The sequence below is a fragment of the Bradyrhizobium sp. AUGA SZCCT0222 genome (genome assembly GCF_018130205.1).
Taxonomy (GTDB): Bacteria; Pseudomonadota; Alphaproteobacteria; order Rhizobiales; family Xanthobacteraceae; genus Bradyrhizobium.
Genome location: NZ_JAFCLX010000041.1, coordinates 1 through 57,671, shown reverse-complemented (window position 1 = coordinate 57,671; position 57,671 = coordinate 1). Strand labels below are relative to the sequence as shown.

The following is a 57,671-nucleotide window of genomic DNA, read 5'->3' as shown; positions in this document are numbered from 1 at the left end:
GGGCGGTCGGGGTCGATGATTTCCTCGGTGTGCTGCGCCAGCCAGTCTTCGCGCGGATCGGCATAGAGCCCGCTCTTCGATGCGGGTGCAGTGCTGACGGCCATCGATGGTCACTCCCTGATTATTGTCGTTGCTCTCTCGTCATTGCGAGCGTAGCGAAGCAATCCATCTCTCCGCTTGCCGCACTATGGATTGCTTCGCTCCGCTCGCAATGACGGCGGTGACATTCTGGCCTTCGCCTCACACGCCGTCGAGAATGATCACCGTCGGCGTGCTGGGCAGCGTTTCCCGCGATATCTTCAGGGTTCGCTCGGTGCGCTGGTCGATCTCGAACTGCTTGCCGATCAGCCGCATGAATTCGTCGAGCGGGGTGGCGAAGCGGTGCATCGGCAGCACCACGGAGGCGCGCAGGCGCTTGGTGATCTCGGAGACGCCGTCGAGCGACATCGTAAAGGTGCCGTCGATCGGGACCATCACGATATCGAGCCGGCCGATCGCGGCGAAATGGCTGTCGTCGAGCTTGTGATGCAGATGCCCGAGATGGCCGATACAAAGCCCGGCGACCTCGAAGATGAAGATCGAGTTGCCGTCCCGGATCATCTCGCCGCCGGCGCCATCGCCGTAGTAGCGGCGGATGTCGGTGGTCACGTTGCGGATATAGACGTCCTCGACGCGCAGGCCGACCAGCGCAGGCTGCCCCTTGTCGCCCCAGCCGTGCAGCACATGCTTGATCTTGGGATCGGGAAACAGCGTGAAATGCGTCGAATGCGCCCGGTTCATGGTGACGACGTCGGGCAGCCGCCCGGTCTGGTAGTAGCCATTGAAATCGGTCCCGATCCGCACACCGCCGGGCGTGTCGATGTAATAGGTGGAATGCCCGACATAGGTGATCGCGACCTCCTCCATCTTGGCCGCGGTGCGGCGGAGGCTGACCGGCACAGCCCGCGGCGGGGTGTTGGCCATCGCCAGGCATTCGCTGCGCAGCGGCGATTGCGCGGTCGCCGGAATGATCAGCGAACCGAGGAAGGCTGTGGCAAGCGCAAGCGATCGCAGCATGGCATGACCCGTATGCGGCAACGGCCGCTGGCATACTGTATCGCCGAATTCAGCGCCCGTCATGATGTCAATCGCGCACAGCTCCTGTGCCGCATTTGCTTCACCGGCGTTAGGCGATACCGTGTCGCCGGATGCCACAACGGAGTGACGCCTTGACCGAGCAAGCCTCCACACCAAGTCAAAATGCCGCGCGCGCCCCTTCTTCGAAGCGGCTGGAGCCGCTGCGCAGCATCGATGCCGGCGTGCTCAAGACCGCCTATTACGAGGCGGGGCCGGCGGACGGGCCGGTCGTGATGTTGATGCACGGCTTTCCCTACGACATTCACGCCTATGTGGACGTGGCCCCGCAGCTTGCCGCCGAGGGGTGCCGCGTCATCGTTCCCTATCTGCGCGGCTATGGGCCGACCCGGTTTCGCGACAAGGTGACGCGGCGTTCGGGCGAGCAGGCGGCATTGGGCGCGGATTTGATGGCGCTGATGGACGCGCTCGGCATCAAGCGCGCGGTGTTCGCGGGTTATGATTGGGGCGGCCGGGCGGCCTGTGTCGGCGCGGCGCTATGGCCGGAGCGCTGCATCGGCCTGGTGTCGATCAATGGCTACAACATTCAGGATATCGCCAAGGCGATGGTGCCGGCGCGGCCGGACCGCGAGGTGGCGCTCTGGTATCAGTATTATTTCCAGCTCGAGCGTGGCCGCGCCGGCCTTGCCGCCAACCGGCGCGGCATCGCCAAACTATTATGGCAGCAATGGTCGCCGAACTGGGAGTTCGACGACGCCTGCTTCGAGCGGACGGCAGTCGCGCACGACAATCCTGACTATGTCGAGGTGGTGATCCACAGCTACCGCCATCGCTACGGCCTTGCCGAGGGTGATCCGCAATATGCCGATCTGCAGCGCCGGTTGGCGACGCAGCCCGCCATTGTGGTGCCGACCATTACGCTCGACGGCGACGGGGATGGCGTGAGCCCGGCCACCGACGGCAGCAAGAGCGCGCCGAAATTCGCCGGCCGCCGGGTTCATCGGGTGGTGCCGCGCGCCGGGCATAATCTGCCGCAGGAAGAGCCCGAGGCGTTTGCAGCGGCGGTGCTGGAATTGATCAAGGCGTAGGCCAGAGCAGCGACGTGATCGAACGGGCAAAGCTGGACCAGTGGCTGGCTACGCCGTCGCCAACCGATCGGGATGCTGACGCAGATAGACGTAAGCCGCCGGTCCCGGCGTCGATCAGACTCTCCCCTTCCCTGGACCCGAGGGAGCGCCGAGTTGCGGCGGTGGCCCGAGGTCCTCGTCGAGTGAGCTCTTCAGCAGTTTGAGCTCAATGTCCAGATTGCCGAGGTCGGGACTCTGCAAATTCCTCGCGTAATGGGTGAACGCGGCATCGAGCCGGTCGATCAGTTCAGCCGTCGCGGTGATCCGCGCCATGTCGCGCATGCCGCCCTTTTCAAGCAGCGCATAGGCCTCGGCGAGTTCGGCTGCCCGCGGCAAATAATAGGTGAGGAAGCGTCGTACCAGATCGATGCGCAACGGGTCATCCTCGACGCCCGCGAATATCTCGCGGGAAACCCGCGCCAGATGGCGGACGCGGTCGGCGACCTTGGGCGTGCCGATCGAACTCACGGCAACCTCCAGCCGCACCACCAGCGGCTCGGCGTCGGTCAGCAGTTCCCGCGCGAATTCGATTCTGCCCCGCGCGGCCCCGCTGGCATCCAGCCTCTCGAACGGTTTGCGCGGCGAAAATGCAGTCACCAGCCCGCCGCCCGCCGCCAGGCTGACAATGCAGGCGATCCAGAACGGCATGCCGGTGCCGATCGCCAGCACCGGCAGCAGCACGGCTGCCGCGGCGCCGCCCGCGATCCAGTTCATGGCTGAAAAGCCTGATAGCATTCCGTTATAGCCTCGCACCGCGCGAAATGCCGAGCGCCAGCGCGAACCGCAGGCCGGCAAGGCAAGGTCGCATCGCGGACTTCATGTCGTCGACTTGGACATCGCTGACTTCAACTCGTCGGTCAGTTGCGCCATTCGCTGCTCGATCTCGGCGCGTTTCTTGCGGCCTTCCGCCTGGACGTTGAGGACGCCCGAAATCGTGTCGACCAGATCGCTATTGGTTTTCTCCAGCGTCGCGATATCGATGATGCCGCGCTGGGATTGCTTTTCGATCTCGATCGCCTGGGTCTTCATCATCTCCGAGGCCTTTTTCATCATCTCGTTGGTGGCGTCGGTGACGGTCTTCTGCAAATCGAGCGCGGACTTCTGACGGGTGAGGCCGAGCAGCAGGATCATCTTCTGCTTCCAGACCGGGATCGCGAGTTCGGTCGTCGCCTGCAGGTTCTCGATCAGGGTCTCGTCGCCGGACTGCACGATACGGATCTGCGGCAGCTGTTGAATGCCGATCTGGCGCGCCTGCTGCAGATAGAAGACGCGCTTCTCGAGCCGGTCGAGCGCCTGCGCGGCATCCTGATAGGTTTGCGCCGCCAGCAAGGCGTCGCTGCCTTCGCCGGCTGCCTTCACGGCCTGTTCCAGTTCGACCAGCCGGCCACGGCGAAAGTCCTCGGCAAAGGTCTTGCCGGCGGCGATATGCGAATCGAGGTCGCCGAGCGATGCCTTGGTTTGTTCGTGCAGTTCGTCCAGCACGGCGATATCGCGCCGCAAGGTTTCCTTGTTGCGGTCGAGTTCGACGCAGACGCGGTCGATCTGGGAGGCGACGTCACCGAATTGTTCGGAGAACCGCCGCAAGCGCGATTCCATCGAGGAGAACAGGCGCGTGAAAAAGCCGCTGTCCTTGAGCGTCGCCGGATCGAGTCCACGCGCCTTGCCCAGGATGTCCGACAACAATTTGCCTGTTGTCCCAAGCTCCCGGTTCTGGGTTTGGGCGAGGATGCGGTCCGCGAACTCAACGACCGATCGCTGCGCGCGATCGCCGAAGGTAACGATGCGCGACCGATCGGAGATGTCGATCTCCGACTTGATCCGCGCGACCGCGGACGCGTCCACCATGACCGCCGGGACATTGATGGTTTCGCTCATCGCGCTTCCTCTCCTGTGTGCTCATTCCCGCCACATGGTGCCGCGGTAGTGCTCCGGCAAGATAGCCCAGCCAGCCAAACGAATCGATGACGGCGGCGTGGCCTTCCAGCCAGTCAGGCTTGCCGGAAATCTGCCCTCAACTTCAATAGGATATCGCTTTGTCGGGGTTCGGTCTGCCGCGGTTCACGGCTGAATACCGGGCGCTTCCGCATCAATCCCTTCGCGGGCTGATCTTCCACGTTCCGGCCAGCATCAGCGCGGTCATGGCGCCGCTGATGACGGCGGCTATCGGGATTGTGACGGCGAGGATCGCGGTCGCCGCCCATCCGATCGAGCAGAACGCTTCAGCAAATGTCGCGATGCGTGACGAGGTCTGGCGGCGGCGGAACTGGCTGCGTTTGGCCTGGACGCGAAACCACAGCTGGATCGCGGCCGCCGACACAGTGGCGATGACGACGAAGACGGCAGTGACCGCTGCCTGTAGGGGTGACGCAAAGGCCAGTGCAGCCACCAAGGGAGCGAAGATGACGCCGATCGCGATCATCACCACCTCGACCTTGGCCCGGATCACGCTGCCGGGTGGCATCGGAGCGGTCGCGACCAGGTCCGCGGCGTCCTCGCCTGAAATCGTCAGCCAGGCGAGACCGCCGGCGAGTTGTCCGGCCGCCATCACAATCACAGGCGTGATCAGGACGGTCGCGGCCGAGCTATCGGAGAAGCTGCGCCACAGCATCAGCGCCGGCGGCACCAGATAAAGCAATTGCATCAGGCTCTGCGACACCAGCCAGGGATCGCGCCGCAGCAGCATGAACTCCTTCCAGCGCAGCGCGGCCTGCCGCGAACCGCGACGAAACGAGGTCGCGCGAGATCCGCGACGGATCGTCGTTGCCGTTGCCGAAGCGCTGACGACGGTGCCGGCAAATTTCGGCGAGAAGACCGCCATCACGCCGCCGAGCAGCACGAGGCTGCCGGCCAGCAGAAGCGAGAGCATTTCGCCGTCACCGATCGCGGCGCGCGCCGGCCACCACAACGGACTGTCGAAATCGGGAGCGTAGGCCGCGGCGGCGTCCGACGTCAGCACCGTGAACCGCGACAGCGTGCCGTAGGAGAGGATCGCGGCGACCTGGAGTGCGATGACAAAACCCGCGCCGATGACGGCGGCGAGAATTTGCGCAGCGAGCCGCGTCCGGCTCGGGCCGATCAAACGAAACAACAATACCGTGATCGCGATCGCAACCGCCGCGGCCGACAGGCCAATGGCGATGACGACGCCAAACCCCGAGAACCACCTGATGCCGCCGACGATCATGAGGACGTCGACGAAGGGGCTCGACAACAGCAGCGCCATGGCCGTGACCGAGAGCGCGATTGCCGCGATCCGCACCGAGAAGATGTTGGTCAGCCTGACCGGCGACGACATGATCAAATCGAGGTCGGCGCGCGCATAGAACACGCGTGTCACCGATTCGATCGCCTGCGACAGCATCAGGGCCCAGGCCAGGAAGATCGTTGCTGACATGACGATCAGCGTCGGCTTGTCGAGCGGGGCTTGCAGATCGGCAAAGCGGCCGATCACCGCATAGGCCGGCAGATGCAGGAAGGCGGCGAGCACGAGCAGCCCGATCACGGCGCGTGTTCGTTTTCGCCGCGCGCCCGTCATCATGGCGAGCCATTCGCGCCACGCCAGCCGGATTTCGTGCCGGGCAAACCAGGTGAGATCAGCGGCCGAGCTCATGCGGCCGCGTCGGTGTCGACGAGTGCAATGAACATGTCTTCGAGGCTGGTGTCGTTGCGGCCGTTCTGCTGGCGCAATTCGGTGAGCGTGCCTTCGGCCACCAGCCGGCCCGCGGCGATGACGCCGATGCGGTCGGCCATCCGCTCGGCGACTTCCAGAATATGCGTCGTCATGATCACGGTGCAGCCGGCGCGGACGCGTGCCTGCAACAGTCCCTTGACGTGACGCGCGGACAGCGCGTCGAGGCCGGTGAGAGGTTCATCGAGGATGATCAGGCGGGGGTCATGGACCAATGCACCGGCCAGCGCCACCTTCTGGCGCATGCCTTTCGAAAATCCTTCGCAGCGTTCGTGCAGATGCGGCTGGAGCCCGAGCGACACCAGCAGATCCTGCGCGGAGGATTCGGCAATCGAAGCATCGACGCCCCAGAGGCCGGCAACGAATTCGAGATATTCCAGTGGCGTCAGCTTGTCATAAATCATCGGCTCGTCCGACACCCACGCCATGATCTGCTTGGCGGCGACGGGATCGGCGAGCGCATCGATGCCCAATATTGAGACCGCGCCGGCGTCGGGTCGCAGCAGGCCGGCCACCATGCGCAACGTCGTGGTCTTGCCGGCACCGTTGGGGCCGAGCAGGGCGTAGAATTCGCCGCGGTGGACGGTGAGATCGAGCGCATCGACCGCTGGGCGGTCAAAACGCTTCGTTAACCCTCGCACCTGCAGCGCTGATACATCGGGGTTCATGAGGTCGGGACGGTCCGGGTTTCATGTGTCGCCGCGAACCATGGACCCAAGAACTTTCGGTGCGGTGAATCGAAGACCCCAAATCGCGCCGATATGAACGCTTCCAAGGCTACTTTGAAGCCAACTTCCGCCCTGCGGCATTTCTGCGCAATTGTTAACGCGGGCCGCAACCAGCGCTCTGTTGACAGTCGTCGGCGCTTTGGTCTCAATGGGGACGGACATATGTGACTTTCAGCGCTTCGACACAAGAGCGCGAAGGCAGGATGCGTTAAGGCGATCCGTAGAATCGCGGGGCATCCGGGGGAGGGGAATCGATGCTGGACTTCGTTCAGCAACTGGTGAGTGGCATCGCGCTTGGCTGCGTTTACGGCTTGATCGCGCTCGGCTTCGTGCTGGTGTACAAGGCCACCGAGGTCGTCAATTTCGCCCAGGGCGATTTGATGATGCTGGGCGGTTTCTTCGCCTTCACTTTCATCGGTATGCTCGGCCTCAATTACTGGCTCGGATTCGCCGGCGCTGTGATCTGCATGGCGCTGTTTGGCATGCTGGCCGAACGCGTGGTGGTGCGTCCGATCCTCGGCTATCCCCAGTTTTCCATCATCATGGCGACCATCGGGCTCGGATATTTCCTGCGCTCCATCGCCGGCATGATCTGGGGCACCGACGATCTCAAGATCGACACCCCGTTCAGCCAGGGCGTGTTGCGGATCGGTTCGCTGGTGCTGGCCCACGACAAGCTCTCGGTGATCGCCGCGACCGTCATCCTTTGCGGGTTGCTCTATCTGTTCTTCAACCGCACCACGCTCGGCACCGCGATGCGCGCCAGTTCCGAGAACATGCTGGCTGCCTACTACATGGGCATTCCGGTCAAGCGGGTGGTGTCGATCGTCTGGGCGATCAGCGCTGCGGTCGCAACCGCCGCCGGCGTGTTGCTGGCGCCGATCACCTTCATTCATTCCAACGTCGGGCTGGTGCTGGGATTGAAGGCGTTTCCCGCCGCGGTGCTTGGCGGCTTCGGATCGATTCCAGGTGCGGTGGTCGGTGGCATCCTGATAGGCGTGATTGAGAGCATGGCCGGCTTCTATCTGCCGCAAGGCTGGAAAGACGTCGCGCCTTACCTCGTTCTCCTCGTGGTGTTGCTGCTCAAGCCCGAAGGCCTGTTCGGCGTGCACACGCGCAAGAAGGTTTAGGGGCAGATGCGTTTTCTCTTCAAGACCGACTACGAAGACGACATCCGCCTGATGCCGCACAGCGGCTATCTGGTCACCTACGGCGTGCTGCTGGCACTCTTGGCGGTCGCGCCGTTCGTGCTCTCCAGCTATATCATGAGCCAGCTGGTGTTCGTCTGCATCTACGCCACCGTCGGCGTCGGGCTGATGATCCTGACGGGCTTCACCGGGCAGGCGTCGCTGGGCCACGCCGCCTTCCTCGCCATCGGCGCCTATACGGCGGCCTTCCTGCAGCAATACAACGTCCCGTTTCCGGTATATTTCCTGGCCGCAGGCCTGCTGACCGGCGTAGTCGGCGCGCTGGTCGGGTTCCCGGCGCTGCGGCTGCAGGGCATCTATCTCGTCATTGCGACGATTTCCTTTGCCTTCATCGTCGAGGAAATCCTGGCTCGCTGGGAAAGCGTGACCCATGGCAATGAGGGCATGCGCGTCAAGACCATGCAGGTGTTCGGCATGGCGATATCGCGCGATAGCCCGACCTTCTATTTCCTTTGTCTGGGTTTCCTGATCCTGACCATCGTCGGCACCCTGAACCTCCTGCGTTCGCCGACCGGCCGCGCCTTCGTCGCGATCCGCGACAGCGAGACGGCGGCGCGCAGCATGGGCATCAACGTCTCTCTCTACAAGGTGAAGTCGTTTGCGATCAGCGCAGGGATCACCGGGTTTGCGGGCTGCCTGTTCGCGCACAAACTGTCCTTCATCAGCCCGGAAATGTTCACGCTGCTGCTCTCGATCGAGTTCATCATCGTGATCCTGATCGGCGGCTCGTTCAGTCTGCACGGCGCGGTGCTGGGCGCGATCTTCCTGGTCATGATCGATCCGCTCCTGACCTATCTGAAGGACGACTTGCCCGGCATGATCGCGGGCGTTGCCTCGACGTTTGGCGCGGGCAAGGAGAGTGCGTCTCAAATTCAGGGCAAGGCCGCCGCCATCGCTTCCGCCAACGGCCTCAAGGGCGCGATCTACGGCCTGATCATCGTGCTGTTCGTGCTGTTCGAGCCGCTCGGCCTCTACGGACGCTGGCTGAAGATAAAGCTCTTCTTCCAGCTGTTCCCGCTCTACAAGCGCGCCACTTTCAAGCGGCAGAAAATCTATGTGAAGTCGGAGCGGAACCGATGAGCTATTTCCGGGCCGAAGACCTGTCCTTGCACTTCGGTGGCCTCAAGGCGGTCGATGCCGTCAGCTTCGCGGTGGAAAAGGGCGAGATCCTCTCGATCATCGGCCCCAACGGCGCGGGGAAGAGCTCGATCTTCAATCTGATCTCGCGCATTTACCCGCCGACCTCGGGCAAGATCTATTTCGAAGATCAGGACATCACCCAGCAGCCGGCTTACGAAATCGCCGGCCTCGGCATTGCCCGCACCTTCCAGAACATCGAATTGTTCGAGAACGCGACGATGCTGAGCAATCTCCTGGTCGGCCGGCACCGCCACTCCACCACGCAGCTGTGGCAGGAGTTGCTGTTCCTGCCGAGCGTGCGCGCGCACGAAAAGGCGCATCGCCGCCGGGTCGAGCAGGTGATCGAGTTCCTCGACCTCGAAGTCTATCGCGACAAGCTGATCTCGGGGCTGCCCTACGGCGTCCGCAAGGTGATCGAGCTCGCGCGCGCGCTGTGTTCGGAGCCGAAACTGATCCTGCTGGACGAGCCGTCCTCCGGGCTGAACGTCGAGGAGACCGGCGACATGTCGTTCTGGATTCGCGACCTGAAGACCGACCTCGGCATCACCGTGCTGATGGTCGAACACGATATGTCGCTGGTGAACCGGGTGTCGGACCGGGTGATCGCGCTGAACTACGGCAAGGTGATCGCGATGGGGTCACCTTCCGAAGTGCAGCGCCATCCCGACGTCGTCGCGGCCTATCTCGGCGCATGAGGATGATGCCATGAGCGCTCCCGACATCATCCTGAAGCTCAGCAATATCGAGAGCTATTATGGGCCGATTCAGGCGATCAGGGGCATCAGCCTCGAAGTGCCGCGTGGCAAGATCGTCACACTGCTCGGCGCCAACGGCGCCGGCAAGACCACCGTTTTGAAAACCATTTCCGGCATCCTCGATCCGCAGAAGGGCTCGATCGAATTTCTGGGCAAGTCGATCCAGCGCGTGGAAGCCGACAAGATCGTGCGGCTGGGCCTAAGCCACGTGCCGGAGGGGCGCGAAGTGTTCCCGTTCCTCTCCGTGCGCGAGAACCTGATGATGGGCGCCTATCCGCGCAAGGATCGCGACGGCGTCGCCGAGGATCTTGAGCGCGTCTACGGCTATTTCCCGCGGCTGAAGGAACGCATCAATCAGCCGGCCGGACAGCTCTCCGGCGGCGAGCAGCAGATGCTGGCGATCGGGCGTGCATTGATGAACCGGCCGACGCTGTTGCTGCTGGACGAACCCTCGCTCGGGCTGTCGCCGATCCTGGTGAAGGAGATTTTCACCATCATCAAGCGCGTCAACGAGGAGCAGGGCATGTCGATCCTGCTGGTCGAGCAGAACGCCAAGGTGGCGCTGGAGACGGCGCACTATGGCTATGTGCTGGAAATCGGCCGGGTCGTCATGAACGACAGCTGCGAGCGGCTGATGCATTCAAAGGACATCCAGGAATTCTATCTCGGCGCCAAGGAAGAGGGCGCGCGCGGCGAGCGACGCTGGAAAAAGAAGAAGACATGGCGCTAAACGCCGCAGTTAAGACCTTGGCGTTCCTAGTGATTTGGAGCTAAATTCGAGCCAGCTCCGAAAACAAGACCGGCTGACAAGACCGGCGTCGGACGCAGGCGAGAGAGGGAGGAAGACGCATGGCCAGACCGGCAGTGCTGACGGTCGCCGACACGATCGCGAAGAGCTTTTTGCTGGCCGTGGAAACGCGCGGCGACCGGCCGGCGATCCGCGAAAAGACGTTCGGCATCTGGCAGCCGACCAGCTGGCGGCAGTGGCTGCAGATATCGAAGGATATCGCCTACGCCTTGCATGCCACCGGCTTCAAGGCGGGCGACGTCGCGTCGATCATCGCGAACGCGGTTCCCGAATGGGTGTATGCCGACATGGGCATCCTCTGCGCCGGCGGCGTCTCATCGGGAATCTATCCAACCGACTCGTCGGTCCAGGTCGAATACCTCATCAACGATTCCTCGACACGCGTGATCTTCGCCGAGGATGAAGAGCAGCTCGACAAGATCCTGTCCTGCCGCGAACGCTGCCCGACCCTGCAGAAGATCGTCGTGTTCGACATGGAAGGCCTCTCTGGCTTCAGCGACCCGATGGTGATGTCGCTGGCCGAATTCACCGCCCTCGGGCGCAACCACAGTCACGACGATCCGGCGCTGTGGGATACGATGATCGCAAGCCGAGGCGCGGGCGATCTGGCCATCCTCGTCTACACGTCAGGCACGACCGGTCCGCCCAAGGGCGCGATGCATTCCAACCGCAGCGTCACGCACCAGATGCGCCACGCCAACGACCTATTCCCCTCCACCGACGCCGAAGAGCGGCTGGTGTTCCTGCCGCTCTGCCATGTCGCCGAGCGGATCGGCGGCTATTACATTTCGCTGGCGCTGGGCTCGGTGATGAATTTCGCCGAAAGCCCGGAAACCGTGCCGGACAATCTGCGCGAAGTGCAGCCGACCGCGTTCCTGGCGGTGCCGCGGATCTGGGAAAAATTCTATTCCGGGATTACGATTGCACTCAAGGACGCGACGCCGTTCCAGAACTGGATGTACCGCCAGGCGCTGGGAATCGGCAATCGCGTGACCGAGAGCAAGCTCGAGGGTAAAACGCCGCCGCTGACCTTGCGGATCGCCAATCAGTTCGCCTATTGGCTGGTGTTCCGCAACATACGCCGCATGCTCGGGCTCGATCGCTGCCGTCTGGCCTTCACCGGGGCTGCGCCGATCGCGCCGGATCTGATCCGCTGGTATCTCGCGCTCGGCATCGACATGCGCGAGGTCTACGGCCAGACCGAGAATTGCGGTGTGGCCACCGTGATGCCGCCCGACCGCATGAAGCTCGGCTCAGTCGGCAAGGCCGCGCCCTGGGGCGAGGTCGCGATTTCCCCGCAAGGCGAGATCCTGATCAAGGGCGACTTCCTGTTCATGGGTTACCTCAACCAGCCGGAGAAGACCGCCGAGACCATCGACGCCAAAGGCTGGCTGCACACCGGCGACGTCGGTTCGATCGACAATGAGGGCTTCGTCAAGATCACCGACCGGATGAAGGACATCATCATCACCTCGGGCGGCAAGAACGTCACGCCGTCCGAGATCGAGAACCAGCTGAAGTTCTCACCCTACGTCTCGGACGCGGTGGTGATCGGCGACAAGCGGCCGTTCCTCACCTGTCTCATCATGATCGACCAGGAGAATGTCGAGAAATTCGCGCAGGACCACGACATTCCCTTCACCAACTACGCGAGCCTGTGCCGCGCGCCCGAGATCCAGGACCTGATCCAGCGCGAGATCGAGGCGGTCAACGTCAACTTCGCGCGGGTCGAGACCATCAAGAAATTTTTCCTGATCGAGCGTCAGTTGACGCCCGAGGATGAGGAATTGACGCCGACCATGAAATTGAAGCGCAGTTTTGTGAACAAGCGTTACGCGGCCGAGATCGGCGCCATGTACGGCGAACAGGCGGTGGCGTAACGGACGAACTTTGAGCAAAATTTGTAGAAACGGCGAAGGACAAGAAGGCCCCACCCTTCGCTCAACACGGGCCAACGAAGAGGAGACTGCAATGTCGAAATCGTCTAGGGCGTTGTGCCTTGCGGTGAGCGCCCTTGCGCTGACCCACCTGCCGGCCTACGCCCAAACCAAAATCACCAATGAAGGCATCTCGGCGTCCGAGATCGTCATCGGTACCCATCAGGATCTGTCCGGCCCCATCAAGGGCTGGGGCGTTCCGGTTTCCAACGGCATGAAGATGGCGGTTGAGGAAGTTAACGCCGCCGGCGGTATCAACGGGCGCAAGATCAAGCTGATCGTGGAGGACAGTGGCTACGACCCGAAGAAGGCGGTGCTGGCGTCGCAGAAGATGGTCGAGCGCGACAAGATCTTCGCGATGGTCGGCCCGATGGGATCGCCCACCGTGCTCGCCTCGCAGGACATTTTGCTCGAAGCGGGGGTGATGCAGCTGTTTCCGCTGACGGCGGCTGAATTCACCTTCAAGTTCGATCCGGCCAAGCCGCAGGAACGGCTGAAATTCAACAACCTGCTGCCATACGTCGAGAGCACCCGCGCGGCCGTCAAATACATGATGGAGGCAAAGAACTTCAAGAAGCCGTGCATCATGTATCAGGACGACGAGTACGGCAAGAACGTGCTCGATGGCTTCAACCAGCAACTCACCGCGATGAAGGTCACACCGGCCTCCATCACCAGCTACAAGCGCGGCGCTTCCGACTTCAGCGCGCAGGTCGCCAAGATGAAATCCGACAGCTGCGATCTGGTCGTCCTGGGCGCCGTGCTCCGCGAGCCGATCGGCACGATGAGCGAAGCCAAGAAGCTCGGATGGGATGTCACCTTCCTCGGCGCCACGCCGGTGAACGTGCTCGAAGTGCCGGCGCTCGGCAAGGAAGCGGTAGAAGGGCTCTATGCCGCTTCAGGCTTCGAAATTCCCTACGAAGACACCGCGAAGGGAAAAGTGAAGGACTGGCTCGTCAACTACAAGAAGAGCTTCGGCACCGACGCAAATACCCAGGCGATCATCGGCTACAATGCGGTAATGACGTTTGCGCATTACGTGAAACTGGCCGGCAAGGATCTGACCGGTCAGAAGCTGCTTGACGCGTTGGAGTCCGGCGACAAGTTCCAGGATATCTTCAGTTCGCCGCCGACCGTGTTCTCGAAGACCAACCATCTCGCCACCACCGTTACCCAGGTCCAGCAGGTCAAGAACGGCCGCTGGGTGCTGGTGAAGGAAGGCCTGATGTTCTAAGGCTCGCCATCCGAAGGTTCGCCTTCCAAACGACGAAGGGCTGCGCGATCACCTCGCGCAGCCCTTTTTTTGTCCCCTGCCGATGTCGATCTCTGCGTCATTGCGAGGAGCGAAGCGACGAAGCAATCCATTCTTGCTTGTTGCCTATGGATTGCTTCGCTTCGCTCGCAATGACGGCTGTAGCTGCTTCGCCTTTCCCGTGAATGAGGTCGGCTTCGGCTGAGTAGCCCCCCGTGGTGCGCTGGATGCAATCAGTCGGCCATCGTCAATGCACGCTCCAATAAGAAAGGGCCGCGCGATCATGTCGCGCAGCCCTTTCGTGTTTGAGCGAGGTCCCCTCTCTTCTCCATCATGCCCGGGCATCGCCGTCTGAAGGACGGCGTCGCTTCCGCTCGCCTACGTCCCAGGCATCCACATCTTGGCGGCATAAAGAACGAAGACGTGGATGGCCGGGACAAGCCCGGCCATGACGAGTTGGGTTACTGCTTCGGCTGTCCCGCGGCTTCGGCCGGCTTCGGCCTGATCGCATCCGCCGTGCCCTGGATGAAGGCGGCGATCTTCGTCACGTCCGCTTCGGTGAGCTTGCCGGTGAAGTCCGGCATGCCCTGGTCGCGGAACGGGCCCTTGAACACGAAGTCCTTGAGGTTCTCGATGGTCTCCTTGGGCACGTAGCCGAGGTTACGGACATTGCCGCCATTGTGGACGCCGGGCACGCCGTGGCAGGTGGCGCAGGCGGCGACATAGAGGTTGGTGCCGTCGGGCACGTCCTTCGGGTCGTACTTGACGCCCGCAAGCAGGCCTTCGGTCTGATACTTCACGAAAGTCGGCAGTGGCGCCTTGCCGTCGACCGCAAACGTGTAGACCGTGCCCGGGCTGCGCAATTCGGTGGCGCGTACCGCGATCCCGAACACGCCGCCCCAGCCAACGGCAATCGACACATATTGCTTGCCGTCGAGCATATAGGTCGAGGCCGCCGCGACGACGCCGGACCCGGTCGGCGATTCCCAGAGCTTCTCGCCGGTCGTGGCATTATAGGCGACGAAGCGTCCGTCGGCCGTGCCCTGGAATACCAGATTGCCGGCTGTTGTCAGCGTGCCGCCGTTCCATGGCGCCACATATTCGGCGCGCCAGACTTCCTTCTGCTTCACGGGGTCCCACGCCAGCAGGCGCCCGAACGCCGGATTCTTCGGCGGGACAGCGTCCAGCACCATGCCGACATTCCAGCCGGTGGTGGCGCCGAACTTGCCGGGAGTCGGTGCGTTGTGAACGAACATTTTTTCCGGCGTCAGGTTCAGCGGCACGCCTTGCGCCGGCAGATAAACGAGGCCGGTCTGCGGATTGAACGACATCGGATGCCAATTGTGCGCGCCATATGGACCGGGAACGCTGTCATACGGCTCCTTGCCGCGCGCCGCCGGTACTTCGATCGGACGACCATTGGCGTCGTAACCGGTCGCCCAGTTCACATCGACGAAGTTCTTGGCCGAGATGAACTTGCCGTTGGTGCGGTCGACGACGAAGAAGAAGCCGTTCTTCGGCGCATGAAGAATGACCTTCCTTGGCGCGCCATCGATGTTGATGTCCGCCAGGATCATCGGCTGCGTCGACGTGTAGTCCCAATGATCGCCGGGGGTTTCCTGATAATGCCAGATGTATTTGCCGGTGTCGGCGTTCAGCGCCACCAGTGACGCCAAATAGAGATTGTCGCCGCCGGACGGGCTGCGGAGATCCCGATTCCATGGCGAGCCGTTGCCGGTGCCGACATAGACCATGTTCAGGTCGGGATCGAAGGTGATGGTGTCCCACGCCGTTCCGCCGCCGCCGTTGAGCCAGTATTTCCCCGCCGGATCCCAGGTCTTGGCGGCTGCCGCCATCGATTCATCTTCGAACGGCTTTGAAGGATCGCCGGGCACCGTGAACCAGCGCCAGGCCTGGTTGCCAGTCTCGGCGTCATAGGCGGTGACGTAGCCGCGCGCGCCATATTCGGCGCCGCCATTGCCGATCACGACCTTGCCGTTGAATACGCGCGGCGCGCCGGTGATGGTGTAGGAGTGCTCCTTGCTGACGATGGTGTCCTTTTCCCAGACGACCTTGCCGGTGACGGCGTCGAGCGCGATCAGGCGGCCGTCATAGGCGCCGAGGAAAACCTTGCCCTTCCAGAGCGCCACGCCGCGATTGACGACGTCGCAACAGCCCTTGTAACCCTTCTCCTTGTCAATGCCGGGATCGAAGGTCCAGAGTCTCTTGCCGGTTCGGGCGTCGATCGCATGCACCACGCTCCAGGAGGCGGTCTGGTACATGATGCCATCGACGACCACCGGGGTTGCCTCGACACCGCGGGAGGATTCGAGCGGATAGCTCCACACCAGGCCGAGTTTCTTGACGTTGTCGGTGTTGATCTGGTTCAGCTTGGAAAAGCGCGTTTCCGCATAGTCGAGGCCGATGGTCGGCCAGTCGTTCGATGTCGCGGTGTTGGCCTTGATCGAGGCGCCGTCGACCGCCGAGGTAACGGCCTTGATGTGCTCCGGCGATCCCTTGGCGGGACTTTGCGCGAGCGCCGCCGTGGAGGAGATCGCCAGCCCAAACCCGATCGCCAGCGCAAGGCGAACCGGCCGATGCAGATTGGAAAAGCTTTCAGGAAAAAAACGGCAAGCAGAATCACCGCGCGGCGAACGTGTCATCCTAGTCCCCTCCAATGATCTCTAGCGGATCTGTCGGAATGGTATGCCGGTGGGAATGACGGCGTCAATCAAACGCGAGTGCGAAAAGAAAAAGAGAAAATTTGTCTCGTCATGTTTTTGCCAAACGGAATGAACATACGTTCCGGCTGCACTGCAGCATGGCTTGATGACTTACACTGAATCTGATCGTGCAATGAAAATTGCGGGATGCCTTGTATCCGATATCCCAGATGCGCGATCATGGATCGCGCGACGTCCCGTCCGGTCCGCTGCAGCGAGGGCGTGATGCAGCACGCAGTTGCTCCATCGTCGCCGCGGATGAAATTGCGGCAGGATTGCTGTCAATCGGCTTTCGTCGGAGCCTGATTGGCGGGCGTGACAACGCCGGGCGCTGCCAGCGCGCTGATGACGACCGGCGCTTCGGGATTGCCGGATGCGGCGGTGAGCAGGGGCGCATCGGTGTATCGCATGACGCTGTGCTGATCGATCACGAAGGTGGGCCGGTAATTGCGGATGTCGGAATCCTCAACCATCGCCATGCGGCGGTTATCGAGCGTCAGCCAGTGCCCGTCGAGCCGCGCGGCGGCAACCGCGTGATCCTCGCCGCGGACGGTGTCGCGCATGATCACGATCCGCAGATCGTCGGGCGCAATGCCGGCCCGGCGCAACGCCACGAATTTCGCAATGGCGTAATCCTCGCAGTCGCCGCCCCGCGTCAGCGTCGCAAGCGGCGAGGCCCAGACGTCGAGCTGGCCATATTGTGCGAGGTCGCTCATCGGCCGCACCGCAAGGTTGACGGCGCGGTTGATCTCGCCGAGTCGGGCGCGGCCCTCGCGGAGCTTGGCGGCATCGATGATGGCGAGAAATTGCAGCGCGGCCGGCGAGACGCAGCCTTCGCGGTCGCCCTCGCACAGCGCAAGCTGCACCATTTCATCGTCGAGGCGGCGCTGCACACTTTGCCATTTCTCGTGCAATCCGCCGTCGAGAAGCATCGCGGTGGGCTGCCCGAACGGCTGGCTGGATTTCTTGACCAGGACCGCAGCGCCAGGTGACAGCAGCGTTCCGGCGGCCGCCGGTCCGAACCAGGCCAAGCCGCTTATGGACAGGCCGCACGCGAGGAAGGCTGCGCGCAACGCACGCGGATAATTTGAGATCGCCATCTGACACCCCTAGTCCGGGCATTATCGGCAGGCTCGTTAACCTACTCGTGACCGGATCATTTCGCTGGGGGCATAGTGGGTAGGTCGGCTTTTGATCTGCTTAAAACCCGCGATATCAGGCCGGAAAGCGCGAAACAGCTTAAAATTTGTCTCGCCGGTTTCCCGAAAATTTTATCGAACCTTTGCGGAGCCGTGACTGCCCCATCCATGGGATGGCGCTTAACCGTGCGTTATCGTTGTTTTCAGGTTAATATGACTAATCTGGTCAGATTCGCGTGAGTTGTAAGCCAAGTCACAGTTTTGACTTGGTAAATCGCATCATATACCGGGGTTATACGGGGGAATCGAATTGGTAAGTATAGACCGCAGTTGTTTTGCTGCGAATATCTCAACTAATCTCCCTAGTGCTCAAGCTTATCCATGTATTCCTCTGTGTATGGCAGAGGAGTACTAGATGTGCTTGAGAAAAATCGAGAAGACTGATCTAGAAAACGGCTCTAACCTAAGCAATCTGCACAAAAAATGGATGGTTCCGTAGGAGACCATCCGTGATATGCAAGCTTAGACCTTTGAATATTGTATTTGTATTAACCTTAGCGGCGGCGGGGCTCATTTGACTTTGGCCGGTAAATTTACCGACGTGCTGCCTGACGGCCACGGCGCTCACCCGGGTGGGCACCTCCAGGTCGACAGTGTTTCCACGCATGCGCCGTCGGGCGCCATTATCGTTCCAGACGCCCATTTGCTCTTCACCGGCGATTTCAAGCGCGCGGGTGTCGACCTCGTTCTATCAGGCGGCGGCCGCGAGTTGGTGCTGCATGACTATTTCAAGGGCGAGAAGCGCGCAGCCCTGGCATCACCCGATGGCGCCCATCTGACCGGCAATATTGTCAACGCGCTGACCGGTCACACCCAGCTGGCGCAGGCCGACGGCAGCCCGAGCGTGGCCCAGGTCATCGGCCATGTCACCAAGCTGGTCGGCACCGCGACAGCGATCCGCAACGGCGTTTCGATCATTCTGAACAATGGCGACAACGTCAACAAAGGCGACGTGGTCCAGTCCGGTTCCGATTCGACGCTCGGCATCACCTTCATCGACGGCAGCGTGTTCGGTCTCGCATCGAACGCCAGGATGGTGCTGAACGAAATGATCTACGACCCGAACGGGTCGAACAATTCGTCGCTGATCAGCCTGGTGCAGGGCACCATATCGTTCGTCGCCGGCGCGACCGCCAAGAAGGGCGACATGAAGGTCGACACGCCGGTTGCGACCATGGGTATCCGCGGCACCGCGGTCTTGGTCGAAATCGATTTCGCCGTGCCGGGGCAAGGCGGCGCGCCGCCGGCGAAATTCCAGGTGCTGGTCGAGCCCGACGGCACCACCGGCTCCTACATCCTGTTCGACAAGACCACGATGACGCCGATCGCGACCGTCAATCAGGCCGGAACGCAGACCATCGTCAGCGGCCAGGGCACGGTCAATTTTCTCTCCTCCGTGCAGCTGTCGCCCGATGCGCAGAAGATCATCTCCGATGTCTTCCAGCTGAAATTCACCGACCTGAACAATCCTCAGCAACTGCACCGGTTCACCGATTCGCCGGTTCCGGAAAATGTGTTCGTCAGACTGGCGAGCGGCGAAACCGTCCCCGTGACAGTGACGGTCACCCCGGTCGCCGCCGCGCCAACTCCGACGACCACCAACACATCAGTCAAATCGGGCGAACGCATTCCGGGACCGCCTGAAGTCATTACCTCCAATGCGGCTTTCACCGAGCGCGCAGGCCTGACCGGCAGCGCCGCGCAAGATAAATTGACCGGCGAGATCGCGTATTCCGACCTCAATCCGGGCGACGTGCCGACCGCCCAGGCGAGTTTTGCCTCGTTCAAGTATGAGAACGCGCAGCACAGCGACGTCAGCGCATCGCTGACATCAGAGCAGATAGCCGCGATCAAGGCGGTGGAAGTGCCGCTTAGCGTGGTGCAGGATCCCAACCAGAAAAACCGCGGCACGGCGACCTGGACCTACAGCGTCCCTGACGGCGCCTTCGATTTCCTGGCTGCCGGCGAGACCTTGACGCTGACCTATCTGGCGCGGGTCGACAATAATTTCGCGGCGAACAACGAGATCACGTTCAAGACCTTCACCATCACGATATCAGGCACCAATGACGCGCCGACCGTTGCCACCAGCGGTGGCACCGTCATCGAGCGGGACGGCACCGGCAATACCACGATCGATACGATCTCGGGCACGGTCACCTTTACCGATACCGATTTGACCGACCGTCCGGTGGTGAGTGCGGCGCTCTCGACAAACGAGCCGTTCCGATACCTCGATGCGCAGGGGCATAACGCCACCGCGACGCTGACGCCGGCGCAACTGGCGGCGATTGCGGCCGTCAAGGTTCCCTTGAAAGTGGTGCAGGGGGGCGGAAACGGCCATAACGGTTCGGCGACCTGGACCTACAGCATCGCCGACCATGCCTTCGATTTCCTCGCCAAGGGCGAGACGCTGATCCTCAACTACGTCATCAAGGTCGACGACGGCCATGGCGGCGTGGTGTACACGCCGGTCAGCATCTCGATCAACGGCGCCGACGTCACCGTGATCGGCACCAACGACACGCCGACGATCACCAGCGGTCTGCAGACCGGCGCCATCGCGGAACTCGTCAACACCCATGATTCGCAGGCACTGGATCAGGCCTTCGGCACGATCCAGTTCACCGATGTCGATCTGACCGATAGGCACGATGCCGCCATCACCGATGTCGCCGCATCAGGGGTGACGACCGGTCTCGCCGGCCATTCCGACCAACTGGACTGGCTGTCGCTTGGCACATTGAGCGATACCACCGGCGGTGTGCCGGGTTCGCAAAACTGGAAGTTCTCGGCGTCGGATCAATTGTTCGACTACCTCGCCGATGGTGAGTCGGTCACGCTCACCTATACGGTGGAGATCGATGACCTTCATGGCGGCATCGCGACGGAACATGTCGCCGTCACCGTCACCGGCAGCAACGACGCGCCGGAAGTCGCAGTTGACGTTTCCGGCGCCACCGGGTCCGCCTTGCATCCGATCGCCGAGCGGACGAACACAACCGGCTCAACTGATTCCGACACCGCCGGGGGCTCGCTGGCGTTCCGCGACGTCGATCTGAGCGACACGCATGGGGCGGTCGGTTCAAAGCCGGCGTTTGCCTGGCACGATTCGAGCGGCCATACGTTGTCTCTCAGCGGTAACCTGGAGGGCGTGCTGACGGTGGCGAGCGTGTTGACGCTGACCTTACACGACAGCACGGGCACCGGCCTCGGCTCGGTCGGTTTCAGCTACAGCGCGGCCGATGGCGTGTTTGATTTTCTGGCCTATGGCGAAACACTGACAGTCACCTACGACATCACCGTGAGCGACGAGCATCATGTCGCCTCGACGCAGCCCGTCACGATCACCGTCACCGGCGCCAACGATACGCCGGTCGCCGTTGCCGACGCCGACGTCGGCCATATCGTCGAGGCGGGCAACGACAGCGACAATACTGTGCTGGCCGGCGTCTCGACCACGTCGGGCGACGCGCTCGCCAACGATACCGACGTCGACCTTTCCGATACCCATCACGTCATCGGGGTTGCCAAGGGTACGCTGAGCGGCGTGCTGACGACCGGCGTCGGTACGGTCATCGTCGGCACTTACGGGTCGCTGGTCCTCAACGACAATGGCACGTGGACCTACACGCTCGACAACCATAATCCGCTGACCGACGCGCTGGCGGAAGGCGCGCACGCCAGCGACGTCTTCAGCTATACCGAAGCCGATAATCATGGCGGCACGTCGACGACGACGTTGACGATCGATATCACCGGCGCGAACGATATGCCGGTGGCCAATGCGGCGCCGGTCGCTGCGACCGACGTCAATTCGGGTGCGCCGGTGACCGAGCAGGGTGTGAACTCGGAGAATACCGCGTTTGACGGTGTCGATACCGCGTCGGGCAATGTGCTCGCCAACGATCTCGACGTTGATACCGGCGACAGCAAGACGGTGCAGGGCGTCGCCAGCGGAACGCCGACCGGGCCCCTGACCGGTGACGTGGCCAGCGTGGTCACCGGCGCTTACGGCAGCGTGACAATCGACACCAGCGGTGCCTGGACCTACACGCTCAACAACACCAAGGCCGCGACCCAGACGCTGACGCAGGGCGAGCATGCCTTCGACGTGTTTACCTACACGATGCGCGATGCCCACGGCGCGACCGCATCGGCGACGCTGACGATCGACGTCACCGGTACCAACGATGCGCCGGTAGTTGCGGCGGCCCTGACCGATAGCGTCAACGAGGGCGTTGCCGCCTTCACCAGGAATCTGCTGAACGGCGCGTCCGACGTCGATCATGGCGAGACCGCGACGCTCTATGTTGCGGACGTGACTTACGCGGTAGACGGCGGAGCGGCCTCCGGGTCGGCGCCGGCCGGCATCTCTCTCGACGCTGACGGCCATACGCTCACGGTCGATCCGGCAAATCCGGCGTTCGATCATCTCGCGGTCGATGAGCACACCACCATCGTGGTGTCCTACAACGTGACCGATGCACAGGGTGCGACGGTCGCACAGACCGAGACCATCACGATCAATGGCACCAACGATGCGCCGGTGGTTGCGGCGGCGCTGTCCGATAATGTCAACGAGGGCGATGCCGCCTTCACCCATGACCTGTTGATCGGTGCATCCGACGTCGATCATGGCGAGACTGCATCGCTATATGTTGCGAGCGTGACTTACGCGATTGATGGTGGCGTGGCCTCGGGTACAGTGCCGGCTGGCGTATCGCTCGGCGCTGACGGCCATACGCTCACGGTTGATCCGACCAATCCGGCGTTCGATCATCTCGCGGTCGATGAGCACACCACCATCGTGGTGTCCTACAACGTGACCGATGCACAGGGTGCGACGGTCGCACAGACCGAGACCATCACGATCACCGGCACCAACGACGCGGCGCCCGTGATCCAAACGGACCTGTTCACCCTCTCCGAACTCGGCGATGGAGTAACGATGGTTTCCGGACTCTACGTCACCGATGCCGACGCCTCGGAGACCGAGACCTTCACCTTTACCGCGACCACCGGGGCGCCCCTGGTCAGCAGCGTGTCGATCGATCCGGGTGACCTTGAGGATATCGACGAGGCGCTTGGTGCTGTTGCTGTTGCTGGTGTCACATACAATCCCGGCGGCGGCTCTCAGCCGCAGAATGACTCGGTCAAGTTCACCGTGACTGATGGCTTCGGCCATTCCGACACGGTCAATTTCATCTTCAATGTGACTGGCGAAATCGATGTCGAACTGACCGGTACGGACGGGAAGGATGTCATCTTCGCGACAGGCAATACGGATACGCTGACCGGTGGCGCGGGCGCCGATCAGTTCGTGTTCCGGGTCGGTGATGGCAACGACACGATCACGGACTTCACGCCGGGGCAGGACCACATCGATCTCAGGGCGTTTTTCGAAACGATCAACCCTGAAACGATTGATGCATGGCTCCATGACCATGCGGCGCCAAGCCAGAACGATCCGGCGGATATGGTGCTCTGGCTCGGCGGCGATGACAACGTCACGCTGAAGCAAGTCGCGAGCCTCACGGCCAACGACTTCATCCTCCATCCCGGCATCGGTAACTGACCGCGACGCTCCAGCGGCGGTAGACGTTCTCTTACAAGACCCGCGGAATCCCCAGCCGCTCAGCCTCTTCACGCGCCGTCGCCGCGTTCTGATAGCCGGCGCCCACCTTGCTTTTCGGATCCTGCAGCTTGACCGTCAGCACGTCCGGCACGGCGTAATATTTGTCGTGAACCAGGCAATGGTTGCGGATCAGCGGCCACAGCATAGGCCGAGCATGCGCCGGTCGTGGCCATATTTTGCCGTCGGTCCGGCGAGAAAATAGCGGCGCATCAGTCCGCAGCAGCGCGCGACAGGATCGTGAGGCCGGGACGGCGGCCGAGGGGTTCCGCCTGCAGTGTCCGGTTTCGTCAATCCCGATGGTCCCCCCAATGCCACCCTGGCCAGCCATGGTCCGCCGGGAAAGCGGGCGAGCAGCCTCATGGAAGCGCCGGGGTCCCATAATGCCGCGGCGCGGGTCGCAACCCGTTGGAACAATCTGCCTGCCCGTGATACCGAAGCAGCATGAAGCGGCTGAGAATATTCTGGCGGTGGTTCAAGCGGCGCTTTGGCTATGCCCGGCTGGCGTGCGTGGCGCTGCTGATCGGGTTTGCCGCGCTGCGCGTGTGGGACCCTGCTCCGGTCGAAGAGATCCGCGTTCGAACCTTCGACGCCTTCCAGCGCGTCGACCCGCGGAAGAAGACCGCGCGTCCGGTCACCATCGTCGATATCGACGACAAAAGCCTGGAAAAGCTTGGACAATGGCCGTGGCCGCGGACGCGGCTTGCGGATCTGGTAACGGAGCTGACCAATCTCGGCGCCGTCGTGATTGCCTTCGACGTGGTGTTTTCGGAGCCCGACCGGCTCAACCCGGAATTCGTCGCCGATACCTACCGTAATCTCGACGAGGAAACCCGCAGCCGGTTGCGTTCGCTGCCGAGCAACGACCAGGTTTTCGCGGATGCCATCCGCGCCTCGCGCGTGGTGCTGGGTGAATCGGGTTTGCCGGAAGAAATGGGTGTGCTCGACAAGACGCTTCCGGTGACCGGGCTTGCGATGCTCGGCGAGGAGCCGCAGCGCTTCATGTTCGAATTCCCCGGCCTGCTGCGCAACACCAAGGTGCTGGAGCACGCAGCGGCCGGACGCGGGCTGTTCACCATCAAGCCCGAACGCGACGGTATCGTGCGGCGGGTGCCGATGATCATGCAGGCGCAGGGCCAGACCATGCCCTCGCTGAGTTTTGAGATGCTGCGCGTCGCCACCGGTTCGGGCACGATCCTGATCAAGGCCGAAAAGGCCGGCATCAAGAGCCTCGGCATCAAGGGCTTTCAGCTGCCGACCGACGGCAATGGGCAGCTTTGGGTCCATTACGCCCGGCATGATGCGTCGCTCTATGTCCCGGCGATCAACGTGCTGGAAAAGACCGTTGCGCCCGAGAAGATCGCCGGCAAACTGGTATTGATCGGCACCTCGGCCGTCGGTCTCAACGATATCAAGACCACGCCGGTGTCGCGCGCCATGCCCGGCGTGGAAATCCACGCCCAGGTGCTCGAGAGCGCGCTGACCGGGGAGGTGATCTCGCAGCCGATCTTCGGTATCTCGATCGAATTCGCCACAGCGGTCTTGTTCGGATTATTGGTGATCGCGTTCGCGCCCTTGTTCGGACCGGTCACGCTGGTCGCCCTCGGTGCGGCGTTTGCCACCGCGCTGATCGGAACGTCCTGGTATTTCTACTCGCAGCACCGGCTGCTGATCGATTTCACCTATCCCTTGATATCGACGACGTCGATCTATCTCACGCTGATCTTCTCGAGTTTTGTCCGGGAGCAGAAGCAGCGCAAACAGATCCGTAACGCGTTCTCCCAGTACATGTCGCCCGCGCTGGTCGCCCAGCTGGCGCAGTCGCCGGAAAAGCTCGTGCTCGGCGGCGAGGAGCGCGAGATGACCATCATGTTCTCCGACATGCGTGGCTTCACCTCGATCTCGGAGACCTACAAGCGAGACCCACAGGGCCTCACCGCGCTGATGAACCGCTTCCTGACGCCGCTGACCAACGCCATCCTCCACCGCAAGGGCACCATCGACAAATATATGGGCGACGCCATCATGGCGTTCTGGAACGCGCCGCTCGACGACAAGGATCACCAGCTCAACGCCTGCGAGGCGGCGCTCGATATGCTGGAGCGTGTCGACGAGCTCAATCAGGAGCGGATGGAGGAAGCCGAGGAAGAGGGCCGCCCGTTCATTCCGCTCAATGTCGGCGTCGGACTCAATACCGGAACCTGCGTGGTCGGCAACATGGGATCGGACATGCGGTTCGACTATTCGGTGTTCGGCGACAGCGTCAATCTGGCCTCACGGCTGGAGGGCCAGTCCAAGGAATACGGCTTCCCGATCATCGTCGGCTCGAAAACCGCGCTCGCGGTCAAGGACAGGTTCGCGATCCTCGAACTCGACTTCATCATGGTCAAGGGCAAGAAGGAGCCAGAGGTGATCTACGCCATCGCCGGACGGGAGGACACCGCGCAGTCCGGCCGTTTCCAGCGCTTGCGCAACCTGACCATCGAGATGCTGGCCTGCTATCGCGGCCGCGACTGGCAAGGCGCGCTGGCGGCGATCGAACGCGGCCGCCACACCGACGAGGTGCGTTCGCTCGAGCTGTTGTTCAATCTCTACGAAGAGCGAATCCTCAACTTCCAGGAAGCGCCGCCGCCGGATGACTGGAACGGCGCGTTTGCGCTGCTGACGAAGTAGCTTACGTCGTCCCGGCCTTGAGCCGGGACCCATACGCCGCGGCCTATCCTTTAAAGAACGATGTTCGACGACTTGTGCGTAACCTCGAATGCCTGTGGTTATGGGTCCCGGCCTTCGCCGGGACGACAACTACCCTCACTCCAGCCCGATCGTCGTCAGATCCTGAAACCAGTGCTGCGCCTGCACGAACTTCTTGACCTTGGGCGACAGTGCATGCGGGTTGGTGTCGTGCACCACCCACACCAGCACGGCGTCGTCGACGATCTGGGCATGGGCCTGCGCCAGCAATTCGTCCTGCTTGGTGGCATCGAAGGTCTGCTTGGCCTCGTCGATCAGCGCGTCGACCTTTGGTGACTTGTAGCCGCCCCAGTTGACGCCGACAGGCGCGATCTGGCCGGAGTGGAAGAAGCGCACGATGGCGTAGAGCGGATCCGAGGTGACATAGGCGATGTTGTTGGAGGTGATGCCAGCGTTCATCTCGTCGGCCGCGCCCTTGCGCCAGTGCGTATATAGTGTCTCGAGCTCGACCACCTTGAAGTCGATCTCGATGCCGATTTCCTTGAAGCTCTGCTGCAGGAATTCGTTCATCGGCAGCGACAGCATCTGTCCGGTGCCGCCCTGCGCGATGATGAAGGTGGCCTTCAGCGGCTTCTGCCTGGAGTAGCCGGCTTCCTCGACCAGTTTCTTGGCCGCCGCCACATCATGTTTAAGCTCGAAGCTGGGCTTGCCAAACCAGGGACTCGACGGATCGACCTGACCCTTGGCGGGCTTTGCCAGGCCGTTCATCAGGCCGACGACGCCTTCACGGTCGATCGCAAGGTTGAGCGCCTTGCGCAGGCGGATGTCGGTCCAGGGCGAGCCCGGCAGCACGCTGAGATGATAATTCCAGACATGCGGCGTGATGTTGTCGACGATGCGCATCCCTGCGGATTTCAGCTGCGGCACCGCATCGGGGGCCGGCGTTTCGATCAGATCGACTTGGCCGGCGAGCAGCGCATTGGTGCGCGTCAGCGCTTCCGGCATCGGAATCAGGACGATCTTGTCGGCCTTCGGAATCCGCTTCTTGTTCCAGTAATCCGCGTTCTTGGTGAGTTCGGCGAGTTCGCGCGGCACCAGCTTTGTCAGCTTGAACGGCCCGGTGCCGGAAGGCTGGCTGGCGAATTTGTCCCAGTCCTTGCCGAGCTTTTCATATTGCGCGGGGCTCGAGACCAGGAACCAGAGCATCTGGTAGGGGAAGAACGAATCCACCGCCTTGGTGGTGATCTCGATGGTTTCGTCGTCGATCTTGGCGTAGCTGGCGACCGAGGGCAGGCGGGTCTTCACCTGCGCGCTCTGGCGCTTGTCGAATTGCGGTGCCTTCTCGTTCAGCACCTTGTCGAGATTCCAGATCACCGCGTCGGCGTTGAACGTGCTGCCGTCATGGAATTTGACGTCCTTGCGCAGACTGAAACGCCATTTGGTCTTGTCCTTGTCGTCGACCTTCCATTCAGTCGCGAGCCCCGGCACCAGCTTGCCGGGCCGGTCAGCCACGTCCATTTCCCAGGCCACCAGCGGATCGTAGATCGTGTAGGCGCTGAACTGATAGGCGCCGGCGCCGCGGTCCGGCTGACCCGTGGTCAGGGGAATATCGGCCATCGAAATTCCGTAGCGCACCACGGATTCGGCCCGCACCGGCGTGGCCGGCAGGGCGCCGATGGCGAACGCCATAGCGGCGACGAGTAGCATCGAATTGCGGGTGCGCATGAACTAAACTCCGTTGGCAGTATGCTGAATACCTAATGCCAACTTGCAAGCTTGATGCCAGAATAGGCATCACTGGCTTTTCTTCGTGCGGAGCGGGAAGAAACCATATGTCACATGGCTATTTCGCGAAGAACTATCTCTTTTGGCACAGGCGTTGCATAACTTTGCATAAGAAATAGTCACCTGAAGTAGAGAAGGGATTGCTGCATATGCGTAACGAGAAATCAAAGAAGACCGCGACGGCGGTCGCGCTGGCGATGGCAATGGCGGCGGGGTTGCCGCTGGCCGCCAGCGCCGAAACCGTGCTGCGCATCGGCATGACGGCTGCCGATATTCCGCGCACGTTGGGTCAGCCGGACCAGGGCTTTGAGGGCAACCGTTTCACCGGCCTCACGATGTATGACGCGCTGACCATGTGGGACCTCTCCTCGGCCAGCAAGGCGAGCGTGATGATCCCGGGGCTTTCGACCGAATGGAAGGTCGATGATGCCGACAAGAAGAAGTGGACCTTCAAGCTGCGTCCCGGCGTCACCTTCCACGACGGCTCGCCGTTCAATGCCGACGCTGTGGTGTGGAATGTCGAGAAGGTGCTGAAGCAGGATGCGCCGCATTTCGACGCCAGCCAGGTCGGCGTCACCGCTTCGCGCATGCCGACGCTGGCCTCCGCGAAGAAAATCGACGATCTGACCGTGGAGTTGACCACCAAGGAGCCCGACAGCTTCCTGCCGATCAACCTGACCAATCTGTTCATGGCGAGCCCCTCGAAATGGCAAAAACTGTTCGAGTCGGCTGAGGGCGCGGATGCCAAGGCGAAATCGCAGGCCGCCTGGGCGGCGTTCGCCCGCGAGGCTTCGGGCACCGGCCCGTGGAAGATGTCGAAGTTCACGCCGCGCGAGCGGCTCGAACTCGTCAAGAACGAGGGCTATTGGGACAAGGCGCGCGTGCCCAAGGTCGACAAGATGGTGCTGCTGCCGATGCCGGAAGCCAATGCCCGCACCGCGGCGTTGCTCTCCGGTCAGGTCGACTGGGTCGAGGCGCCCGCGCCCGATGCGGTCAAGGAAATCAAGGCACGCGGCTTCTCCCTGCAGGCCAACGAATCGCCGCATGTCTGGCCCTGGCAGTTCTCGCGCATTGAAGGCTCGCCCTGGAACGACATTCGCGTTCGCAAGGCCGCCAATCTCTGCATCGATCGCGAAGGTCTCAAGGAGGGGTTGCTCGCCGGCCTGATGGTGCCGGCGACCGGCACGTTCGAGGCCGGTCATCCCTGGCGCGGCAAGCCGACCTTCGAGATCAAGTATGACCTGAAGGCGGCGCAAAAGCTGATGCAGGAAGCCGGTTACGGTCCGTCGAAGAAGCTGACGGTCAAGACCCAGACCTCGGCGTCCGGCTCCGGCCAGATGCAACCGCTGCCGATGAACGAATATCTGCAGCAGGCGCTGGCTGAATGTTACTTCGACGTCCAGCTCGACGTGATCGAATGGAATACGCTGTTCACCAACTGGCGCCGCGGCGCCAAGGACGCGTCCGCCAACAACGCCAACGCCACCAACGTGACCTATGCGGCGATGGATCCGTTCTTCGCGCTGGTGCGCTTCCTGCAGTCGTCGATGGCACCTCCGGTGTCGAACAATTGGGGCTACATCAACAATCCCAAATTCGATGAGCTGGTGACCAAGGCACGCCAGACCTTCGACCCCGCGGCGCGCGATGCGGCGCTGGCCGAACTGCATGCGGCCTCGGTCGACGATGCCGCCTTCCTCTATGTCGCCCATGACGTGTCTCCGCGCGCCATGAGCCCGAAGGTGAAAGGCTTCGTGCAGCCGAAGAGCTGGTTCGTCGACTTCTCGCCGGTGACGATCGCGCCGTAAGGCGTAATACTTCGCGTGTGCTTCCCTCTCCCCTTGTGGGAGAGGGTGGCTTCGCGAAGCGAAGACGGGTGAGGGGTTCTCTCCGCGGATACCCCTCTCTCATTCGCAATGACCGCTTCTGCGGATTGAACCCCTCATCCGGCGCGCTGCGCGCGCCACCTTCTCCCACAAGGGGAGAAGCAAGAAAGAATGTCTCGTGCTCGTCTATATCGCCCGCCGTATCGTCTATGTGATCCCGATCGTGGCCAGCGTGGCGTTGGTGTGCTTCCTGCTGGTCCACATCACGCCGGGCGATCCCCTGGTGGCGGTGCTGCCGGCGGACGCCAGCCAGGAACTCGCGGCGCAATTGCGCACGGCCTATGGCTTCGACCGCCCGCTGCCGGTCCAGTTCGGGCTCTGGCTGTGGCGTGCGCTGCACGGTGATCTCGGCAATTCGATTGCCACGGGCCGTCCGGTGCTATCAGAGGTGCTGCGCGCGGTCGGCAACACCGTGACGCTGGCGATTGCGGCCGCGTCGATCGGCTTCACACTGGGTTTGTTTTTCGGCCTGATTGCCGGCTATTTCCGCGACACCTGGATCGACAAGGTCGCGACCTCGATCGCGATCGCCGGCGTTTCCGTGCCGCATTACTGGCTCGGCATGGTGCTGGTCATCATTTTCTCGGTGCAGCTCAACTGGCTGCCCGCGGTCGGCGCCGGTCCCGGCGGCTCGGGCGCCTGGGGCTGGGATTGGGAGCACATGAAATATCTGATCCTGCCCGCGATCACGACATCCGTCATTCCAATGGGCATCGTCACCCGAACGGTGCGCGCTTTGACCGGTGACATCCTGAGCCAGGATTTCGTCGAGGCGCTGCGCGCAAAAGGCCTGCGCGAGACCGATGTGTTCCGCCATGTCATCAAGAACGCCGCGCCGACCGCGCTCGCGGTGATGGGCCTTCAGCTCGGCTATATGCTCGGCGGCTCGATCCTGATCGAAACCGTATTCTCATGGCCGGGTTCGGGGCTGCTGCTGAATTCGGCGATCTTCCAGCGCGACCTGCCGCTGCTGCAGGGCACGATCCTGGTGCTGGCGCTGTTCTTCGTGGCCCTCAACCTCCTGGTCGATATCGCGCAAGCGTCGATCGATCCGCGCATCAAGCGGAGCTGAGCATGAGCGCGATCACAGATACCGCCCTGCAGGCGGCACCGGCCACCCAGGCGCGGGGCTATTGGGCCACCGTCGGCCGCCGCATCCGGCGCGACAAGGTCAGCATGGTCTGCGCCTTCATTCTGGTGCTGATCTTCCTGTCCGCGCTGCTGGCGCCGTGGCTCGGTTTGGCCGATCCCTATCAGGGCTCGATGATCCGCCGGCTTCGCCATATCGGCACGCCGAACTATCCGCTCGGCACCGATGAGCTCGGCCGCGACATGCTGGCGCGGCTGGTCTATGGCGGCCGACTGTCGCTGCTCATCGGCATTCTGCCCGTGATCCTCGCCTTCATGATTGGCACATCGCTTGGTCTTGTCGCCGGTTACGTCGGCGGCAAGCTCAACACCGCGATCATGCGCACCGTGGACGTGTTCTATGCATTCCCGTCGGTGCTGCTGGCGATTGCGATTTCGGGCGCGCTCGGCGCCGGCATCGTCAACTCCATCGTCTCGCTGACCATCGTGTTCGTGCCGCAGATCACCCGCGTCGCCGAGAGCGTCACGACCGGGGTGCGCAACATGGATTTCGTCGAGGCCGCGCGCGCTTCCGGCGCCGGGCCCTTCACCATTATGCGCGTGCACATGCTCGGCAACGTACTGGGCCCGATCTTTGTCTACGCCACCGGCTTGATCTCGGTCTCGATGATCCTCGCCGCCGGCCTTTCGTTCCTCGGTCTGGGTACAAAACCGCCGGAGCCGGAATGGGGGTTGATGCTCAACACGCTGCGCACCGCGATCTATGTCAATCCGTGGGTCGCGGCGTTGCCCGGCGCCATGATCTTTGCGGTGTCGATCTGTTTCAATCTGCTCAGCGACGGTATGCGCAGCGCCATGGACATCAGGAACTGACGCGATGAACGAGAGCAGCCCGTCGGTCGAACTGCTGGAAAAGATCGAGGATGTCGGCGGCGCCGCGCAGCCGCTGTTGCAGGTCAACGGCCTGACCAAGCATTTCCCGGTGCGCGGTGATCTGTTCAGCGCGCGCAAGACCGTCCGCGCGGTCGACGACGTCTCGTTTTCGATCGCCAAGGGTGAAACCGTCGGGATCGTCGGCGAATCCGGCTGCGGCAAGTCGACCACCGCGCGGCTTCTGATGCATCTGATGAAGTCAGACGCCGGCGATATCATCTATGACGGCATGCAGGTCGGCCGCGCACTCTCATTACGTGAGCTGCGCCGCGGCATGCAGATGGTGTTTCAGGACAGCTACGCCTCGCTCAACCCGCGCCTCACCATCGAGGATTCGATCGCGTTCGGCCCGAAGGTACACGGCATGGCGGATGCCGCCGCGCGGGCGCTGGCGCGTGAACTGCTCGGCAAGGTCGGCTTGCGGCCCGAGACCTTCGCCAACCGCTATCCGCACGAGATATCCGGCGGCCAGCGCCAGCGCGTCAACATCGCGCGCGCGCTGGCGCTGTCGCCGCGGCTGGTGATCCTCGACGAGGCGGTATCGGCGCTCGACAAATCGGTTGAAGCCCAGGTGCTCAATCTGCTGGCCGATCTCAAGCGCGAGTTCGGGCTCACCTACCTCTTCATCAGCCACGATCTCAACGTGGTGCGCTACATCAGTGATCGCGTGCTGGTGATGTATCTCGGCGAGGTCGTCGAGCTCGGTCCGGTCGACAAGGTCTGGGACGAGCCGGCGCATCCCTATACGCGGGCGCTGCTGGCGGCGATGCCGTCGGCCGATCCTGACAACCGCACCCAGACGCCGCCGATCACGGGCGATCCGCCCAATCCGATCGATCCGCCGCCGGGCTGCCGGTTTCACACCCGTTGTCCATATGCGGAGCCGCTCTGCTCAAATGCGACGCCAAAACTCAGCGACCTCGATACAATGGGTCACCAGGCGGCGTGTTACATGGCCATTCCGGGATCAGGGCACAGCCGCGCACCAGCCAAAGAAACGACCAAGAAAAACGCATAAGGGAGCAAATCCGCAATGACAAAACCCAGTCCAAAAGAGGTCAAGGTCATGACCGATGTCGCGGGCGTGCCGGTGACCGCCGAAGTCGCCGAGCGGATCGCCAATTCGATCGGGCCGGCGTTCGAAGGCTTCGCGCCGGTCGCCGGCACCCTGCCGTTCGACCTGGAGCCCGCGAGCTTTCTTCTGGCGCAGAACTCCGGGGTGTCGAAATGAGCACCGAACCCGCCTTGATGTCGCTGGTGTCGGTCGCCAAGGCGATCGCCAGCAAGGAAGTTTCGTCGCGCGAGGCGACAAAATCCTGTCTCGACCGCATCGCGCAATGGCAGCCACGGCTCAATGCCTTCATGGCGATCGAGGCGGAGGAGGCGCTGGTGGCGGCCGCCGCCGCCGATGCCGCGCTTGCCAAAGGCAATGCGCACGGCGTGCTGCATGGCGTGCCGCTGGCACACAAGGACATGTATTACGAGGCCGGCAAGGTCGTTACCTGCGGCTCGAAGATCCGCCGCGACTTCGTCGCCACCACGAATTCGACCGCGCTGCAGCGTCTGAAGGACGCCGGTACCATCAGGCTCGGCTCGCTGCAGATGGTCGAGTTCGCCTACGGGCCGACCGGCCACAACCCGCATTACGGCGCGGTGCGCAATCCCTGGAATGTCGATCACATCACCGGCGGCTCGTCGTCAGGCTCGGGCTCGGCGGTCGCCGCACGGCTGACCTTTGCGGCGCTGGGATCGGACACCGGCGGCTCGATCCGGATGCCCGCGCATTTCTGCGGCGTCACCGGGTTGAAGACGACGGTCGGCCGCGTCAGCCGCGCCGGCGCGATGCCGCTGTCGCAATCGCTTGATACCGTCGGTCCGCTGGCGCAGAGCGTGGAAGATTGCGCGCTGCTGCTGGGGTTGATGGCGGGTGCCGATCCCGATGATCTCACCGCATCCACGCTGGCGGTGCCGGACTATATGGCGGCCACCAAGGGCTCGCTCAAAGGCCTCAGGATCGGCGTGCCGACCGCGTTCTATGTCGACGATCTCGATGCCGAAGTCGCGCGCGTGCTCGATGAGACGATCGCGACGCTGAAGAAAGAAGGCGCCGAAATCGTCTCGGTCGAATTGCCCGACCAGCGCCAGCTCACGGCCGCCTGCCAAATTGTGCTCGCGACCGAAGCCGCGGCGTTCCACAAAAGATGGATGATCGAGCGGCCGCAGGATTACGGCGCGCAGGTCCTGATGCGGCTGCAGAATGGTCTCGCAATCCCCGCGGTGTCGTATCTGGAAGCGATGCGCTGGCGGGGTCCGGCGCTGGCGGCGTATCTCGCGGCGGTCACCGGCACCGATGCCGTGATTGCGCCGGTCGCGCCGATGCCGGCGGCAACCATCGCCGAGAGCGATGTCGGCAACAGCCGCGACGCCGAGGCCGTGATCCAGCGGATCACGAAATTTACCCGCCCGGTCAATTACCTCGGCCTGCCCTCGCTTTCGATTCCCTCGGGCTTCACCAAAAGCGGTTTGCCGGTCGGCCTGCAATTGATCGGCCGCTCCTTTGACGAGGCGATGCTGCTGCGGATCGGCGCCGCGTTCCAGCGCGCCACGGACTATCATAAACAGGTACCCAAACCGGCATGACCAACCTCGTCGAAATCCGCGATCTCAGCATCCGCTTCACCGGCGAGCGCACCGTGCACGCCGTCAACGACATCTCGCTCTCGCTCGGCGAGGGCGAGGTGCTTGGCCTGCTCGGTGAATCCGGCTCAGGCAAGAGCGTGACGCTGCGGGCGCTGATGCGGCTATTGCCGAAGAAGCGGACGCAGATTTCAGGCAGCGTTAACGTTCTGGGCCGCGACGTGCTGGCGCTTGATGACGACGAATTGTCGAAGTTTCGCGGCCAGACCGTCTCGATGATCTTCCAGGAGCCGGCGCTGGCGCTCGATCCGGTCTATACGATCGGCCGGCAGATTTCCGAATCCGTGATGCGTCACGAAGGCAAGAGCGAGAAGGAGGCCACCGCGCGGGCGCTGGAAATGCTGGAAGTGGTGCGGATTCCCTCCGCCAAGCGCCGCCTCGATGCCTATCCGCATGAAATGAGCGGCGGCATGCGGCAGCGCGCGATGATCGCCCTCGCACTGGCCTGCAAGCCGAAGATCCTGTTGGCCGACGAGCCGACCACGGCGCTCGACGCCACCGTGCAGATCCAGATCCTGCTCTTGCTGCGCGAGTTGCAGCGCGAGTTCGGCATGTCGGTGATCTTCGTGACCCACGATATCGGCGTCGCCATCGAAATCTGCGACCGCGTCGCTGTCATGTATGCCGGCCAGATCGTCGAGCAGGGCAAGCTGCGCGACATCGTTCGGACGCCGATACATCCCTATGCGCGCGGGCTCCTGGCATCGACCACCCACGGCGCCAAACGTGGCCAGCGGCTGGAGACCATCCCGGGCACGCCGCCGTCGCTCGACAAGGCGCCGGTGAACTGCTCGTTCGCGCCGCGCTGCAGCGTGGCGCAGCCGCGCTGCACCGAGCAACTGCCGCCGAATGTGCAGGTTGCGCCGGATCGAATCGCGCGCTGCGTTCTGGCCGAACCGGCGGAAATCGCTGCGATCTGAGCGGCCCCAGTCACATAAAGCATCGTCATGGCCGGGCATAGCCGTCCGAAGGACGGCGTCGCTTCCGCTCGCCTATGCCCGGCCATCCACGTCTTTTCTTGGTAATGAAGCGAAGATTTGGATGCCCGGCACAAGGCCGGGCATGACGAAAACGCGCTATCCACCCAATCCCGGATCCGCCCATTGTTCGATCTGGGCGGGCCCCACGATCTGCTTGGGCTGGTGCGGATTGAGCGTGCCTGCGCTCGCAGACCAGCCCTTCGCCAGAATCTGCATCGCGAACAGCTTGGCGTCGACTTCCGATTTAAATTTGCGGGTCGAACGGACCATGCTCGTCGCACTCTCGTCGGTCCGCTCCGGCCCAAAACTTACATACCAAATATCAGGTTGCGTCATTGCCGGATAACGCGGACTGCGATTGACAGTTCCACCACAGGCGGCGTGGCGGGCAGATTCAGGTCGTCACATCGGGGAATTGCCGGTAGTCTAAAACCGCGGGGCGGATGACGCGCGCGAAGCGGGGGATTTTCAGGTGCACGTATCCAACCAGGGCATTTTGGTCATCCTGTTTATCGGGCTCGTCGCCGGCTGGCTGGCCGGCAAGATCGTGCGCGGCACCGGTTTTGGGCTGATCGGCGACATCCTCGTCGGCATCGCCGGTGCGCTGGTTGCAAACCTTCTTTTGCCCAAGCTCGGCATTCACATCGGCACCGGCGTGATCAGGGAGATCATCAATGCCGTGATCGGCGCCGTCATCTTGCTGCTGGTGGTGCGGCTGGTTCGCGGCCGGAGATAGAGCGTTTTCGAGCGAAGTGGACACCGGTTCGCGTCAAGAAAACGCGTCAAAAGAGAATCTAGAGCCCCGTTCCGATTCCATCGGAACGGAAAAGGCTCTAGGGCAGCAACTCAGCCGAGACGCAAATCCTTGCGCAGGTCACCCGGCGCCATCCCATAGGTTTGACGGAAGGTGCGGTAGAACGTGGCGAGACTGTCGAAGCCGCTGGCAGAGGCGATTTCCGCCACCGGCCGAAGCGGCATGGATTCCATCTGGCGCCGGGCTTCGGCGAGGCGCATCGCGAGCACCGTCCGCGCGAACGACTGCCCGGTCGGCTCGAACAGCAGATGAAGCTGCCTCACCGAGATATTCAATGCTCGCGCCACCCGCGTCGGCGACAGATCCGGCTCCAGCAGATGGCTTCTCAGCAACGCCAGCGCCATCTGCAGATAGCCGTGCCGCACCGCGTTGCGGCTTTCCGGCGTGCCTGGCGTCACCCGGCCGCGCGCCAGCAGCGCCAGTTGCGCGATATGGCGAATGGTGGCGTCGGCGTCGGCCGCCTCTATTCGCTGCTCGACGATCGCCGCAAAAATGGCTTCGATCAGTCGCGCGACCGGCGTCTCCGGCAATAACGGCTCGCAGAGCAAATTCTCCGCGCCGGCCGCGAGCCGTGCATTGCCGGTGACCGGAATTTTCAGCGCGCGGAAATGGAAGCCGTCGGAACGGATTGGGGTCCCGGCAAAGGGCACGTCGGAATGGGCGATGGTCATCGTGCCGTCGGCGATCATATGGACACGCTCCTCGCCGGCGCGAAGCATGCCGGGGCCGCGTACCTGCTGGAAAATGTTGAGGCTGTCGCCGGACATGCGCTTGATGTCAGCCCATGTGCGGCTGACCCTGTAGGAAGAGGCCTGCAGTTCGGCGACGGTCGCGCCACCCGTTTCGTAGGCGGAGAACCGCCCGTGGAAATCCGGCCGCCGCTCGCGAGACACCTCGATGGTGACGCCGAACAGTCCCTTGGCGCGCACTTCGCACCAGTGATCGAAGCGTTCGTCCGGCCGCAAGCCATCGGTATCAAAACTGATCATGTGGCCGCGAGAACTCCGTCGAGACCTGCACGGCGGGTGCAGCCAGGGCGCGGAACCTACCACGGTCCGTAAGGCGGTGCGCGGTCATTCGCGGGTCCGGGCGCCGCGCCGAAACCCGCTGGCGGCCGGCAGGCGGCCTTAAGGACCGGGAGTGGGTGTTCGACCTGCACGGCGAAATTGGACGGGCCTCGATAGCAGTGATTCCAGCGCCTTTTGCGACGGCCGAACCGGCAAAGCCCCGCGCCGGACCCGCCTAACCCGCTCTGCAGGCTCATTTCCCGGTGTTTCGGCCAGACACGTCCTGCCGCCGGCGGGGGCATGAACCGCATCAGGTTAACGTGACTTAAATAGACGCTGGCCACAAACATCGGTAGAACCAGCCCGTTAGCTAATCCCTTTTGCAGAGACACGAATTGATGGCAGCTGCTCCCGGTGTCCGGCGGTCCGAACTCGGTATTGCGCTGCGCGCCTGTCGCAACGCGTTTATCGGCGTCGGCGTCATGAGCTGCATGATCAATCTGCTGTATCTGACCGGCTCGATTTTCATGCTGGAGGTCTATGACCGCGTGATTCCGAGCCGGAGCGTGCCGACCCTGATCGGCCTCGTCGTGCTCGCCGGGGGACTATACGTCGCCCAGGGCGGCCTCGACCTGATCCGGGGCCGGATTCTCGGCCGCATCGGCACCGCGCTCGATGAAGCCATCAATGCCCGCGTGTTCGATACCATCGTGCGCCTGCCGCTGATGGTGGGCGCCCGTAATGAAGGCCTGCAGCCGCTGCGCGACCTCGATAACGTGCGCTCCTTCCTCGGCAGCCAGGGGCCGGGCGCGTTTTTCGATCTGCCCTGGCTGCCGTTCTACCTCGCCATCTGTTTCGCATTCCACTGGCTGCTGGGCCTTACCGCGCTGGTCGGCGCCATCATCCTGGTGATCCTCACCGTGATCACCGAAGTGATGTCGCGCCAGCCGGCCAAAGACGCCATGATGCTGGCGGCGCGGCGCAACGATCTGGCGGCGACCAGCCGGCGCAACGCCGAAGTGCTGGTCGCGATGGGCATGGCCGGACGGCTGACCAAGCGTTGGACCGAAGCCAACGAGACCTATCTGGCCGGCAATCAGCGCGCCAGCGACGTCGCGGGCGGCCTCGGCGCAATCGCCAAGGTGCTGCGCATGATGCTGCAATCGGCGGTGCTGGCGGTCGGTGCCTATCTGGTGATCCATCAGGAGGCGTCCGGCGGTATCATCATCGCAGGCTCGATCCTGAGCGCGCGGGCGCTGGCGCCGGTCGATCTGGCGATCGCGCACTGGAAGGGTTTCGTCGCGGCGCGCCAGAGCTGGCATCGCCTCACCAAGCTGCTCGAACAGATACCGGCGCAGAACACCCAAACCTTGCTGCAGAGCCCGTCGAAGCGATTGTCGGTCGAGGGCGTCACCATCGTGCCGCCCGGCGATCAGCGGGTCATCGTCCAGGATGTCACTTTTGCGGTCGAGGCCGGAACCGGTGTCGGTGTGATCGGGCCCAGTGGATCGGGCAAGTCGTCGCTGATCCGTGCCTTGGTCGGCGTCTGGATGCCGGTGCGCGGCAAGGTGCGGCTCGATGGCGCCGCGCTCGATCAATGGTCGTCCGACGTGCTCGGCCGTCACGTCGGCTATCTGCCGCAGGACGTCGAATTGTTCGCCGGCTCGATCGCCCATAATATTTCCCGTTTCGATCCCGACGCCAAATCGGATGCGATCATCACCGCGGCCAAGGAGGCCGGCGTGCATGACATGATCATCAAGATGCGCGAGGGCTATGACACCCAGATCGGCGAGCAGGGGACCGCGTTGTCGGCCGGGCAGGCGCAGCGCGTCGGGCTGGCGCGGGCGCTGTATGGCCATCCCTTCCTGATCGTACTCGACGAGCCGAACTCCAACCTCGACACCGAGGGCGACGAGGCGCTGACCCGTGCCGTTCGCGCCGCGCGCGAGCGCGGCGCCATCGTGATCGTGGTGGCGCACCGGCCGATCGGCATCGAGGCGGTCGACCAATTACTGGTGCTGAAGGACGGCCGCATGCAGGCGTTCGGGCCGAAGGAAACCGTTCTCGGCCAGGTGCTGCAGCGCGCCGTCCCGCCGCCGCCCGCGCCGATCAAGATCGTTGCCCCTGGAGCCAAATCATGAGCGAGGAGTTGAAAGGCGCCCGCCGTTCGATACGGTCGCATCTGGTTGTCGGCCTGGCGCTGATGCTGGTGCTGGTGGGCGGATTCGGCGGATGGGCCTCGACGGTGCCGATCTCCGGCGCGCTGATCGCGCCGGGAGCCGTGGTGGTCGATTCCAACGTCAAGAAGGTGCAGCACCCGACCGGTGGCGTGGTCGGCGAAGTGCGGGTGCGCGACGGCGATACCGTCAAGGCCGGCGACATCGTGGTCCGCCTCGACGAGACCGTGGTCAAGGCAAGCCTGGCGATCGTTGTCAAAACCCTCAACGGATTGTTGGCGCGGGCGGCACGGCTGGAGGCCGAACAGCGCGGCACCGACAAGATCAAGTTTCCCCCGCTGCTGGCCGATCGCGCCGACGATGCCGACGTCAGGGACGTCATGGCGAGCGAAACCAAATTGTTCGAGGTTCGTGTCCACGGCCGCGCCGGGCAAAAGGCCCAGCTGCGCGAGCGGGTCATGCAACTCAATGAGGAAATCGAGGGCCTCTCGGCGCAGGAGAAAGCCAAGGACAAGGAAATCGCACTGGTCGAAAAGGAACTGATCGGCGTCCGCCAGCTCTACGACCAGCGCCTGATCCAGATCTCGCGCCTGACCACGCTGGAGCGCGATTCCGCCCGCCTGTCGGGCGAACGCGCGCAATACATCGCCTCGCGCGCGCAGGCCAAGGGCAAGATCACCGAGACCGAGCTGCAGATCATCCAGATCGACAAGGAACTGGTCAGCGAGGTTTCCAAGGATTTGCGCGAGACCAACGACAAGATCGGCGAATTCGTCGAGCGCAAGGTCACCGCGGAAGATCAGCTCCGCCGCATCGACATCCGGGCGCCGCAGGCCGGCATGGTGCTGCAATCGACGGTGCATACCGTCGGTGGCGTGATCACCGCCGGCGACGCCATCATGATGATCGTGCCGCAGGCCGACGATCTCTCGGTCGAGGCCAAGGTCAATCCGCAGGACATCGACAAGCTGCAGATCGGCCAGAAGACATTGCTGCGGCTATCGGCCTTCAACCAGCACACCACGCCGGAACTGAACGGCAAGGTCACCAGGGTCTCGGCCGACGTCACCACCGAGCAGCGCACCGGGCAAACCTATTACACGATCCGCGTTTCGTTGCCGCCGCAAGAAGTTGCCCGCCTCGGCGACAACAACAAGCTGATCCCGGGCATGCCGGTGGAAGCCTTCGTGCAAACCGGCGACCGCACCATGTTCTCGTATCTGATGAAGCCGCTGAGCGATCAGCTGATGCGTTCGTTCAGGGAGAAGTAGTTCGTCGTCCCGGTTTTGGTGGATCTCGTCGTCCCGGCGAAGGCCGGGACCCATAACCACAGGCTTTAGTGGTTTGCAAAATTCGTCGAACAGCGTCCCTTAAAGCGAGCGACACGGCGTATGGGTCGCGGCCCCCGTGCGCAATTGCGCACTAGGCCGGGACGACACTGATGGCCTATCAATAACACCGCGTGATGTTGATGGTCGTCTGGCCGTTGCGTCCGGGAACCGTGACGGGCTCCGAGGAGCAGCTCGACACATAGGGCCGGTCGGACGGCACAACGTTCGGCGGATAGCGATGCGCCCAATCCCAGGGCACGTCATAAGTATAGGTGTAACGGATGTCGCGCGTGGTGGACTGGGGCGCCTCGACCACAGTCTCGCCGTTAGAGGGCGAATAGTAATAGCCGCCGCCTCCCGGCCAGTAGGTCCCGACATTGTGCCGGCGGTGATGTCCGAAACCGTGGGCGGCCGGCGAATGAGACCCCGAACGCACGCCACCTGGCGCTGTTCCTGATCTTGCGAACGTATCGCCCGCGGCTAACAAAAGCGCGGCTGCGCTGAGAGACGCGACAAGCGCCGAATGCATTCTATACGCCATGGCACATACCAATCGTTGGTTTCCAGGCGGCTCCCCCAAGCCGCTCCCTGATGCACGCTAGGTCGGGCCTTTCGGGCCCGCAAACGCATACTTAATGATTGGTTAAGATGTAACGTTAATAGGGTCGAGTTTCGAGTGAAACCTGCCGTCCTGGCTCTATAAACCGTCGTCGTCCCGGCGAATGCCGGGACCCATACTCCGCGGCGCCAGTAATTCAAGGAAGGTATCTAACGCCACTGCCCAACGATGGGACTCGGCGTATGGGTCCCGGCCTTCGCCGGGACGACGGCTATGACCGCCTGTCATATTCGTCCGGTCCCATCGCCCAGGCCCATTGTTCGTGGCCGGGCGCGTAGGTGCGGTTGGTCTCTGCCGGGTTGCGGTTGACCAGCGGCCGCATGAACATCGGGTGCGTGGCGCTGCGTACCTCGTGCTCGACCGTGAACAGATGCTTGCCGCTGTCGAGGTCGACGATGTCCTTGAACCGGTACTGGTACGGGTTGTCTTCCTGCGAGACCAAATTGCGCTCCAGGAGCTTGCGGTAGGGGCCCGAGAAATTCGTGATGTAGATCTGCACGTGGTGGCCGTCGAATTCCGGCTGCTTCCGGTCGGTCTCGCGGAATTGCAGATATTGATCCTTGCCGACCTTGACGCGCGCCGTGGTGCCGTCGCCGTTTTTTAATTCGGCCGGCATTCCCATGATCTCGGGGTAGAAGCCGCAAATGGCTTTCGCTGTCCCAACCGGCACGTCGAACTCGACATAGGGAATGCCGAGCGTGATGCGGCCGAAGCGCGCGGCGTCCGGCTCATAGCAGCGCACGCGATTGCCCCAGGGACAGATCGCCTCGACATGATCATTGTGTTCGCGATACGCGAATTTGGTGCCTTCGAGCTTTTTGGCGACCGACGCCAGCCGTTCGAGCAGCGCCTCGCGGCCGGAGATGACGATGCCGGTATGGCCGCGCAGCACCTGTGCCTCACCATCAGGCAGATGAAACTGGCTCCTGCCGACATTCACCCACATGTTGCTGTCCGACACCATCAGATAGGGATCGCGTGTCAGTCCGAGCCCGGTGACATAGAACAACGTCGCCAGCCGCTGATCGGGCACGAAGACATTGACATGTTCGAAATGGATCGAGTTGCCGAGGTCTTCTGCGGCGCGGTCGAACGGCTGTTGCATGGCTGCGATCCCTGGATGTTTCAGCGGATTATAGTCAGGCGCGGCGCCATGATCCAGCCGTCGCCGCGACGGCAGAGCAGGTATCTTCCCCGAGCGCATCACGGGCATCGCCGATCAGACATTTCAAAGGGTGCGGCGGATATACCCAGCCGGTCGCGCAGGGATTGGTGATAGGATAGCCTTCGATAAGTGAGCGATCGGAAAGCCGGGATGCTGCGGCGCAGGCCGTCGTCGCGGCGCGACCATAGACGGGAGCGGGTGCCGAGATGATCACAATCCCCCAATTGACCGCGCAAGCGCTGGGTTCGTTCCTGTCACGGGAAACCGAGGGACGGTTCGGCGCCTCGCATTCCGATTTGACGAAACTACTGCCTTTTGCCGCGCGGCTGACCCTGGAGTGCATCGGCAACAGCGATGCGCTGTATCACAACATCGAGCACACCATGCTGGTGACGCTGGTGGGCCACGACATCCTGGTCGGCCGCGCGCTGGCGCGCGCCACCACGGCCGACGATTACGCCAACTTCATCATGGCCTGCCTCGCCCATGATATCGGATATGTCCGCGGCGTCGTCCAGGGCGACGAGGATGACGCCTTTGTTGCAGACCTCAGCGGCCGCAAGGTCCATCTTCCGGTTGGATCGTCCGACGCCGCGCTAGCGCCCTACCATGTCGACCGCTCAAAGCTGTTCGTGATCGAGCGGCTCGATGCCGTGGAGGAAATCGACGCGGCCCGGATTTCCCGGGCGATCGAATACACCCGTTTTCCCTACGCCACGAGTCCGAACGATGGTGATGACCTCAACGAGGAGGAGGGATTGCTGCTGCGCGCGGCCGATCTGATCGGCCAGCTCGGCGATCCCAATTACATGCGCAAGTCGAATGCGCTGTTTTACGAGTTCGAGGAGATCGGGCTGAACAAGACGCTGGGCTACGCGACGCCCGCCGACATCGTTTATCGATTTCCGCAGTTTTATTGGACCAACGTCGCGCCGCAGATCCAGCTTGCGATCCGCTATCTCAACGTCACCTCCAGCGGCCGGCAATGGATCGCCAATTTGCACAGCAACGTGTTCCGGGCGGAGCGGGAGGTGAATCTGTCGGGACCGCAGCGATAAGCGTCGCGCGATCATGGCCTGGCGGATATTCCGGCGTCGTCCCGGCCTAGTGCGCAATGGCGCACGGGGGGCCGGGACCCATAACCACAGGGAGAAGTTTTGCGAAAGGCCTCTGCTACCGAGGCTTCATCGAGAGATCACGCGGTATGGGTCCCCCGATGCGCAATTGCGCATCTGAGCTCAAGGCCGGGACGACGATGGTGGTTATCGCGACACATTCTCCAACAACAGGCCCAGCGCCGTGCTCGCAAACTTCTGCATGTTCGCCTGCCGGTCCGCGCTGCCGGTCTCGAGCGTGAACACTGCATTCTGCGGGCCCGCGACCGCCATGCAGCTGTGGCCGGCGGCGTCGCCGTAGCGGTTGCCGGTCGGTCCCGTGGCGCCGGTCTCGGACAGGCCCCAATCGGTGGCGAAGCGCTGGCGCACCTGGCTCGCCAGCAGTTTGGCATAGGGCTCCGACGCCGAGCGGAGGCCTTTCATCGCTTCATCGGAAATATCCATCAGGATGCGCCGCGCGTCGCGGGTGTAGACCACGCCGCCGCCGAGGAAATAGGCGGATGCGCCGGGCACCGACAGCAGCGCCGCCGAGATCAGGCCGCCGGTCGAGGATTCCGCGATCGCGATCGTTTGTTTTCGCTCGATCAGTTTGACGGCGATCTTCTCGGCGATCGTTACGAGCTCTTTCATTCCTCAACTCCGGCGCAGCATTTGTTTCAGCAATGACTTCTTGTCGGGCTTGTCCGCCAGCGAATGATAGACGACGCGAATGAAGTTCGTGGAGGCGAGCTCCGTCGGCGCCCATTTCTTGTCGAGATCGGCGAACGGTTTGGCGGCCACCACGTCGTCTTCGCTCTTGCCTTCCTTCACCAGCTTCGCCATGCGGTCCCGCGCGGTGACCAGCATGGCGCGATACTCGGTCAGAGCTGCCTTGTCGGCGATCGGGCCGTGGCCCGGCACGATGCGGCTCTTGGCATTGGTCATTTTGAGATAGGCGTTGGCCGCCGCGATCATGCCCTTGATATTGCCGCCATTGGCGAAGTCGATGTTGGGATAGCGGCCATTGGTGAAAGTGTCGCCGGTCGACAGCACATTGGCGGTCTTGAACCACACATAGGTGTCGCCGTCGGTATGGGCGTGGGCGATGTGCCTGAGGTCGGCGACGCGGCCGGGAAGCCGGATCTTGAGCGTCCCGCCGGCATAGGTCTTTTTCGGCAGCGCGCCGGCCGCGGCGGGCGGCGTCTTGACGCCGGTCAGGCCGTTGGTGGTTCCCTCCGCCAGGCGAATCTTGACGTTGACGTCGGAAACGATGGTGACGCCGTCCTTGGCGAAGGCTTCATTCCCGCCGGTGTGGTCGCCGTGATAATGCGTGTTGATGAGATATTTGATCGGCAGGTTCGAGATGGTCGATATCGCGGCCTTGATCTTGTCGTGCAGCGGCGCGAACTGGCCGTCGACCATGATGATGCCGGTTTTGCCCACCGCCACCGTGATGTTCCCGCCCTGGCCCTCGAGCATGTAGACGTTGTCGCCGAGGTCGGTGGTCTTGATCTCGACCTTGGAGAAATCGACCGGCGGGGGTGCGGCAGGCGGGGCAGGGGGCGCTGTCTGCGCGGCTACCGCGCCAGCCAGCAAAAGGGTGATGGCAACCGCCGTGCTTCCAGTCCGAATCATCAAAATCTCCTAAGGGCCGACCCATGTTTTCCTAGCACAGGGGGCTAGCGTTTGCCGAGTTGCGGCGCACCGGCCAGCCTGCTTGAATGCGGCCAAAGAACCAAGCGGCGCGGCTTACAAGATGCCGTGAGACCGCGGCCGTGCACGGGAAACCGGGCAAGGAAACATGGGCAAGGAAACTTGGGCAAAGGAAACGTCATGACGTCACCGATCGCAGGCGGTGTGGATTGCGACCTGCATCCCGCCGTGCCCCATCTGACCAGCCTGCTCCCGTACATGAACGACTATTGGCGCGACCAGGTGACGACGCGCGGCATGACCGATCTGGTGTCGCAATCCTATCCGGCCAATTCGCCGATCAGCGCGCGCCCCGACTGGCGTCCGGCGCAGGGCAAGCCGGGCTCCAGCCTCAGCGATATGCAAAAGCAGGCGCTTGATCGGTTTCAGGTGAGTTACGGCATCTGCAATCCCTTGTATGGCGTGCAGATGGTGTTTTCCGAGGACATGCAGGACGCCTTCTGCCGCGCGCTGAACGACTGGCTGGTGCAAGAGTGGCTCGACAAGGATTCCCGCCTGCGCGGTTCGATCGTGATCCCGACCCAGAGCGTGGAAAAATCAGTCGCCGAGATCGAGCGCTGTGCCAAAGACCCGCGTTTCGTTCAGGTGCTGATGCTTGTGATGGGCGACATACCGCTCGGCAAACGCGCCTATTGGCCGATCTATGCCGCCGCCGAGCGGCTCGGGCTGGCCATCGGCATCCACGCCGGCAGCGCCTATCACAACCCGCCGACCTCGGTCGGCTGGGGTTCCTATCATGTCGAGGATTACGTTGCCCAAGCGCAGGCGTTCCAAACCCAGTTGACCAGCCTGATCGTCGAGGGCGTGTTCGCCCGGCATCCGAAGCTGAAAATGGTGATGCTGGAAAGTGGCTTCACCTGGCTGCCGTCATATCTGTGGCGGCTGCACAAGTTCTGGCGCGGGGTGCGGATGGAAACGCCCTGGGTCGACCGCGCGCCGCTGGAAATTGTGCGCAGCAACATCCGCTTTTCGCTGCAGCCGGTCGACGCGCCGCCGGATCCCGCCACGTTAAATCGCCTGTTCGACCATATGCAGTCGGACGAATTGCTCCTATTCTCGACCGACTATCCGCACTGGCAATTCGACGGCGACGAGGTGCTGCCGGAGGGAATTTCGGAAGGTCTTGTGCGCAAGATCATGATCGATAATCCGCACGCGACCTATCCTCGTCTAACGCAGCCCGCGCGGGGGCATGATCCCGAAAAGTGGAATCCGGTTTTCGGACAAGATCATGCCCAAACGAAATAACAGCGACGAGTTTAATCCAGCGAAGCTGGATCAAACTCTAGTGGAGGCAACGCCATGAATGTGCAGTTCCGCACCGAGCCGTCAGCGTCTGTCAGCGTCAAGACCGCGATCGCCGATTGCGACATTCATCCCGCGCGCGCCACCGGGACCGAGCTCTATCCGTTCCTGGCAAAGCGCTGGCATTCGCATCTGGAGACCTACGGCAAGCACGCCTATCAGGGCATGATGGAAGGGCCGCCCTATCCGAAGGCGCAGCCGAATGCCTCGCGCCGCGACGCCTATCCGCCGGAAGGCGGCAAGCAAGGCTCCTCGCTGTCGTTCATGCAGAAGCAGCTGCTCGACCCCTACAATGTCACGCTCGGCGTGCTCAACCCGCTCGACACCGGGCAGGGCCTGCGTAACCACGATCTCAGCGCGGCGCTGGCGACCGCGATCAACGACTGGCAGATCGAGAAATGGACCAGCAAGGATTCGCGTCTCAAAGGTTCGATCGTCGTCGGCAATGAAGACGGCCCCACCGCCGCCGCCGAGATCCGCAAGCGCGCCGGCGACAAGAATTTCGTGCAGGTGCTGCTGCTCAGCCGCAATGTCGAGCCGCTCGGCCAGCGCCGCTACTGGCCGATCTATGAGGCGGCGCAGGAGATCGGCCTTCCCGTCGGCGTCCACGCCTTCGGCTTCGGCGGCAATCCGATCACGGCTTCCGGCTGGCCGAGCTTTTACATCGAGGAGATGGTCGGCCATTCGCAGTGCCAGCAGACCGCGCTCGCAAGCCTCGTGCTCGAGGGCGTGTTCGAGCGCTATCCCAAACTGAAGATGGTGATGATCGAGGCCGGCTTCGGCTGGGCGCCGTCGCTTTCATGGCGGCTGGACAAGAGTTTCGACCGGCTGCGCAGCGAGGTGCCGCATCTGAAGCGCCGTCCGTCGGAATATATCCGCGATCACATCTGGTGGACCACGCAGCCGATGGAAGATCCGGAACGGCGCGAGCATCTGTTCGAGTTGATCGAATGGATCGGCTGGGACAAACTGCTGTTCGCGACCGACTATCCGCACTGGGATTTCGACGAGCCCTCGCGCGTGCTGCCCCCCGGCGTCAGCGACGCCAACAAGCAGGCATTCTATCTCGACAATGCAAAGAAGCTGTACGGGATAACTTGATGGCCCGGCATGTCATTGCCCCGGTGGACGAGTTGCCGCCGGGGACACGAAAATTCCTCACCATCGACGAGCGGCCGATCGCGATCTTCAACGTCAAGGGCGAGTTTTTCGGCCTGTTGAACCGCTGCCCGCATCAAGGCGCGGCGCTATGCGAGGGACCGCTGATCGGGCTCGCCACATCTTCGGACCCCGGCAAGATCGAGTATACAAAACTCGGAGAAATCATCCGCTGCCCCTGGCACGGCTGGGAATTCGATATCCGCACCGGCCAGTCCTACTGCGACCCCAAACGCTTCCGCGTCAAAGCCTATCCCGTCAATGTCGAGCCTGGCACCAGCGTGGTGAAGGGGCCGTATGTGGCGGAGACCATCGCGGTCTCGGTCGAGAGCGACTACGTGGTGGTCGATCTGTAGCGGCCGCCGTTCCCGTGAACGCCGGCCGCTTCGTCATCCCTAGACAGCGTCTTTGGCAACCTTCAGCGGCGACGCCTTGACCGACTTGCTGGCCGGCTTGGCCGCGAATTCCATCGGCTCTTTCGTGAACGGATTGATGCCGCTGCGGGCTTCAGTCGCCGGCTTGTTCACGACAGACATTTTGACGAAGCCGGGAATGACGAACTCACCGGATTCATTCAGCTCCTTGTAGCCGACGGTGGCCATTTGCTCGATGACGGCCTTGACGTCATTCTTGGAAAGCTGCGTTCCCTCTGCGATTGCATCGATCAACTGAGTCTTGGTCATCTTGGCCATTGAAAATTACCTTTCTGTGTGGGGGAGAACGGATTGAAGCGCACGCGCTACGCTGGTTGCATAACTCGGTCTGGAGCGCGGCAAGGCCACGCAAATCGCTTCCCGTTCATGGCTGCGGTCATGAAAGCTACCGGGCTTAAAACCTATCGACGCCCAAAACGCAAGGCGTAGATCGGCCTGTGGGGAACCGCTTCCGGATCGATCGGCACCTGCAGGAGGCTGGTAAAGTCGCTGATACCACTGGCGTCCTGCGAGGTCAGGCGCTGATAACTCTGCCCGGATCATCTTGCAATGACACAACAAAATCCCGCTGTCGCGATGACAGATGCAGGCAACAGTCGTTAGCTTCGCGCTATGTGCTTGCCGTCGACATGGATATTCAATCGCTTCATGAAAAATCCGGACGCATAAATTTCCACAATCCGGTTGGCCTCTCCCGTCTTCAACGCGCCACACAGCAAGGCCGTGCGGGTTTAAAGAGACACACCGGAGGATGATTCAACCAGCTGCCCGTCGATGTACAGCTTCAAGATCATCCGTCCCGCCTTCTCCATATCCGGGACCGCGCTGCATGCGATCTGATGTCCTTCGAAGGTCGTCGTCACTTCCTCGGTAAACACACCCATTGCTTGATCTGCTCTATCCCGTTGTCCACCGAAATTGGCGGAGTTCGTCGAACTGCGGCGAACCGTCCCGAACCGTCGCCCTGGCCGCTATGGCTTCAACGTCCCCTGCAGCAGCTTGATGCCGTCGGCGAGCGCGCACTGCATCAACAGCGTATCTACGCCGTAGGCGATCATGCGAAAGCCTTTGGCGCGGAAATCGCGCGCCCACTTCTCGTCGCCGGCGAGGAAGCCTGGTGTCTTGCCGTGTTTCTCGCAGGCTTCGACCAGCCTATCGACAGCGCCAAGGAATTTCGGATGGTCGAACTGGCCCGGGATGCCCATGAAGTTCGTCAGATCGTAGTGGCCGAGCCAGACCACGTCGACGCCGTCGACCGCCGCGATCGCATCGACGTTCGCGATACCATCAGCGGTCTCCACCAGCGCGATCACCATCGTGCGCGCGTTTGCCTCGGCGATCTTGTCGGTCTCGGCTCCGCCGGCATAGTCGTCATGCGCCGCGACATTGAACGCGGCGCCGCGACGCCCGGTGGGCGGATATTTCGTGCAACCAACGATCGCCCTGGCCTGCTCAGATGTTTCGACCATCGGCACCATGATGCCCATCGCACCGATGTCGAGCGCGCGGGCGATGTGATGATAGTCGCCGGAGGGAACGCGCACGAGAGGCACCAGATCGAGCCCGCGGCAGAATGCGAACTGCGCCTTGACAGTCTCGAAACCGACGCCCGAATGCTCCATGTCATAGAGGATGAATTCGGCGCCGGCCTCGCGGCAGATCGAAGGATAGCCGGGCGTGAAGAACTCGAACGTCATCGTTCCGAACGCACAGCCCCCCGCCGCGAGCCGTGGCTTCAATGGATTTGGGCGCAACGGATTTTCCTCCGAGGGTTCTTATTGTTCAAGCGCCCGGCATGGCGAACACGGCAACGCAGCCGGGCACAGGCGTTGACGCAACTTTACGCACGGCCGCAGTTCCTATCAATGCTGCCGTCCGGAATGGCGGGTTCTTGTACGCAGCCGGCGTAAACCGTCGCTTGAGCGGATGTCCGCTGACGATGGAAGCTGACAAGATAATCCGACCACCGGTCGCCGGACCTCCGATATGATGACCCCCATTTCCCCAAGTTGGGCTACCTCCTCGTTTGTTTTGAATAGTGGTCAATATTGACCAGCCACATCGGATCCGGAAGCGCATGCTGCTTCCACCATCGCCCCAGTCACGGCAGCCGTTGGTGACAGCGAGTCAGTAACGCTTCCGCCAAGCAAGCATTCGGCTCCTTGTCCAGAATTTCTTGACCGGTATTGAGCGCCCGCGCGGATCTCGTTGAGGTCGAAAAGCAGGGTGGTTCGGAAGTCGTTGCTTGACCGGGTTTTCTTATCTTCAGCTCAGACGGAGATCGCATATGCAGGCAACGATACTTGCGAAACTCCGCGAATGGTCCATCCTTATAACCGCACTTTGTATTGCTCTTGGCGGAATCTTGTACGCAGCTTCTTTCTCATCGACACCGCCGGAATCGCTGGCGGTCGCGCCCACCGCCGCCAGTTCTCAGCCGCAAGCGTCAGTTGCTTCCAGGAATTCCGCGGCGCCGCCACAAAGTTCAGCCGCGGTCCCAGCACCAGCGGACCCGGCGACGCCAAGCCGCCCCCCGGCGTCGTCTGGACCGACGGCACACCAGATGCATGGCCACGCACCAACGCAGCCGTCGAGCGCTCCCGCGCTCAGGGCTGCTGCGACGAACGCTCCTCCGACGCAACCCGTTACTCCCGCGCCACCCCCAATACTGGCTGGCGGGACAGCCGTCGACGGCGATGCGGCGACAGGCCGCCAGGTCTACAGAAAATGCCAGGCCTGCCACTCGCTGGAGGTCGGCAAGAACGCCCTTGGCCCGAGCCTCGCCGGCATCATTGGCAAGAAGTCCGGCGAGGTGCCCAACTACAATTATTCGCCTGCGATGAAGGCTGCCAATTTGACTTGGGACGCAGCGACACTCGACGCCTATCTGCTTGATCCGTCAAAGCTGGTTCCGCAGAACAAAATGCCGTTCGCGGGATTGAAGACCGTGAACGAGCGCAAGGATGTGATCGCCTATCTGGTTGCGGCCGCGTCTCCGGCCGGCGCGCCGGCTGTTGCGCAGCGTTCGCCCTCGCCGGCGGCTGCGCCGGTGCAACCGCCAGCCCCGGGCGAACAGCGCGCTTCTGTTTATTTGCCGGAGGCCCGCTACACACTGCGTACCGGCATTGCAGAAGGACGGATGGTCTATCTTGGCGTCGGCGGCACCATCGACGGACAAGTCAATCCGCTTCTTTCAGCCGCGGAGGGACAGACGGTGCAGATCATCCTGATCAACGGAGAAGGTGCCGAGCACGACATCGTATTTCCGGAACAGAATGCAAGGTCGTCACGTATATTTAGCCCTGGCGCAAGCACAGCATTCGCGTTCCGCGCCACGCGCGCCGGAGATTTCACCTACCTGTGTAGCGTTCCAGGTCACGAGTTGGCGGGCATGCGCGGACAACTCGTCGTCACGCCGCGTCTGCCCGATCAGGTGCTGGTCGAAGCCGACATCTCGAGGAAATCGACCGAGGTTCCACCGCCGGTCGGCCAACGTCCGCCGCAGACAGTGCAAGTCGAACTCAACGCAGTCGAACTCGAAGGCCGCCTCGCGGAAGGGACTACGTTCGGCTATTGGACGTTCAACGGCCGCGTTCCCGGGCCGATGCTGCGCGTCCGCGTCGGAGACACCGTGGATGTGCGCGTCAAGAATTCCGCTGACAGTACGATGGTTCATTCGGTCGACTTCCATGCGACCACCGGACCCGGGGGCGGAGCCGCTTCCACACAAGTCGATCCCGGGGCGGAGAAATCATTCAAGTTCAAAGCGCTTATTCCGGGACTGTATGTCTACCACTGCGCCACGCCAATGGTGGCCCATCATATTGCCAACGGGATGTATGGTCTCATGCTGGTCGAGCCAGAAGGCGGACTGCCGGCGGTGGATCGCGAGTTCTACGTCATGCAGGGCGAGATCTATACTGAGGCGCCGTTCGGCCATCGCGGCAGTCAGGAATTCAGTGTTGAAAAATTGCTGAACGAGCGGCCGGAATATTTCGTTTTCAACGGTTCGGTGGGGGCGCTTTCAAAATTGCATCCGCTGGAGGCCAAGGTCGGTGAAACCGTTCGAATCTATTTCGGCGTCGGCGGACCCAACTACACGTCCTCCTTCCACGTCATCGGTGAAATTTTCGACCGAGTCTACAATCTCGGCGGCTTGCTAAGCGAGCCATTGCGTGGCGTGCAGACCGTCACCGTTCCAGCGGGTGGTGCAGTCATCACGGAATTCAAGGTCGAGGTTCCCGGCAACTATATGCTGGTTGATCATGCCCTGTCGCGCGCCGAGCGCGGCCTGGTCGGCATGTTGCATGTTGAAGGGCCACCCAACCCGGAAATTTTCGACGGCAAGATCGAACCCGGGACGGGCCATTGAGACTGATGGCTGCGCGACCTGGGTCAACCATGCCATTTAGCTGATGCTCGAAATCCTGCTGGCGCCTTGATCGCCCAGGGCGCGGCAGACACCGTCTCTTATATTCAAGGCGGCCGGGTCAAGGTTGTTGTCATATCTGAGCAAAGCAAGGCGTCAGTAGTCGGAATTCCTGGACCCGGCCAGTTCTCTGGTGGGTGTCAAGAGCCGGCCGACTCTGCGCCGCATTTCACACTCAGCCTTCGTTCGCAGAGGAACCTATGCGCTGCTGTGGACTACATACTCAAAGGGAGAAAACCAGATGAAGCTCAAATTCGCATTTCTCGCACTGGCCACCTTAGCCGGCGCTGCGCTTTCGACCGGAACCGCTTCGGCTATTCCGCTCGCCCCCTTGGGACAGCTCCAGCCTTCGAATGTCGAAAGTGTTGCAGTGGTCTGCGGTGCACGCGGCTGCGTTCGCACAGCGCCCGTGTATCGGCGAGGAGCCTACGTCGTCCGCCGCCCGTATGTACGTCGCGGTTATGGATATCATCGGGGCTATCGTCGCTACTAACCTTGAATGATCGGGTATGCGGCTACGCCGCGGCAGGTGGTCCGAACCAGATGGTCAGCGCGTCGGCGAGTCCCATCTGGGTCGAATCCCCCACCCAGGCCACATATCCATCGGGCCGAATTAATACGGCGTCGGGAGCGGTGACCGCGCCAAGCGCCGGAAGCTCCCACGCGCCATCATACTGGGCGTCGACTAGCTGCACCCGATCCGCCCACGGCGTGATGTCGAAGCTGCCGGGCTCGGCGAGATTGAGCAGCACCGGCCGGGCATCGTGCCGCAGGGTGAATAGCCGCAGCGGGCCGCCTGCGGTGGTCAGGTCGAGATCAGGCATGCGGCGTCCAAGCAGCTTGTGTCCCTCGCCGAGGTCGTAATGAATACCGAGACCGGACATGTCAGCGGCGAACCTCTTGCGCGGCTCGTCCATGGCCATCAGCTCCGCAACGGCCTCGCGCATCGCGTTGCTGCGGTCGTCGGTGCGGAGCAGCGCGACTTTCGCCATCGTGTTGCGCAACGCGAGCGCGGCGACCGGGTGCCGCTCGGCATGATACGTGTCGAGGAGGCTTTCCGGCGCCGTCTGCTTGACGACCTGGGCCAGCTTCCAGCCCAGGTTCACCGCATCCTGCACACCGAGATTGAGGCCCTGTCCGCCCGCCGGGTAATGCACATGTGCGGCGTCGCCGGCCAGCAGCACCCGTCTGTCGCGGTAGGAGGCGGCCTGACGGGTCATGTCGGTGAATCTCGAAATCCAGGTCGGACTGTGGATGCCGTAATCGGTCCCGTAGATGTCGATGAGCGCCTCGCTGAGATCGCGCAAGCTGGGTTCGCTGGCGGCTCCGACGTGGCGCTCGGTCACCATCACCCGCATCGGCCCGCCATCGAGGAAGACCACCTCGCCATCGCGGATTTCGTAATTCACCTTGCCGAAGGAATGGACGCCAAAGTCATTGCGGTGGATGCCCAGTTTCGGCTGCTCGGCCATCTCGACCTCGGCGAGCAAATTGCTGACGGTCGGATCCGATCCGGGGAACGCGATGCCGGCGGCTTTACGGATCAGGCTGCGTCCTCCGTCGCAGCCGACGAGATATTTCGCGCGCAGCGCTGTGCCGTCGGACAGCGCGACGTCCACGCCGCTGTCGTCCTGCGCGAAACCCGTCACCTCGATTCCGCGATAGACCGGCACCTTCAGCTCAAGGGCCCACTCGGCCAGGATGCGCTCGATATGGTTCTGCCACAGCCCGAGCCCGTAATTGTGCCGGGTGGGAAAGTCGCTGATATCGAGCGGGACGTGGAAGTGCACCACCCCGAACGTCTGTCCCTCCGAGAGGAACCGGTCGGCGATGCCGCGCTGATCGAGGATCTCGATGGTGCGGGAATGCAGGCCGCCGGCGCGCGAGCCCGCGAGTTCCTGGCTGGCCCGCCGCTCGACAATGGCGACGTCGATACCCGCCAACGCCAACTCGCCCGCCAGCATCAGCCCTGTCGGACCGCCTCCGGCGATCACCACCGCATGCTCGGTCTTTGCCGCACCCATGTCGTCCCTCCCGCTGTTGGCTTCGGCCGACGTTCTACGGGATGACCGGGGTCTTGAAGCAAGCCCCTTGCGCGCTACATATCAGTGTGGGGAGGCTGGGTATTCCGCTTTTTGCGGACAGAAGCCCGCCATTCAAGCCATCACCGCGTTCAAGGCCGCCGCAGGTTCGGGCAAGGCGATAACGGTTTTTGCCGCCACTGGAACGGTTCGGGCAACCAGCCGCTCGAGATCGCGAACCGACTGCTGCTCGACGAACTTGACCGCGATGCCGTTGGGCAACAGCCGCACGACGCGCCCAACGCATGCGCCGACCGCGAGCGGCATGCCGACGGGCGGCTGCACGGCGGTCGACACCGCAACGCCCGTGACCGAGCAATCGATGATGAAGCAGGGGTGGATCGAACTATCCGCCAGGGTCAGCGTGGAATGCGGATTAGGCGGCACGAAGCGCGCATTCTTTCGCAGCTCCAGCATCGTCGGATTTTTCTGCTTCTTCTCCAGCCAGGTCAGCATGTCAGAGAGTTTTTCGCGCCGCTCGCGCGTCATCTCCAGCTCGAGCATGAAACTGCGATTCATCGTGTCGCTGATGCTGCCCTCGAATCTTCCGAAGTCGCGGAAATACGACGTCAGGCGGTCGCCGATCTTGCCGACCACGGGCACCTCGACAATCATGCGGTACGGCGACACGCGCGTGGTGCGGCAGGCGAAGGTGCGAAGCTTGCCCTGCGGGTCATACCAGTTCGGCAGCGTGTAGCTGCCGCCGACGATGACGTTCACCGCTCGCTGGCTGAGGAAATCCTTAACAGGCACGATGGATCCTTGGGGAGCAAATGGGAGAGTTCGAGCGGCCGCTGATCTTTGTCAGCTTGATAGGCTGCTCCTCGGCCATTCGCGACCTCGGGCGCACCACGCGAAACGCCGTTCGCTCGTGGAGAGCTGAAGCAATCTCGACGCGGTAGCCTTTAAGGGCACTTCCTGAAGGGGAGGTAAAAGGGTAGGCGGAATCGGCAAAAAATACCGCTGTTCCCTCAGTGGAACCTGATCGGCGCATCGATCGAGGACTGACTGCTTTCGGTACTAGCGCCTCATTTCACCTCGCGTCAGAACCGGCTTCAACTCCCGGAGGCAAAACTCAAAAACCGTGCTCACCCTAGCCAATTTCCGCAAATCCTTGTGGGTGAAGAGAAACAGCGGATAATCCAGTTCAGGGATCGAGCCTATTACTTTGATCAGGTCGCCGTCTCCCGCGGCATACACGGCGGGCAAGGGTGCAAGACCGGCCCCGGATTTGATGGCCAAATGCACACTGGGAATATTGGTGCAGCTCGCCGCAATTTGTGCGTTCGGAGCATGCGATTTCATCCACCGCGCGGCGGGCAATTCCTTGATGTCGCCTGCAAGTTCGATAATCCTGAAATTGTCGAGGTCTGCGGGTGTCGCTGGACGGCCATAACGTTCAACGAAGGCCGTGCTTCCGAAGATGGCCCAGGGTACATCGGCGATCTTCCTGCCTACCAATGACCCGTTATCGGCGCCACCGCCCCGGATCGCGATATCGGCTTCGCCTTTGGAAAGATCGAGCGCCCGTTGTTCCATGATCAGCTCGATCTTGATGCCGGGGTGGCGCAAATGAAACTGATCGAGAAGACCAGACCTGATGATGCGTTGCCCCACCGTGACATGACTGGTCAGCTTGACGTGTCCCGCGGCTGCCAGATCGAGCGCTGAAATCCTGCGCTGCAATGCGTCGATCGCCGCCTCGACCGGCTCTGCATCCTTGAGGAGTTGCTCCCCGAGCGAGGTCAAACGATAGCCTTCTGTCCTCCGCTCCGCGAGCGAACAGTTCATGGCCCTCTCAAGCGCACGCAACCGGCGTTGGACGGTCGATTGATTGACGCCGAGAGCCTTGGCGGCGCTCTGCAGGCTGCCCTGGCGGGCGATAGCCAGAAAATATCGCAGGTCATTCCAGTCGAACATCCCGCCACCCGCATTTTTGCCAGCACGGCGCGCAGACTTGCGGCTCCAATCGGCCGCTTGCCGATAGTATCAACGGTCCGACCATAGGGCTTTTCGGGATAAGGATCAAAACAATGAGGCAGTATCTTTCCTTGGCCGGCACGATTGCAGTGAGCGTGGCGGTATTGGTCGCGGCGCCGGCCGCTATCGCGCAGCAAGCGGCCGACAACGAGGCGGCCATTCGGCAAGTGATCGTGGAAATGACGGAGGGATTCAACAATCATGACGGCAAGGCCGCTTCGCGCATGTACACGCAAGATGCGCGTCTCGTGACCGTTCGCGGCGATGTGATGAGCGGGCCAGCCGAAATCGAGAAGGGATTGTCGGGGATATTTGCAACCCGCGCCAGGAATGCCACCCAGCGTACGATGGACGTGAAGATTCGACTGATCAAGCCGGATGTCGCATTCGCTTACGTAACCAATGAGCTTAGCGGGTTGGTTGCTCCAGACGGGCGATCGCTGCCCGCGCATCAGGAATTGAGTCTGCGGGTATTCGTGAAGGATGGCGGAGTGTGGCAGGTGGCTGCTTTTCACAACACGATGATTGCCCCGTTCGCGCCGCCCGCCCGGTAATAGCCCTGAATCGATGTCCTGACTTACTTGCGATCTGCAGATCGAGATCGCGCCACGCGCAACGGCAATCCGGATGCGGTGGGTGCGACAAAGCAGCCCGACGGCTGTGCCCGGCGTAGCCTTGGCGAAGCCGGGCAAGTCACTTCTGTTATTCAGAAGTCATGTCAAGACCCAAAATAAAAAATATTTCTGTTTACCAGAATGACAAATCAGCATATATGTGAGCCATCCCGTCCCACTCAGAGGGCGTCGGCCGTCGTCACGGACGTTGGACGGGTTGCGATGGACGCTGGTTTACGCCTCGACGACGGCGTGGATAAGCGTACGGCAAAACCGTGTGGTCCTGGCGCCCGTTGCTGGCGTCAAGCCGTCGGCTAAGCGCAAGCTGAACCGGTGGTGACGGAGTCAACCAAGAACTCGTCTCCGGGGAGAGCACGGCATAAGCCGTAAAGCCATTGCGCAGGGAAGGCCG

At 62.4% G+C, this 57,671-nt stretch carries 47 protein-coding genes (1 of these 47 running past the window's edge); 25 read left to right on the top strand and 22 right to left on the bottom strand.

What is annotated here, in order from left to right; translation table 11 throughout:
- A protein-coding gene (locus tag JQ629_RS28150; protein WP_212415380.1) for an amidohydrolase family protein crosses the window boundary here: on the bottom strand, nt 1–104 show its start. 949 nt of this gene lie to the left of the window's left edge; the window shows 104 of its 1,053 coding nt (coding positions 1–104); it begins with the start codon at nt 102–104; its stop codon lies beyond the left edge, outside the window.
- Nucleotides 105–240: 136 nt separating this feature from the next.
- Nucleotides 241–1,056: an MBL fold metallo-hydrolase gene (locus tag JQ629_RS28145; protein WP_212415379.1), complete on the bottom strand. Its 816-nt coding sequence runs from the start codon at nt 1,054–1,056 to the stop codon at nt 241–243.
- 221 nt (nt 1,057–1,277) lie between these two features.
- On the opposite strand from JQ629_RS28145, the gene JQ629_RS28140 reads away from it, so the two are divergent.
- Complete coding sequence (locus JQ629_RS28140) at nt 1,278–2,162, top strand: alpha/beta fold hydrolase (protein ID WP_249135323.1); 885 nt, start codon at nt 1,278–1,280, stop codon at nt 2,160–2,162.
- A 114-nt stretch (nt 2,163–2,276) separates the two neighbouring features.
- Here JQ629_RS28140 and JQ629_RS28135 read toward each other — a convergent pair whose 3' ends face one another.
- The 4 genes from JQ629_RS28135 to JQ629_RS28120 all read right to left on the bottom strand — a co-directional run bounded on the left by JQ629_RS28135 (nt 2,277) and on the right by JQ629_RS28120 (nt 6,557).
- Nucleotides 2,277–2,915, bottom strand: coding sequence for a 5-bromo-4-chloroindolyl phosphate hydrolysis family protein (locus JQ629_RS28135; protein ID WP_249135320.1), 639 nt, complete (start codon nt 2,913–2,915; stop codon nt 2,277–2,279).
- 102 nt (nt 2,916–3,017) lie between these two features.
- Nucleotides 3,018–4,076: a toxic anion resistance protein gene (locus JQ629_RS28130; protein ID WP_212415376.1), complete on the bottom strand. Its 1,059-nt coding sequence runs from the start codon at nt 4,074–4,076 to the stop codon at nt 3,018–3,020.
- Nucleotides 4,077–4,287: 211 nt separating this feature from the next.
- Nucleotides 4,288–5,811 (bottom strand): permease, encoded by a 1,524-nt coding sequence (locus JQ629_RS28125; protein WP_212415375.1) that lies wholly within the window; start codon nt 5,809–5,811, stop codon nt 4,288–4,290.
- Nucleotides 5,808–6,557, bottom strand: a complete 750-nt coding sequence (locus JQ629_RS28120) for an ABC transporter ATP-binding protein (protein WP_211999308.1) — start codon at nt 6,555–6,557, stop codon at nt 5,808–5,810. The genes JQ629_RS28125 and JQ629_RS28120 overlap by 4 nt, the downstream gene beginning before the upstream one ends.
- Nucleotides 6,558–6,871: 314 nt before the next feature.
- Here JQ629_RS28120 and JQ629_RS28115 point away from each other — a divergent pair, with 314 nt between their 5' ends.
- From JQ629_RS28115 to JQ629_RS28090, 6 genes are all read left to right on the top strand, one after another.
- Nucleotides 6,872–7,747: a branched-chain amino acid ABC transporter permease gene (locus JQ629_RS28115; protein ID WP_212415374.1), complete on the top strand. Its 876-nt coding sequence runs from the start codon at nt 6,872–6,874 to the stop codon at nt 7,745–7,747.
- A gap of 6 nt (nt 7,748–7,753) precedes the next feature.
- Nucleotides 7,754–8,905 carry a branched-chain amino acid ABC transporter permease gene (locus JQ629_RS28110; protein WP_212415373.1) on the top strand — a complete coding sequence of 384 codons (1,152 nt, stop codon included), beginning with the start codon at nt 7,754–7,756 and terminating at the stop codon, nt 8,903–8,905.
- On the top strand, nt 8,902–9,660 hold the full coding sequence (locus JQ629_RS28105) for an ABC transporter ATP-binding protein (protein ID WP_212038740.1): 759 nt from the start codon (nt 8,902–8,904) through the stop codon (nt 9,658–9,660). The genes JQ629_RS28110 and JQ629_RS28105 overlap by 4 nt, the downstream gene beginning before the upstream one ends.
- A gap of 10 nt (nt 9,661–9,670) precedes the next feature.
- Nucleotides 9,671–10,450, top strand: coding sequence for an ABC transporter ATP-binding protein (locus tag JQ629_RS28100; protein ID WP_211999311.1), 780 nt, complete (start codon nt 9,671–9,673; stop codon nt 10,448–10,450).
- 119 nt (nt 10,451–10,569) lie between these two features.
- Nucleotides 10,570–12,408 (top strand): AMP-dependent synthetase/ligase, encoded by a 1,839-nt coding sequence (locus JQ629_RS28095; RefSeq protein WP_212415372.1) that lies wholly within the window; start codon nt 10,570–10,572, stop codon nt 12,406–12,408.
- A gap of 91 nt (nt 12,409–12,499) precedes the next feature.
- Entirely contained in the window at nt 12,500–13,699 is a 1,200-nt protein-coding gene (locus JQ629_RS28090; RefSeq protein WP_192737016.1) for an ABC transporter substrate-binding protein, read from the top strand.
- A 479-nt stretch (nt 13,700–14,178) separates the two neighbouring features.
- Here JQ629_RS28090 and JQ629_RS28085 read toward each other — a convergent pair whose 3' ends face one another.
- Together JQ629_RS28085 and JQ629_RS28080 are read right to left on the bottom strand one after the other, a co-directional pair.
- Entirely contained in the window at nt 14,179–16,380 is a 2,202-nt protein-coding gene (locus JQ629_RS28085; protein WP_212415371.1) for a PQQ-dependent dehydrogenase, methanol/ethanol family, read from the bottom strand.
- A 341-nt stretch (nt 16,381–16,721) separates the two neighbouring features.
- Entirely contained in the window at nt 16,722–17,540 is an 819-nt protein-coding gene (locus JQ629_RS28080; RefSeq protein WP_212415370.1) for a transglutaminase-like cysteine peptidase, read from the bottom strand.
- Nucleotides 17,541–18,159: 619 nt separating this feature from the next.
- On the opposite strand from JQ629_RS28080, the gene JQ629_RS28075 reads away from it, so the two are divergent.
- Nucleotides 18,160–23,217: a VCBS domain-containing protein gene (locus JQ629_RS28075; RefSeq protein ID WP_212415369.1), complete on the top strand. Its 5,058-nt coding sequence runs from the start codon at nt 18,160–18,162 to the stop codon at nt 23,215–23,217.
- A 31-nt stretch (nt 23,218–23,248) separates the two neighbouring features.
- On the opposite strand, the gene JQ629_RS28070 is transcribed toward JQ629_RS28075, so the two are convergent.
- Entirely contained in the window at nt 23,249–23,422 is a 174-nt protein-coding gene (locus JQ629_RS28070) for a hypothetical protein (RefSeq protein ID WP_212415368.1), read from the bottom strand.
- Nucleotides 23,423–23,718: 296 nt separating this feature from the next.
- On the opposite strand from JQ629_RS28070, the gene JQ629_RS28065 reads away from it, so the two are divergent.
- Nucleotides 23,719–25,947 carry a CHASE2 domain-containing protein gene (locus JQ629_RS28065; RefSeq protein WP_212415367.1) on the top strand — a complete coding sequence of 743 codons (2,229 nt, stop codon included), beginning with the start codon at nt 23,719–23,721 and terminating at the stop codon, nt 25,945–25,947.
- A 135-nt stretch (nt 25,948–26,082) separates the two neighbouring features.
- Here the strand turns inward: JQ629_RS28065 and JQ629_RS28060 are convergent, their stop codons facing one another.
- Complete coding sequence (locus tag JQ629_RS28060; protein ID WP_212415366.1) at nt 26,083–27,690, bottom strand: ABC transporter substrate-binding protein; 1,608 nt, start codon at nt 27,688–27,690, stop codon at nt 26,083–26,085.
- A gap of 257 nt (nt 27,691–27,947) precedes the next feature.
- Here JQ629_RS28060 and JQ629_RS28055 point away from each other — a divergent pair, with 257 nt between their 5' ends.
- From JQ629_RS28055 to JQ629_RS28025, 7 genes are all read left to right on the top strand, one after another.
- Nucleotides 27,948–29,558 carry an ABC transporter substrate-binding protein gene (locus JQ629_RS28055; RefSeq protein ID WP_249135322.1) on the top strand — a complete coding sequence of 537 codons (1,611 nt, stop codon included), beginning with the start codon at nt 27,948–27,950 and terminating at the stop codon, nt 29,556–29,558.
- Between the two features lie 196 nt (nt 29,559–29,754).
- Complete coding sequence (locus JQ629_RS28050) at nt 29,755–30,708, top strand: ABC transporter permease (protein WP_192737023.1); 954 nt, start codon at nt 29,755–29,757, stop codon at nt 30,706–30,708.
- A gap of 2 nt (nt 30,709–30,710) precedes the next feature.
- Nucleotides 30,711–31,598 (top strand): ABC transporter permease, encoded by an 888-nt coding sequence (locus JQ629_RS28045; protein ID WP_212267992.1) that lies wholly within the window; start codon nt 30,711–30,713, stop codon nt 31,596–31,598.
- 4 nt (nt 31,599–31,602) lie between these two features.
- Nucleotides 31,603–32,676 (top strand): ABC transporter ATP-binding protein, encoded by a 1,074-nt coding sequence (locus JQ629_RS28040; protein ID WP_212415364.1) that lies wholly within the window; start codon nt 31,603–31,605, stop codon nt 32,674–32,676.
- A gap of 15 nt (nt 32,677–32,691) precedes the next feature.
- Complete coding sequence (locus JQ629_RS28035) at nt 32,692–32,889, top strand: hypothetical protein (RefSeq protein ID WP_212415363.1); 198 nt, start codon at nt 32,692–32,694, stop codon at nt 32,887–32,889.
- A complete protein-coding gene (locus tag JQ629_RS28030; protein ID WP_212415362.1) occupies nt 32,886–34,298 on the top strand; it encodes an amidase in 1,413 nt (470 codons plus the stop codon). The genes JQ629_RS28035 and JQ629_RS28030 overlap by 4 nt, the downstream gene beginning before the upstream one ends.
- Nucleotides 34,295–35,275: an ABC transporter ATP-binding protein gene (locus tag JQ629_RS28025; protein ID WP_212415361.1), complete on the top strand. Its 981-nt coding sequence runs from the start codon at nt 34,295–34,297 to the stop codon at nt 35,273–35,275. The genes JQ629_RS28030 and JQ629_RS28025 overlap by 4 nt, the downstream gene beginning before the upstream one ends.
- A gap of 156 nt (nt 35,276–35,431) precedes the next feature.
- On the opposite strand, the gene JQ629_RS28020 is transcribed toward JQ629_RS28025, so the two are convergent.
- On the bottom strand, nt 35,432–35,605 hold the full coding sequence (locus JQ629_RS28020; RefSeq protein WP_192737029.1) for a hypothetical protein: 174 nt from the start codon (nt 35,603–35,605) through the stop codon (nt 35,432–35,434).
- Nucleotides 35,606–35,807: 202 nt separating this feature from the next.
- Here JQ629_RS28020 and JQ629_RS28015 point away from each other — a divergent pair, with 202 nt between their 5' ends.
- Nucleotides 35,808–36,071: a GlsB/YeaQ/YmgE family stress response membrane protein gene (locus tag JQ629_RS28015; RefSeq protein ID WP_212268002.1), complete on the top strand. Its 264-nt coding sequence runs from the start codon at nt 35,808–35,810 to the stop codon at nt 36,069–36,071.
- A gap of 110 nt (nt 36,072–36,181) precedes the next feature.
- Here JQ629_RS28015 and JQ629_RS28010 read toward each other — a convergent pair whose 3' ends face one another.
- Complete coding sequence (locus JQ629_RS28010; RefSeq protein ID WP_212415360.1) at nt 36,182–37,138, bottom strand: AraC family transcriptional regulator; 957 nt, start codon at nt 37,136–37,138, stop codon at nt 36,182–36,184.
- 416 nt (nt 37,139–37,554) lie between these two features.
- Here JQ629_RS28010 and JQ629_RS28005 point away from each other — a divergent pair, with 416 nt between their 5' ends.
- Nucleotides 37,555–39,300, top strand: coding sequence for a type I secretion system permease/ATPase (locus tag JQ629_RS28005; RefSeq protein WP_212415359.1), 1,746 nt, complete (start codon nt 37,555–37,557; stop codon nt 39,298–39,300).
- Nucleotides 39,297–40,607, top strand: a complete 1,311-nt coding sequence (locus tag JQ629_RS28000) for an HlyD family type I secretion periplasmic adaptor subunit (protein WP_212391742.1) — start codon at nt 39,297–39,299, stop codon at nt 40,605–40,607. Before JQ629_RS28005 ends, JQ629_RS28000 begins: the two co-directional genes overlap by 4 nt.
- 178 nt (nt 40,608–40,785) lie before the next feature.
- Here the strand turns inward: JQ629_RS28000 and JQ629_RS27995 are convergent, their stop codons facing one another.
- Together JQ629_RS27995 and JQ629_RS27990 are read right to left on the bottom strand one after the other, a co-directional pair.
- Nucleotides 40,786–41,103 (bottom strand): hypothetical protein, encoded by a 318-nt coding sequence (locus JQ629_RS27995; RefSeq protein WP_312011116.1) that lies wholly within the window; start codon nt 41,101–41,103, stop codon nt 40,786–40,788.
- A 394-nt stretch (nt 41,104–41,497) separates the two neighbouring features.
- Complete coding sequence (locus JQ629_RS27990) at nt 41,498–42,391, bottom strand: hypothetical protein (protein ID WP_212415358.1); 894 nt, start codon at nt 42,389–42,391, stop codon at nt 41,498–41,500.
- 266 nt (nt 42,392–42,657) lie between these two features.
- Between JQ629_RS27990 and JQ629_RS27985 the strand changes: the two genes are divergently transcribed.
- Nucleotides 42,658–43,509, top strand: a complete 852-nt coding sequence (locus JQ629_RS27985) for an HD domain-containing protein (protein ID WP_212415357.1) — start codon at nt 42,658–42,660, stop codon at nt 43,507–43,509.
- 204 nt (nt 43,510–43,713) lie between these two features.
- Here the strand turns inward: JQ629_RS27985 and JQ629_RS27980 are convergent, their stop codons facing one another.
- Together JQ629_RS27980 and JQ629_RS27975 are read right to left on the bottom strand one after the other, a co-directional pair.
- Nucleotides 43,714–44,196 (bottom strand): CinA family protein, encoded by a 483-nt coding sequence (locus tag JQ629_RS27980; RefSeq protein ID WP_212415356.1) that lies wholly within the window; start codon nt 44,194–44,196, stop codon nt 43,714–43,716.
- A gap of 3 nt (nt 44,197–44,199) precedes the next feature.
- Nucleotides 44,200–45,180, bottom strand: coding sequence for an MBL fold metallo-hydrolase (locus JQ629_RS27975; RefSeq protein WP_212415355.1), 981 nt, complete (start codon nt 45,178–45,180; stop codon nt 44,200–44,202).
- A 198-nt stretch (nt 45,181–45,378) separates the two neighbouring features.
- Between JQ629_RS27975 and JQ629_RS27970 the strand changes: the two genes are divergently transcribed.
- From JQ629_RS27970 to JQ629_RS27960, 3 genes are read left to right on the top strand one after another with little or no spacing between them, the layout of a single operon-like run.
- Nucleotides 45,379–46,506, top strand: coding sequence for an amidohydrolase family protein (locus tag JQ629_RS27970; RefSeq protein ID WP_212415354.1), 1,128 nt, complete (start codon nt 45,379–45,381; stop codon nt 46,504–46,506).
- 54 nt (nt 46,507–46,560) lie between these two features.
- Nucleotides 46,561–47,664 carry an amidohydrolase family protein gene (locus JQ629_RS27965; RefSeq protein ID WP_212415353.1) on the top strand — a complete coding sequence of 368 codons (1,104 nt, stop codon included), beginning with the start codon at nt 46,561–46,563 and terminating at the stop codon, nt 47,662–47,664.
- Nucleotides 47,664–48,077 (top strand): Rieske (2Fe-2S) protein, encoded by a 414-nt coding sequence (locus tag JQ629_RS27960; RefSeq protein WP_212415352.1) that lies wholly within the window; start codon nt 47,664–47,666, stop codon nt 48,075–48,077. The genes JQ629_RS27965 and JQ629_RS27960 overlap by 1 nt, the downstream gene beginning before the upstream one ends.
- Nucleotides 48,078–48,116: 39 nt before the next feature.
- Here the strand turns inward: JQ629_RS27960 and JQ629_RS27955 are convergent, their stop codons facing one another.
- From JQ629_RS27955 to JQ629_RS27945, 3 genes are all read right to left on the bottom strand, one after another.
- The gene (locus JQ629_RS27955; protein ID WP_192737043.1) at nt 48,117–48,413 is read right to left on the bottom strand and encodes an HU family DNA-binding protein; all 297 of its coding nucleotides are present in this window, start codon (nt 48,411–48,413) and stop codon (nt 48,117–48,119) included.
- Between the two features lie 473 nt (nt 48,414–48,886).
- Entirely contained in the window at nt 48,887–49,039 is a 153-nt protein-coding gene (locus tag JQ629_RS27950; RefSeq protein WP_212415351.1) for a hypothetical protein, read from the bottom strand.
- An 87-nt stretch (nt 49,040–49,126) separates the two neighbouring features.
- Nucleotides 49,127–49,852: an HpcH/HpaI aldolase family protein gene (locus JQ629_RS27945; protein WP_212415350.1), complete on the bottom strand. Its 726-nt coding sequence runs from the start codon at nt 49,850–49,852 to the stop codon at nt 49,127–49,129.
- Nucleotides 49,853–50,442: 590 nt separating this feature from the next.
- Between JQ629_RS27945 and nirK the strand changes: the two genes are divergently transcribed.
- Nucleotides 50,443–52,527, top strand: coding sequence for a copper-containing nitrite reductase (nirK, locus tag JQ629_RS27940; RefSeq protein ID WP_212415349.1), 2,085 nt, complete (start codon nt 50,443–50,445; stop codon nt 52,525–52,527).
- A gap of 572 nt (nt 52,528–53,099) precedes the next feature.
- Here nirK and JQ629_RS27935 read toward each other — a convergent pair.
- The 3 genes from JQ629_RS27935 to JQ629_RS27925 form a co-directional block, all read right to left on the bottom strand.
- The gene (locus tag JQ629_RS27935) at nt 53,100–54,608 is read right to left on the bottom strand and encodes an FAD-dependent monooxygenase (RefSeq protein WP_212415348.1); all 1,509 of its coding nucleotides are present in this window, start codon (nt 54,606–54,608) and stop codon (nt 53,100–53,102) included.
- 132 nt (nt 54,609–54,740) lie between these two features.
- Nucleotides 54,741–55,418 carry a PilZ domain-containing protein gene (locus tag JQ629_RS27930; protein WP_212415347.1) on the bottom strand — a complete coding sequence of 226 codons (678 nt, stop codon included), beginning with the start codon at nt 55,416–55,418 and terminating at the stop codon, nt 54,741–54,743.
- 267 nt (nt 55,419–55,685) lie between these two features.
- The gene (locus JQ629_RS27925; protein ID WP_212415346.1) at nt 55,686–56,585 is read right to left on the bottom strand and encodes a LysR family transcriptional regulator; all 900 of its coding nucleotides are present in this window, start codon (nt 56,583–56,585) and stop codon (nt 55,686–55,688) included.
- A gap of 113 nt (nt 56,586–56,698) precedes the next feature.
- On the opposite strand from JQ629_RS27925, the gene JQ629_RS27920 reads away from it, so the two are divergent.
- Nucleotides 56,699–57,199, top strand: coding sequence for a YybH family protein (locus JQ629_RS27920; RefSeq protein ID WP_212415345.1), 501 nt, complete (start codon nt 56,699–56,701; stop codon nt 57,197–57,199).
- The last annotated feature ends 472 nt before the right edge of the window (nt 57,200–57,671 follow it).

Bases quoted from the DNA above. Each gene is read 5' to 3' on its own strand.
- JQ629_RS28045 (WP_212267992.1), top strand. From the start codon at position 30,711: ATGAGCGCGATCACAGATACCGCCCTGCAGGCGGCACCGGCCACCCAG.
- nirK (WP_212415349.1), top strand. From the start codon at position 50,443: ATGCAGGCAACGATACTTGCGAAACTCCGCGAATGGTCCATCCTTATA.
- JQ629_RS28110 (WP_212415373.1), top strand. From the start codon at position 7,754: ATGCGTTTTCTCTTCAAGACCGACTACGAAGACGACATCCGCCTGATG.
- JQ629_RS27980 (WP_212415356.1), bottom strand. From the start codon at position 44,196: ATGAAAGAGCTCGTAACGATCGCCGAGAAGATCGCCGTCAAACTGATC.
- JQ629_RS28090 (WP_192737016.1), top strand. From the start codon at position 12,500: ATGTCGAAATCGTCTAGGGCGTTGTGCCTTGCGGTGAGCGCCCTTGCG.
- JQ629_RS27925 (WP_212415346.1), bottom strand. From the start codon at position 56,585: ATGTTCGACTGGAATGACCTGCGATATTTTCTGGCTATCGCCCGCCAG.
- JQ629_RS27965 (WP_212415353.1), top strand. From the start codon at position 46,561: ATGAATGTGCAGTTCCGCACCGAGCCGTCAGCGTCTGTCAGCGTCAAG.
- JQ629_RS28010 (WP_212415360.1), bottom strand. From the start codon at position 37,138: ATGATCAGTTTTGATACCGATGGCTTGCGGCCGGACGAACGCTTCGAT.
- JQ629_RS28145 (WP_212415379.1), bottom strand. From the start codon at position 1,056: ATGCTGCGATCGCTTGCGCTTGCCACAGCCTTCCTCGGTTCGCTGATC.
- JQ629_RS27985 (WP_212415357.1), top strand. From the start codon at position 42,658: ATGATCACAATCCCCCAATTGACCGCGCAAGCGCTGGGTTCGTTCCTG.
- JQ629_RS28120 (WP_211999308.1), bottom strand. From the start codon at position 6,557: ATGAACCCCGATGTATCAGCGCTGCAGGTGCGAGGGTTAACGAAGCGT.
- JQ629_RS28070 (WP_212415368.1), bottom strand. From the start codon at position 23,422: ATGCTGTGGCCGCTGATCCGCAACCATTGCCTGGTTCACGACAAATAT.
- JQ629_RS27990 (WP_212415358.1), bottom strand. From the start codon at position 42,391: ATGCAACAGCCGTTCGACCGCGCCGCAGAAGACCTCGGCAACTCGATC.
- JQ629_RS27945 (WP_212415350.1), bottom strand. From the start codon at position 49,852: ATGACGTTCGAGTTCTTCACGCCCGGCTATCCTTCGATCTGCCGCGAG.
- JQ629_RS27935 (WP_212415348.1), bottom strand. From the start codon at position 54,608: ATGGGTGCGGCAAAGACCGAGCATGCGGTGGTGATCGCCGGAGGCGGT.
- JQ629_RS28130 (WP_212415376.1), bottom strand. From the start codon at position 4,076: ATGAGCGAAACCATCAATGTCCCGGCGGTCATGGTGGACGCGTCCGCG.
- JQ629_RS27970 (WP_212415354.1), top strand. From the start codon at position 45,379: ATGACGTCACCGATCGCAGGCGGTGTGGATTGCGACCTGCATCCCGCC.
- JQ629_RS28095 (WP_212415372.1), top strand. From the start codon at position 10,570: ATGGCCAGACCGGCAGTGCTGACGGTCGCCGACACGATCGCGAAGAGC.
- JQ629_RS28005 (WP_212415359.1), top strand. From the start codon at position 37,555: ATGGCAGCTGCTCCCGGTGTCCGGCGGTCCGAACTCGGTATTGCGCTG.
- JQ629_RS28035 (WP_212415363.1), top strand. From the start codon at position 32,692: ATGACAAAACCCAGTCCAAAAGAGGTCAAGGTCATGACCGATGTCGCG.
- JQ629_RS28135 (WP_249135320.1), bottom strand. From the start codon at position 2,915: ATGAACTGGATCGCGGGCGGCGCCGCGGCAGCCGTGCTGCTGCCGGTG.
- JQ629_RS28000 (WP_212391742.1), top strand. From the start codon at position 39,297: ATGAGCGAGGAGTTGAAAGGCGCCCGCCGTTCGATACGGTCGCATCTG.
- JQ629_RS28025 (WP_212415361.1), top strand. From the start codon at position 34,295: ATGACCAACCTCGTCGAAATCCGCGATCTCAGCATCCGCTTCACCGGC.
- JQ629_RS27920 (WP_212415345.1), top strand. From the start codon at position 56,699: ATGAGGCAGTATCTTTCCTTGGCCGGCACGATTGCAGTGAGCGTGGCG.
- JQ629_RS28055 (WP_249135322.1), top strand. From the start codon at position 27,948: ATGGCAATGGCGGCGGGGTTGCCGCTGGCCGCCAGCGCCGAAACCGTG.
- JQ629_RS28065 (WP_212415367.1), top strand. From the start codon at position 23,719: ATGAAGCGGCTGAGAATATTCTGGCGGTGGTTCAAGCGGCGCTTTGGC.
- JQ629_RS28020 (WP_192737029.1), bottom strand. From the start codon at position 35,605: ATGGTCCGTTCGACCCGCAAATTTAAATCGGAAGTCGACGCCAAGCTG.
- JQ629_RS28080 (WP_212415370.1), bottom strand. From the start codon at position 17,540: ATGGCGATCTCAAATTATCCGCGTGCGTTGCGCGCAGCCTTCCTCGCG.
- JQ629_RS27955 (WP_192737043.1), bottom strand. From the start codon at position 48,413: ATGGCCAAGATGACCAAGACTCAGTTGATCGATGCAATCGCAGAGGGA.
- JQ629_RS27975 (WP_212415355.1), bottom strand. From the start codon at position 45,180: ATGATTCGGACTGGAAGCACGGCGGTTGCCATCACCCTTTTGCTGGCT.
- JQ629_RS28030 (WP_212415362.1), top strand. From the start codon at position 32,886: ATGAGCACCGAACCCGCCTTGATGTCGCTGGTGTCGGTCGCCAAGGCG.
- JQ629_RS28085 (WP_212415371.1), bottom strand. From the start codon at position 16,380: ATGACACGTTCGCCGCGCGGTGATTCTGCTTGCCGTTTTTTTCCTGAA.
- JQ629_RS28060 (WP_212415366.1), bottom strand. From the start codon at position 27,690: ATGCGCACCCGCAATTCGATGCTACTCGTCGCCGCTATGGCGTTCGCC.
- JQ629_RS28040 (WP_212415364.1), top strand. From the start codon at position 31,603: ATGAACGAGAGCAGCCCGTCGGTCGAACTGCTGGAAAAGATCGAGGAT.
- JQ629_RS28115 (WP_212415374.1), top strand. From the start codon at position 6,872: ATGCTGGACTTCGTTCAGCAACTGGTGAGTGGCATCGCGCTTGGCTGC.
- JQ629_RS28100 (WP_211999311.1), top strand. From the start codon at position 9,671: ATGAGCGCTCCCGACATCATCCTGAAGCTCAGCAATATCGAGAGCTAT.
- JQ629_RS27950 (WP_212415351.1), bottom strand. From the start codon at position 49,039: ATGGGTGTGTTTACCGAGGAAGTGACGACGACCTTCGAAGGACATCAG.
- JQ629_RS28125 (WP_212415375.1), bottom strand. From the start codon at position 5,811: ATGAGCTCGGCCGCTGATCTCACCTGGTTTGCCCGGCACGAAATCCGG.
- JQ629_RS28105 (WP_212038740.1), top strand. From the start codon at position 8,902: ATGAGCTATTTCCGGGCCGAAGACCTGTCCTTGCACTTCGGTGGCCTC.
- JQ629_RS27960 (WP_212415352.1), top strand. From the start codon at position 47,664: ATGGCCCGGCATGTCATTGCCCCGGTGGACGAGTTGCCGCCGGGGACA.